The sequence below is a fragment of the Janthinobacterium sp. genome, assembly GCF_031995485.1.
Lineage (GTDB): Bacteria > Pseudomonadota > Gammaproteobacteria > Burkholderiales > Burkholderiaceae_D > Janthinobacterium.
The window spans coordinates 1-56,283 of the sequence record NZ_DAMAGB010000033.1 but is presented as its reverse complement, the minus strand read 5'-3'; the positions used below and the strand labels follow the sequence as shown (position 1 = coordinate 56,283).

The window sequence follows — 56,283 nt, the reverse complement described above, 5'->3', positions numbered from 1 at the left end:
TCTGCATTACCTGCGCCGCGCCTACGCCCATGCCGCGCTCGACGCGCAGTGGCGCGCCACCCCGCTGCCTGACGGCGAAGAGCCAGGCGAAGACCCGGTGCTCGATGAGGCGCAGGACACGTTTGACAGCCACCTGATCTGCCATTCCGACTGCGAAGGATTTTATTTTCCGCTGGTATTCGACGAAGTCGTCTTTGCCGATGACGGGCACGAACTGCTGGGCGGCATGCTGGGCTCGTCCTACAAGCTGCGCGAAGAACTGGTAACAGTCGCGCCCGCGCTGGGCATCTTCCTGCTGGGCGATGAACTGAGCGATGAAGAAGCCGAGCGCGTCAATGCGCGAGTGGAAGCCGAAGACGGCCTGGACCGCGAACTGGTGGCGTGGCTGGCCATCTACGAGGCATGCCGCCTCAGCATCGAGCACAAGACAGCGATCGTGTTCAATTGAAGCTGGTCATTCGCGCCACCGAAGCTGCCGACTGGCAGGATCTGAAGGCCACGCGCCTGGCCGCCCTGCTCGACGCGCCCACCGCGTTTGGCGTCAGCCATGCCAGCGCGGCCGCTTATCTCGATGAAGACTGGCAGCGCCGCGCGGCCAGCAGTGCCGAGCGGGCGTTTTTGCTTGCCTATCTGGCTGGACAGCCGGTCGGCATTGCCGCCCATGCCGTCAGCGCCAAGGGAGAATGCAATCTGCTGGCCATGTGGGTAGCGCCTGCGTTTCGCGCGATGGGAATAGCGGCCGCGCTGGTTGACGCCGTCAAGCAGCGCGCCGTGGCCAGCGGGCACCGGCGGCTGGTGCTCGATGTGTCGCCCGACAATCGCCGGGCGGCGGCGTTTTACCGGAAGCAGGGATTCGTATTCTTGCCCGAATGGGAGCCGCTGGAGAGCCATCCGCATATACAGGTGCAGAAGATGGAGTGGGTGCGTAGTTAGCGTTACCTCGACCCCAGCTTTATGCTGCGCGCCACAAGCTGACGTCCCGGCTTGCTTTCTACTTCACCCGCTGCTTCTCCAGCTTCCTCGCCAGCGTGCGCCGGTGCATGCCCAGCCGGCGCGCCGTTTCCGAAATATTGAAATCCGTCTCCGCCAGCATTTCGTGGATGCGCTCCCATTCCAGCGTCTTGATATTGGTGGCGCGGCTGGTCAGTTCGATCTCGGCGCTGCCGGCCACGTGGCCGAAGGCCGCTTCGATATCGTCGGTATTGGACGGCTTGGCCAGGTACTGGCAGGCGCCCAGCTTGATCGCTTCGACCGCCGTGCCGATGCTGGCGTAGCCGGTCAGCACGACGATCAGCATCTCCGGGTCGTGCTGGTGCAGCATCTGCACGCACGACAGGCCGGACGTGTTGCCGTTCAGTTTCAAGTCGACCACCGCATAGTCGGGGCAATGCTGCTCCAGCAAGGCGCTCGCTTCGTCGAAGTTGGTGGCCAGGATCACCTGGTAGCCACGCCGTTCGAACGAGCGGCCCAGGGTGCGCGCAAAGGCGGCGTCGTCTTCGATAATCAGCAGCAGCCGGTCGTGGCTCTCTGCCTGCACGTCAGTGGTCATGGCTGTCGCTTTCTCTTTCCAGTTTGATGGCCGCCAGCGGCAGCGCCAGGTGCACGGCCGCCCCGCCCTGCACGCGGTTGCGTGCCGTGACGGTGCCGCCCAGGGTGCGCGCCACGTTGACCACCAGGAACAGTCCCAGGCCGCTGCCCGGCTTGCCCTTGGTGGACTGGTACGGTTTGCCCAGGTGGTTCAGCATGGACGGCTCGAAACCGGGGCCGGCGTCGGTGACGATCAGGTGCAGCGCATCGGCTTCGCGCGTGGCCTCGAAGCGCAGCCAGTCGGGCGACGCTTCCAGAGCATTGTCGAGCACGTTGCAGATGGTCTGTTTCAGGGTCGAGTCGAATACCACCGGCACGTCATGCTCGATGCGGTTGTCGTACTCGAATGCATGGATCGGGCGGCTGCTGCGCCACTCGGCGGCCAGGTCGTTCAGAAACGTGTTGATGGTGGTCTTCACCGACGATTCGCCGCGCGCTTCGCCGGCCGACAATAGGATGCCGCTGACGATGCCCTTGCAGCGCTGCAGCTGCGCCTGCATTTCGGTGATTTCCTCCAGCATTTCGGCATTCCTGCTCAGCTCCGGCATGCGGCGCCAGTCGCCGAGGATGACGGACAGCGTCGCCAGCGGCGTGCCCAGCTCGTGCGCGGCGCCCGAGGCCAGCAGGCCCATGCGGATAATATGTTCCTCTTCGGCCGCGCGCTGGCGCAGATCGGCCAGCTTGGCGTCGCCGGCGCGCTGGTTGCGGTTGATGCGCGTAATAAACATCACCAGCAAGGCGGCATTCAGCATGAAGCAGATCAGCAGGCCCTGCACATACAGGCTGGCAAAGCCGCGCTCGGGGTCGATCGGCAAAATCAAGGGGCCGGGCAGCAGGGCCAGGCCAGCCAGGCACAGGCCGGTAATGGCCACCATGATCCAGGTCGACCACACTTCCAGCAGCACGGCGCTGAGGATCACCTGCAGCAGATACAGGAAGGCGAACGGGTTGCTGATGCCGCCGCTGAGATAAAGCTGGGCCGTCAGCACCGTCACGTCCACCAGCAGGGCCAGGAACAATGCGGTGTTCGACACAGGCTGGCGTTCGTGCCAGCGCAGCAGGCTGGCAAGGTTGAAAGCGATCAGGCAGGACAGCACTTCCAGCATGTAGGGCACCGGCAGCGCGATGCCCAGCCCCACGCCGACGCCGAAGATCGTGCTGATCTGGCCGATCACGGCCAGCCAGCGCAGCTGGATCAGCAGCTTCATGTTCTGGTGGCCGGCCGGATGCTCCATCTCGGCCGCCACCGCGCCGCGTTCCAGCACTTCGCGGTTGGGCACTATGTCAATCTTGCCCGGCATGGTACTGGGGAGAGTTGGCGGCGGCGGGACGCCGGCGGCGGCGCTCTTCGCGCACGATCCACCAGCTGATGCCAGCCACCATCAGGGCCAGCGCATACCAGGTCAGCGCATACACCAGATGGCTGTTGTGGAACGAGATCACGGTCAGACCGCCAACCGGCGCGTCCGGCGCGCTTTCCTGCGCCTTGGCCGCGTCGACAAAATATGGCGCCACATTGGCCAGCATGTTCGAGGCGGCAATCGCGGCCACGTCGCGCGAATACCAGAGCTGCTTGGCTGCATCGTTTTCGCGCAAAAAGCCGCCGTGCGGTTCAGTAATGCGCAGCAGGCCTTCGATGGTAACGTTGCCCGCTGGCGTACTGGCAGCGATGCCCTTGCGGTCTTTCACGAAACCGCGGTTGACGAGCACGATGCTGCCATCGGCCTGGCGCAAGGGGGTCATCAGCCAGAAGCCGCTGCCGAGTTCCGTGGTCGCTTGCACCAGGGTATTGAGTATGGGGAGATAGGTACCGGAGAGGCGCACATGGCGATACTCGTCCGTTTGCTGCGTGACACTGGCCCAGCGGGCGGGTCCAGGTGCGGCCGTTGCCGGCGCATGTACGCGTTGTTCGACGCGCTCGATCAGGTCAAGCTTCCATTGCAGACGCATGACTTGCCAGGTGCCCAGGGCACAGAAACCGGCAAAAACGATCCCCGCAAGCAAGGCCAGTGCGTAGCGCACGGCCTTGCCGCGTGGTCCTGGAGCGGCATGGTGAAATGCCGCTCCAGGAGCGCGCCCGGTGTTGCGTGGGCGCGGTTGACTCATCATGGAACCGATTGCGAGTGCATGGTTTCAGGCATCATGCTCGGCATCATGTTGTGGTTCATGTGGTACATGACCCACAGCGAACCGGCCATCGCGATAACGACGATCATGATCGTGAAGATCATCGCCATCATGTTCCAGCCGCCTTCGGATTTGCTGTTCATGTGCAGGAAGTACACCATGTGTACCACCACCTGCACCGCAGCAAAGCCCAGCAGGACCAGGCCCATGGTGCCGGTGTCGGTGATGGTTTTGTTCATCACCAGCCAGAACGGAATTGCCGTCAGGATCACCGACAGGATGAAGCCGATGGCATAGCTTTTCAGGCTGCCATGGTCGGCTGCATCATGGTAGTGGCCGTCGTGGCCATGACCGTGGTCATTGTGTGTATCGTGGCCGCTCATGGCAGGACTCCCATCAGGTAGACAAAGGTAAAGACGCCGATCCAGATCACGTCCAGGAAGTGCCAGAACAGCGACAGGCACATCAGGCGGCGGCCGTTTTCAGGGGTCAGGCCATGCTTGTTCAGCTGGAACATCAAGGTCACGAGCCAGATCACGCCGAAGAACACGTGCAGGCCGTGGGTACCGACCAGCGCGAAGAACGAGCTCAGGAAGGCGCTGCGCTGCGGGCCGGCGCCTTCGTGGATCAGGTGAATGAACTCATACATTTCCAGCGACAGGAAAGCCACGCCGAACACGCCGGTGATGCCCAGCCAGACCAGGGTCGTGCCCAGGTTCTTGCGCTGCATCGCCAGCATGGCGAAGCCGTAGGTGATCGACGACAGCAGCAGCATGGCCGTGTTGATGGCCACCAGTGGCAGGTCGAACAGCGCGGCGCCGGTCGGGCCGTCCGCGTAGTTGCGGCCCACCACCGCATAGGTGGCGAACAGACAGGCGAAGATCAGGCAATCGCTCATCAGGTAGAGCCAGAAACCCAGCAGGCTGCCGTTTTCCGGATGGTGCTCGCGCACAAAGAAGCTCTTGCGCTCTCCGGCGGCAGGTGCGCCGGTGTTATGGACGATGGTTTCAGACATGGCTGCTCAGCAATTTAGTGTAAGCGTTTTCGGTACGGATGACTTCGTCGGCCGAAATGTAATAATCACGCTTGTAGTTAAAGGTGTGGACGATGATCGCCACCATCATGGCCAGGAAGCCGATACCGGCGACCAGCCACATTTGCCAGATCAGGCCAAAGCCGACCACGGCGCTCAGTGCGGACACCACGAAACCAGCCCAGGTGTTCTTCGGCATGTGGATCTTGGTGAAGCCCGACGTCGGACGCTCGTAACCGTGTTTCTTCATGTCGGTCCATGCATCGAGTTCATGCACTTGCGGCGTGAAGGCAAAGTTGTAGTCTGGCGGTGGCGACGAAGTCGACCATTCCAGCGTACGGCCGCCCCATGGGTCGCCGGTCACGTCGCGCAAGGCGGCGCGGTTGCGGAAACTGACATAGAACTGCACGATCATGCAGGCGATGCCCAGCGCGATCGACACGGCGCCGAACCAGGCGATGATGGTCCAGATCTGCAGCGATGGATCGGTGAAATGATTCATGCGGCGGGTCACGCCCATCAGGCCCAATACGTACAGCGGCATGAAGGCCAGGTAGAAGCCGACGAACCAGAACCAGAACGAGCACTTGCCCCAGAACGTGTTGAGCTTGAAGCCGAAGGCTTTCGGGAACCAGTAGTTGATCGCAGCGAACACACCGAACACCACGCCGCCGATAATCACGTTATGGAAGTGGGCGATCAGGAACAGGCTGTTATGCAGCACGAAGTCGGCAGGCGGAACGGCCAGCAGCACGCCGGTCATGCCGCCGATGGTGAAGGTAACCATGAAGCCGATCGTCCACAGCATCGGCAGTTCGAAGCGGATGCGGCCGCGGTACATGGTAAACAGCCAGTTGAAGATCTTCGCGCCGGTCGGGATCGAGATGATCATCGTCGTGATGCCGAAGAACGAGTTGACGCTGGCGCCCGAACCCATGGTGAAGAAGTGGTGCAGCCATACCAGGTACGACAGGATCATGATGACGCAGGTCGCGTAGACCATCGAAGCGTAGCCGAACAGGCGCTTCGAGCTGAACGTGGCGACGACTTCCGAGAACACGCCGAAGATCGGCAGCACCAGGATGTAGACCTCAGGGTGGCCCCAGATCCAGATCAGGTTGACGTACATCATGGCGTTGCCGCCCAATTCCGTCGTGAAGAAGTTGAAGCCGGCGGTACGGTCCAGTGCCAGCATGGCCAGCACGGCGGTCAGCACAGGGAAAGCGGCGACGATCAGCACGTTGGTGCACAGCGCGGTCCAGGTGAATACCGGCATTTTCATCCAGGTCATGCCTGGTGCGCGCATCTTGACGATGGTGGCAATCAGGTTGACGCCGGACAGCAAGGTGCCGACCCCGGCAATCTGCAAGGACCAGATGTAATAGTCTACCCCCACGTCCGGACTGCCGACGATGCCGGACAGCGGCGGATACGCGAGCCAGCCGGTACGGGCGAACTCACCGACGAACAGCGAGGCCATCACCAGCACGGCGCCCATGGTCGTCATCCAGAAGCTGAAGTTGTTGAGGAACGGGAAAGCCACGTCGCGCGCACCGATCTGCAGTGGCACCACGTAGTTCATCAGGCCCGTCACGAACGGCATCGCCACGAAGAAGATCATGATCACGCCGTGGGCGGTGAAGATCTGGTCGTAGTGATGCGGCGGCAGGAAGCCGGCATTGTCGCCAAAGGCGATGGCCTGCTGGGTACGCATCATCAGCGCGTCGGCAAAGCCGCGCAGCAGCATGATGATACCGAGGATCATGTACATGATACCGATTTTTTTATGGTCGATACTGGTGATCCAGTCGCGCCACAGGGTACCCCAGACGCGGAAATACGTCAGCGCCGCGACCAGCGCGATGCCGCCCAGGCCGACCCCTGCAAAGGTCGCCAGCAGGATAGGTTCGTGAAATGGAATTGCATCCCAAGTCAGACGGCCGAATATAAGCTTCGTCAGATCAATATGGTCTAGCATTGTTACTCTCAGAGAAAAAAGGGAGGCGCCAGGCAAACGGCGCCAGTATCTGCAGTGCGTGGTGCATGCGCTGCGGGATTCATGCAGTGCTTACTTGGCTTGAACGCCCTTTTCAACTACTGCATTGCCAGCGACTACTGGCGCGGCCAACGCTGCCGGGCTATCTGCCAGTGCCAGCTTGTATGGCTGGACCGGCGTCACGCACAGCGCGTCGGAGACGATGGTGCGATTCAGGATGGCCTTGTACAAGTCGACTGGCACGTTGCTGTAGCGGCGCACGGGATCGCGCTCGCTGGGCTGGGCCAGTGTCAGGTAGTCGTCGCGGTTCAATGCGCCGCCGCCTGCACGGGTGGTCGATACCCATTTGTCGAAATCACCATCGCTCACGCCGTGGAACTTGAAGCGCATGCCCGAGAAGCCGGCGCCGCTGTAGTTGGCGGAGAAGCCATCGTACACGCCCACCTTGTTGATGACGGCGTTGAGCTTCGTTTCCATGCCCGGCATGGCGTAGATCTGACCTGCCAGCGCCGGAATGAAGAACGAGTTCATCACCGACTGCGCGGTAATCTTGAAGCGGATCGGACGATCGATCGGTGCGACCAGCTCATTGACCGAGGCAATACCTTGCTCAGGGTAGATGAACAGCCATTTCCAGTCCATGGCCACCACTTCGACGATCATCGGCTTGGTGCTTTCCGGAATCGGACGGTTGGCGTCGATGCGGCTCAGCGGACGATAAGGGTCCAGGGTGTGGGTGCTGATCCAGGTCAGCAGGCCCAGCACGATGATGATCAGCAGGGGCGCGCCCCAGATGATCAGCTCGAGACGTGTCGAGTGGTCCCAGTCCGGCTCATATTTGGCCGCGGTGTTGTTTTTTCTGTAGCGCCAGGCGAACAGCAGGGTAAGAGCGATTACCGGAACGATAATCAGCAGCATCAGCAGCGTGGAGATGACAATCAGATTGCCTTGCTGGACTGCAATATCACCGGACGGATTCAGTACCACCGTATTGCAGCCTGCCAATAAGGTGAGGGGTAACAGAGCCAGTCCGTGACGAACTTTTAATGAAAACATACAGGAAAGTCCAGTACAGGGGATGAAGATATGGTACTTTATTCTTACTGGAGCACAATGGCAATTGGACGTTTTGTCCTACCCTTGTCCTGGTGATTGTCCTGGCGTTCTATCGGACTTAATTCAGAACTAAAGGAGTTGTCCTACAGCCACTGTCTGAATAGTCCTACTCCGGGCGTGAGACACCTGGGGTAAGTTATACGTGTTGTCGAACTCGAAACTATGAAAAAGAGGCCCATCATGTCCAGCACGCGCATCCACAGCGGTGAAGTACCCGCTGATTTCTCCCCCCACTCCTTGCGCGACGCACGCGGATCCGGCGTAGTCGAATCCCATATCGATCCCGGCGAGATCGCCGTTGGTGTCATCATCGGCCGCGCATCCGAGTATTTTGACTTTTTTGTCTACGCCATCGCCTCGGTGCTGGTGTTCCCGCAAGTGTTCTTCCCGTTCGAAGAACGCCTGGAGGGCACATTATACGCCTTCCTGATTTTCTCCTTTGCCTTCATCGCCCGCCCGTTCGGTACCGTGATCTTCATGGAAATCCAGCGCCGGCTCGGGCGCAGCGCCAAGCTGACCATCGCCCTGTTCCTGCTCGGCGTCTCGACCGCCGGTATCGCCTTCCTGCCGACCTATTCGCACCTGGGTTTTGCCGCCATTGTCTGGCTGGCCGTGCTGCGTATCGGCCAGGGTGTCGCTCTGGGCGGCTCGTGGGACGGCCTGCCGTCGCTGCTGGCCCTGAACGCGCCTGAACACAAGCGCGGCTGGTACGCCATGCTGGGCCAACTGGGCGCACCGGTCGGCTTCCTGATCGCCGGCGGCCTGTTCTGGTTCATGCTGGTCAACCTGACCAGCGAAGAATTCCTCGACTGGGGCTGGCGCTATCCTTTCTACGTGGCGTTCGCCATCAACGTGGTCGCGCTGTTTGCCCGCCTGCGCCTGGTGTCCACCAATGAATACGCGAAACTGCTCGACGAGCGCGAACTGCAGCCGGTGAGCGTGTTTGAAATGAGCCGCGGCCAGGGCCGCAACGTGATGATCGGCGCCCTGGCGGCACTGGCCAGCTACGCGCTGTTCCACCTGGTGACCGTGTTCCCGCTGTCGTGGGTCTCGGTCTACCAGACCCGTGCCGCCTCCGACTTCCTGCAGGTGCAGATGGTGGGCGCCGTGCTGGCCGCCATCGGTATCGTGCTGTCGGGCCTGCTGGCCGACCGCTTCGGCCGCCGCACCACGCTCGGTACACTGGCCGTGCTGATCGCTATCTTCAGCGCCTTTATTCCCAGCCTGATGGGCGGCGGCAACATGGGCCAGGATGCCTTCATCCTGATCGGCTTCAGCCTGCTGGGCCTGTCGTACGGACAGGCAGCCGGCGCCGTGACGGCCAACTTCCCTGCCCGCTTCCGCTACACGGGTGCCGCCCTGACGTCGGATCTGGCGTGGCTGGTCGGTGCCGGTTTCGCTCCGCTGGTGGCGCTGGGACTGTCGGCCAACTTCGGCCTGGCGTATGTCAGCTTCTACCTGCTGTCGGGCGCCGTCGCCTCGCTGGCAGCGCTGAGCCTGAACCGTGCGCTGGAGATCCGCAACTAAGAAGGTTAATCTGACAGTTGCAAATAAACAGGGCCCGATTTGATCGGGCCCTTTTTTTATCTGCCGGCGCTGGCGTCACGCGGTATCGGAGCGGCCCGTCCGACGGTAGCCACTGGCCGACAGCACGCGCAAACGGGTATGGATGCCGATGCCGCGTTCGCGCAGATACGCTTCGGCGGCGCTGCGGCCCTGCTGCTGCAGGATGGCGATGCCGGTTTCGATTATCGCCGCCGTCTCGACGTCGGGACGCGACAGAAAATGTTGCTGGGGTGGCTTGCCGGGAAGACGGTTATCCATATGAGTAATACCTGAGACTGGTGATGCCGGGTTGCAGAAAACGACTTTCCGGCATGCGGCACGCGCTATCCTCAGTCATGTTGCCTAAATGATAGCGCATATCATGTTGCAAGCCACTGTGCGCTTGTACAGTGTTGCCAGCGCCGCCGCGGTTCCTGGCATCCCATTGCAAAAATCCATTGCCAAATCACATCATTTGCATCGCCGCCGTGACGTGCGCGCCTGTGCGCACAGGCCGGCCTGCTATGCTAGCGCCTGCGCACGTTTGCGCCTCAGAAATATTGCTTATCAGTTAAACTTGCCCAACTTGTTTTTTCCTCCCCAGACCCGATGAATACCAAGACCCCGATCGACACCTTCAGTTTCCGCCGCATCCTGGCACGCAACGTCACCCTGCCGCTGGTGGTCGGCGTGCTGACCGCCCTGGCTTTTGTAGGCCTGATCGCCTATCTGTTATCCGCGCTGCGCTCGGTCGAACACTCGGAACGCGTGATCGGCAACGCCAATGAAGTAATGAAACTGTCGGTGGACCTGGAAACGGGCATGCGCGGCTACCTGCTGACAGGCGATGAAACGTTCCTGGCGCCGTACAAGTCGGGCAAGGCCAAGATCAGCGTTGAAATGACCACCCTGCTCGAACTGGTGTCCGACAGCCCGATCCAGCAGGACCGCCTGCGCCGCATCCGCGCGCTGCAGAACCAGTGGACCGATTATGCCGAAGCGGTCATCGCCCAGCGCCGCAACAACCAGGAATTCCTGGCGCGCGTGCGCCAGGGTGAAGGCAAGCTCGAATTCGACGAAATCCGCCGCGAATTCCTCTCGTTCCTGGGCCTGGAACAGCGTCTGCGCCAGGAGCGCAGCGATACTGCCGAGGGCCGTACCATGCTGGCGGTGGTGGTGTTTCTGATCCTGAGCCTGGGACTGTCGGGACTGCTGGCATTCATGGGCCGGCGCGAACTGCTGCGCCTGTCCGACATCTATAATGCGGCGCTTGAACAGCGCGGCAAGGACAACGAGGTACTGCAGGAACAGGCCTGGCTGCGCACCGGCCAGACCGAACTGGCGGACTACACCAGCGGCCAGCTGGCCCTGCCCCAGCTGGGACGCCAGGTATTGGACTTCCTGGCCCGGCGCCTCGATGTGGCGGTGGCCACGATTTACGTGACGGAAGACGACGGCAGCCTGCGCCGCACGGCCGTCTATGGTTTCAGCGACCAGCAAATCCAGGACAAACATGTGTTCAAGCCGGGCGAAGGCCTGGTCGGCGAGACGGCGCGCGAGAAAAAGCTCAAGCATATCAGGCAGGTGCCGGACAATTACCTGACCGTCACGTCCAGCCTGGGCCAGGGCGCGCCGCTGGAACTGGTGCTCACGCCCGTCAACAACGATGGCGCCGTCAACGGCGTGATCGAACTGGGCTTTACCCGTCCGGTCGCCCACCGCGAACTGGAACTGCTGCGCCTGATCGCTGCCAACGTCGGCACCTCGCTGGAAGCGGCGCTGTACCGCCAGCGTTTGCAGAATGTGCTGGAAGAAACCCAGCAACTGAACGAGGAACTGGAAGTGCAGCAGGAAGAACTGCGCACGGCCAACGAAGAGCTGGGCGAACAGTCGCGCGTGCTGGAGCAGTCGCAATTCCACCTGGAAGAGCAAAAAGCGGCGCTGGAACAGTCGAACGAACAGCTGGCCGTGCAGGCCCTGGCGCTGGACCAGAAGAACGTTGCCATCGGACAGGCGCACGACCAGCTCGAAGCGCGCGCCGAAGAGCTGCAGCGCGCCAGCCGCTACAAGTCCGAGTTCCTGGCCAATATGTCGCACGAGCTGCGCACGCCGTTGAACAGCTCGCTGATCCTGTCCAAGCTGCTGGCCGACAACAGCGGTGGCAACCTCACCCAGGAGCAGGTCACGTTTGCGCAGACCATCTATTCGGCCGGCAATGACCTCCTGACGCTGATCAACGATATTCTCGATATCTCCAAGGTCGAAGCGGGCAAGCTGGATCTGACGCCGGAAAGCGTGCCGTTCGGCGAACTGCTGAGCAGCATGAAGATGATGTTCGGCGCCCAGGCACAGCAGAAGAAACTCGAGTTTGCCGTCACCGTCACGCCCGATACGCCGCCGTCATTCGTCAGCGACCGCCAGCGCCTGGAACAGATCCTGAAAAACCTGCTGTCGAACGCCATCAAGTTTACCGATACGGGCGCGGTCAGCGTCACCGTGTCGGCCGACGCGGCCGGCCATGTGCGCTTCCAGGTACAGGATTCCGGCATTGGCATTGCCGACGACCAGCAGCAAAAAGTCTTCGACGCCTTCCACCAGGCCGATGGCACCACCAGCCGCCGCTATGGCGGCACGGGCCTGGGCCTGTCGATCTCGCGCGACCTGGCGACCTTGCTGGGCGGCACCATCGAATTGTCCAGCACGCCAGGCCATGGCAGCACGTTTACCCTGGTGCTGCCGCTGGAATGGAAGGAACGCGCGGCGCCTGCGGACACAGCGCCAACGCCGAAGCCGGCCCATATCAAGTCGAATTCGGCGGCGATTGCCGCCATGCCGGCGCCCAAGCCGGTACCGGTGGCCACCTTCAAGGATGACCGCGAAAGCACGCCGGTTGCCAGCAAAGGCCAGCGCTCGGTGCTGGTGATCGAGGATGAACCGGCGTTTGCCGGCATCCTGTTCGACCTGGCGCATGAAATGCAATACCGCTGCCTGGTGGCGCACGGCGCCGAGGAAGGCCTGCGCCTGGCGGAACAATTCTTGCCCGACGCCATCCTGCTCGACATGGGTTTGCCGGATCGCCCGGGCCTGTCGGTGCTGCAAAAACTCAAGGAAAACCCGCTGACCCGCCATATTCCCGTGCATATCGTCTCGGGCAATGACCAGGTGCAGGCGGCCATGCAGCTGGGCGCGATCGGTTATGCCACCAAGCCGCGCACGCGCGAACAGTTGAAGGAAGTATTCGTCAAGCTCGAATCGAAATTCACGCAGAAGATGAAACGCATCCTGCTGGTCGAGGATGACGAACGCCAGCGCGAAAGCGTGGTGCACCTGATCAGCGACGAGGACGTGGAAATCACGGCCGTGGCGCTGGGCGAAGAAGCGCTGGACTTGCTGAAGACGCAGATTTTCGACTGCATGATCATCGACCTGAAGCTGCCTGATATCCAGGGCAACGAATTGCTGGAACGCATGGAACACGAAGAGCTGTGCTCGTTCCCGCCCGTGATCGTCTACACCGGCCGCAACCTGAGCCGCGAAGAAGAAGCCGACCTGATGAAGTATTCGCGCTCGATCATCATCAAGGGTGCCCGTTCGCCCGAGCGCCTGCTCGACGAAGTCACGCTGTTCCTGCACAAGGTGGAGTCCGAACTGTCGACCGAACGCCAGGGCATGCTGCAGCAGGTGCGCAGCCGCGAGCGCGTGTTCGAAGGCCGCAAGATCCTGCTGGTGGACGACGATGTGCGCAATATCTTTGCGCTGACCAATGCGCTGGAACAGAAAGGCGTGGTGGTGGAAATCGGCCGCAACGGCTTTGAAGCGATCAGCAAGCTCAACAGCGTGGAAGATATCGACCTGGTGCTGATGGACGTGATGATGCCCGGCATGGACGGCCTGGAAGCGACGCGCCAGATCCGCGCCGATGGCCGCTACACCAAGCTGCCGATCATCGCCATTACCGCCAAGGCCATGAAGAACGACCAGGAGGAATGCCTGCAGGCCGGCGCGTCGGACTACCTGGCCAAGCCGATCGACCTCGACCGCCTGTACTCGCTGCTGCGCGTGTGGATGCCGAAGATGGAACGGATCTGATGGCGATCGACTACACGGACGCCCAGCTGCAGTCGCTGATGGATGCCATCTACCAGCGCTACAGCTACGACTTCCGTGATTATTCCGCGCCATCGCAGCGCCGCCGCCTGAACCATGCGCTGGACCGCCTGCATTGCGCCAGCCTGGACGAACTGCGCCAGCGCGTGCTGAAAGACGCGGGCGCCTTCGGCCAGCTGCTGCAGATGCTGACCGTGCCGGTCACGCAGATGTTCCGCGACCCGGAGTTTTTCCTGGCGCTGCGCGAGCAGGTGGTGCCGGTGCTCAGGACCTATCCTTCGCCAAAGATCTGGGTAGCCGGCTGCTGCACCGGCGAGGAGGCCTTGTCGCTGGCCATCATCCTGCACGAGGAAGGCATGCTCGAACGCAGCCTGATCTATGCCACCGACATCAATCCGCTGGTGCTCGACAAGGCCCGCCTGGGCGTGTATCCGCTATTGAATATGGAGCAGTACGGTGCCAATTACACGGCCGCGGGCGGCCTGGGCAGCCTGGAAGAGTACTACACCGTGGAGCACGCCACGGCCCGCTTCGACGCGCGCCTGCTCGACCGCATCAACTTTGCCGACCACAGCCTGGCCACCGACAGCGTGTTTGCGGAAACGCAGCTGGTCTGCTGCCGCAATGTGCTTATCTATTTCAACAAAACCTTGCAGGACCGGGCACTGGGGCTGTTCCATGAATCGCTGTGCCATCGCGGCTTCCTGGGGTTGGGCAGCAAGGAAAGCACCAATTTCAGCGCATTTGCCAGCGAATTCGAACAGCAGCCGGGACCGGAAAAACTATACCGCAAGCGCTCCGCACTGAGCGCCCAACGATCAGAGACGCGGCCCAAGCCGCGCCAATCAGAGCAGCAAAACTAGCGAGACCAGGTAATACCAGGAACCAGCCATGATGAATGAAACCAGTACCAAACTGTTGATAGTCGACGACCTGCCGGAAAACCTGCGCGCGCTGAATGCGCTGATACGCGAATCGGACCGCAGCGTCTACCAGGCGTCCTCGGGCGAGGAAGCGCTGGCCCTGCTGCTCGAACACGATTTTGCGCTGGCCATACTCGACGTGCAGATGCCGGAAATGGACGGCTTCGAGCTGGCCCAGCTGATGCGCGGTACCGAAAAGACGCGCCATATCCCGATCGTCTTCGTCACGGCGGCCGGCAAGGAAATGAATTTTGCCTTCCAGGGCTATGAAAGCGGCGCGGTGGACTTTTTGCACAAGCCGCTCGACATCAACGCGGTGCAGAGCAAGGTCAATGTGTTTGTCGCCCTGCACCAGCAGCGCGCCGAGACGCGGCGCCAGGTGCAGGCGCTCGAACACAGCCGCCAGCAGCAGGAAGCGCTGCTGCAGGAATTGCGCACCACCCAGGCCGAGCTGCAGCGCTCCTTGCGCATGCGCGACGAATTCATGTCGATGGTGGCGCACGAGCTGCGCACGCCCCTGAACACCCTGTTCCTGGAAACCCAGATGCGCACGCTGAACCTGGAACGGGGCAACCTGGCCGCGTTCGCGCCGGAAAAACTGCCGAAAATGATCGCGCGCGATGCACGCCAGATCCGCAGCATGGTGCGCCTGATCGACGACATGCTCGACGTGTCGCGCATCAGCAGCGGCAAGCTGTCGATCCGGCGCGAGCCGGTCGACCTGCCGGCGCTGGTGCGGCGCGTGGCCGAAGACCTGGCGCCGTGCGCCGGCGACGGCGCCAGCCTGCTGCAGGTGCAGGCGGAACAGCCGATCGAAGGCTATTGGGACGCTTTCCGCGTGGAACAGATCGTCGTTAACCTGATCAGCAATGCGCTGCGCTACGGCGAGGGCAAGCCGGTCGAGATCAGCCTGGCGCAAACAAAAAACAGCGCGGTGATCGAAGTGCGCGACCATGGCATCGGCATCGGCGCCAAGGACCAGGAACGCATCTTCGACGCCTTCGAACGCGTGGTGCACCAGGACCGCACAGGCGGGTTGGGCCTTGGCCTGTTCATTACCAAGCAACTGGTCGACGCGCATGGCGGCGCCATCACGCTGCAAAGCCAGCCCGGCCATGGCGCGCTGTTCAGCGTGACACTGCCGCTGGCGGGGTCCTGAGCATGGCTGCCACCACCATCCCGGACTTCCTGTTGCAGCTGGACCGCACGCTGCGCCAGCTGGAAGACACGGGCGAAATCCTGTCCGTCTCGGCGCACCTGCTGGGCCAGCAGCTGCACGCCCAGCAGGTGGCCTGTTTCGATATCGGCCAGCAGCTGCACTTCCCTACCCTGCAGCATGCCTGGAGCGATGGCCTGGCGCCAGGCGCCGCCGGCGAATACTTTCTCGGCGACTTCGCCGCCCGCCTGGCCGACGAACTGGAAGCGGACCGCCCGGTGGCGGTCGACGATGTCAGCCGCGATCCGCGCACGGCCGCACCCGCAGCCCTGGCCACCTTTGCCCGGCTCGGCATCCAGGCGTTCCTGAACCTGCCCATCGTCAAGGACGGCCAGCTGGCCGCCATCTTTGTGGTGCACAGCCGCGCGCCGCGCGCCTGGCAGGCGGACGAGATCGCGCTGGCGGTGCAGGTGGCCGAGCGCGTCTGGGCCAGCTTGCTGCGCGCGCAGGCCGAAAGCCAGCTGCGCACCCTGAGCGCCGATATCGAGCGGCAGGTGGCCGAACGCACGCGCGAATTCGGCCTGACCTGGCGCGTCAGTCCCGACCTGCTGGCCGTGCTGAACGTGGACGGGCATTTCGAGCATCTCAATCCCGCCTGGCACGCCACGCTGGGCTGGACCGACGATGAAATCCGCGCCATGCCCTTCATGTCGCTGGTGCACCCCGACGACCATGCACGCACGCTGGTGGTGTGGCAGGCGGCCCTGCGCGGCGAGCCGGCGCTGCGCTTTGAAAACCGCTATCGCGACAAGGCGGGCGAATGGCACTGGCTGTCATGGGTGGCGGTGCCGGAAGACGGCAAGATCTATTGCAGCGCGCGCGACGTCAGCGAGGACAAGGCCGCTGCGCAGGCGCTGCGCATGGCGCAGGAGTCGCTCGACCACAGCGTCTCGGCCCTGCTGCAGTCGCAAAAACTCGAAGCGCTGGGCAAGCTGACCGGTGGCGTGGCGCACGACTTCAACAATGTGCTGCAAATTATCTCCGGCAATCTGCAACTGCTGCAAATGACCATGGGCAGCGATCCGCAAGCCGCCAAGCGCATCGCCAGCTCCAGCGCCGCCGTCGAACGGGGCGCCAAGCTGTCGGCGCAGCTGCTGGCGTTTGCCCGCCGCCAGCCATTGAAACCGCTGGTGACCGACCTGGCCGCCCTGCTGCGCTCCACCGAAGACCTGTTGCGGCGCGCCGTCGGCGAAACGGTCGAGGCGCAATTGCATGTCGCCGACGACGCCTGGCAGGTGCTGGTCGACCCGAACCAGCTGGAAAACGTGATCCTGAACCTCGCCATCAATGCACGCGACGCGATGGACGGCCATGGCCGACTGACGGTGACGCTGAGCAATTGCACGCTGGACGGCACAGAAGACCTGGCGCCGGGGCAATACGTGCAGCTGGCCATCAGCGACACGGGCAGCGGCATCGCCCCCGAGCTGCTCGACAAGATATTCGAACCGTTCTTTACCACCAAGAAAGAAGGCGAAGGCACGGGCCTGGGCCTGTCGATGGCGTATGGCTTCCTCAAGCAGAGCGGCGGCCATATCCGCGCCGAAAGCACGCCGGGCGCCGGCACCACCTTCCGCATCTACCTGCCCCGTTCGCTTGAAGGGGTGACGGAACTGCCGTTGCAGCTGAGCGGACCTGTGCTGGGCGGCAAGGAAACCATCCTGGTGGTGGAAGACGATCTGCATGTGCAGACCACGGTGGTCGACATGCTGCTGGGCCTGGGCTACAGCGTGCTGAAAGCCTCTGACGGCCAGAGCGCGCTCGACATCATCTCCGGCGGGCAGCCGGTCGATCTGCTGTTTACCGACGTGGTGATGCCCGGTCCCCTGCCCAGCACCGAACTGGCGCGCCTGGCGCGGGTGCTGCAACCGGACATGGCGATTCTGTTTACCTCCGGCTATACGCAGGACGCCATCATGCACGGCGGCCGCCTCGACGCGGGCGTGGAGCTGCTCAGCAAACCGTACCGGCGCGAAGACCTGGCGCGCCGCATCCGCCACATGCTGGCCAACCGCCAGCATGTGGCGGCGCTGCAGCAGCTGGTGCAGCCGGAACAGCAAACGGCAGCGCCAACGCCCGGCGGGCGCCGCATCCTGCTGGTGGAAGACAATGCCGATGCGCGCGCCATGACCGGCGAACTGCTGGACATGCTGGGCCACCAGGTGCAGGCCGTCGGCTCGGCCGAGGAAGCGCTGCCGCTGCTGGGCACGCCCGGACTGGAAATCCTGCTGACCGATATCAGCCTGCCGCAGATGTCGGGCGTGGAACTGGCTGGGCTGGCGGCACGGGACCATCCGCAGCTGCAGGTGATCTTTTCAACCGGCCACTCGCCAGCCAATTCTGGCGTGCAAGATCCCGCCGCGCGCTTCCTGATCAAGCCGTTTTCGGTCGAGCAGCTGCAGCAGGCCTTGCAGGCCTGAACTACAGTGATCAGGACGGCTTGAGGGCGGCGGCCAGCTCTTCCAGCCCGAACGGCTTTTGCAGGAAACGCGCCTGCTCGCCGTTGGCCAGGCTGGCGGCCCAGCCGTGGCCGGAGGCGAAAATCACCTTCAGCTGCGGCCGCTCGGCACGCGCCAGGCGCACCAGCTCGACGCCGGACATGGCCGGCAGGCTGATATCGGTCAGCAGAATGTCGAGTCCCGGCAGCGACAGCAGCGGCAAGGCCGCCTCGGCGCTGGCCGCGCCATGCACCGTATGGCCCAGCATGTTGAGCATTTCCATGCACATCTGGCGCGCATCGTCATTGTCCTCCACCAGCAGCACGCAGCGCCCTGACGGGTCGGGCGCACCGGCAATGTTGCGGCCGGCCAGCAGGTGGCGGATGCGCCGCGCCAGATCCTCGCGCCGGTAGGGTTTGCTGAGCAGTTCCACGCCGGCGGCCAGCCGCCCTGCCTGCATGATGGCGTTATGCGTATAGCCCGAGGTAAACAATACAGCCAGCTCCGGCAGCAGTTCGCGCGCCACGCGCGCCAGCTCGGTGCTGGTTACCGGTCCCGGCATTACCACGTCCGTAAATAACAGGTCGATGCTGGCGCCGCCGCGCAGCAGCCGCAGCGCGCTGAAGCCATCGTGCGCGTGCAGCACGGTGTAGCCGAGTCCGCGCAGCATGTCGACCACCGTGTGGCGCAAGGCCTCGTCGTCTTCCACCACCAGGATGGTTTCGCTGCCGCCCAGCACCGGGCCGGTGCGCCATTGCGGCGGCTCGGCCAGCGCTTCGTGCGAGCGCGGCAGATAAATCCTGAAGGTGGTGCCGGCGCCCGGCGCACTCTGCACGCGGATATGGCCGCCGCTCTGGCGGATAAAGCCGTAGGCCATCGACAGGCCCAGGCCGGTACCCTCGCCTTCCTTCTTGGTGGTAAAGAAGGGATCGAAGATCTGCCCGATCACGACGGCATCCATGCCATGGCCCGTGTCGGTAATGGTCAGCAGCACATGCTGGCCGGCCACCGCATCGGCATGTTCGCCGGCATAGGCATCGTCGAGTGTGACGTTGCTCAACGTAAAGGTCAGCCGGCCGCCTTGCGCCATGGCGTCGCGCGCATTGATGGCCATGTTCAGCAGCACGTTTTCCATCTGGTGCGGGTCGACCAGCACATGCCACAGGCCGATGCTGACAAAGGTTTCCTCGAACACCAGTTCGCCGACGGCACGGCGTATCAGGTCTTGCATGCTGGCCAGCAAATCGCCGAGGTTGGTGACCAGTGGCGTCAGCGGCTGGCGGCGCGCAAACGCCAGCAATTGCAGCGACAGCCGGGCGCCGCGCTCGACGGCCGAGGCGGCCGAATCAAGGCGGCCGGCCACTTGCGGATTGTCGCCCGTGGTCAGTTTGAGCAGTTGCAGGTTGCCCGAAATAATCTGCAGCACATTATTGAAGTCGTGCGCCACGCCGCCCGTCAGCTTGCCGATCGATTCGAGTTTTTGCGCCTGCAGCAAGGCCTGCTCGCTGCGCAGCAGGGCCAGCCTGGCCTCCTGCTCGTCGGTCACGTCGCGTCCCACCGCATGGATCAGTTGCTGGACCGATACCGCCGTCCAGGCGATGGTGCGGTAGTCGCCATCATCGCGCCGGAAACGGTTTTGCGCGCGCAGAGTCTGGGTGCTGCCGTCGCTCAGGCGCGCCAGGTCCTGCAGGGCGGCCTCGCGGTCCTCGGGATGCATCAGGTTGATGACCTCCATCCCCAGCGAGGCGCTTTCCGGCCAGCCCAGGATGCTGGTCCAGGCAGGATTGACGGCGATGATGGTGCCGCGCACATCCACCACCAGCATGATATCCGTCGACAGGCGCCACATGCGGTCGCGCTCGGCCGTGCGCTGCATCATCTGCGTTTCCAGCGCGGCGTTGCGGTAGGCCAGTTTTTCCAGCCGGCCCCGCTCGATGACGTGCGCGATGCAGCGCGCGGCCATGTTGATCAGCTCGATATCGCCCTGGGTCGGGTGGCACGAAGCCTGGAACAATTGCCCCAGCACCGCAAGGATATGGCCTTTGGCATCAAACACGGGCGTGACCCAGCAGGCGCGGTAGCCATGCAGCATCGCCTCCTTGCGCCCGGCGCTCCAGCCCGGCTCGCGCGCAATATCGCCGCAATACACGGGTGCGCCGGAAAATGCCGCCACGCCGAACGGCGACGGTTGCGGCCCGTCGCCGTTGTGCTGCAAGGCCTGGCACAGGTCGTCCGGCAAATTGGGCGCGGACAGGCCATAAAAGCGGTCCGCTTCGTCGATCAGCACGACGCAGGCATGCATGGCGTCGGCGACCCCGCCGCTCATGTCATCCACAGCGGCCTTGCTGTCGCCATCGCCTTCCAGCGCCAGCAGCAGCTGCGCCAGGCCGTCAGCCACGCTGGCGCCCGCTGCCACGGCAGCGAGAGCGCGGTGTTCCGCGTCGAGCAAGGTGATGATATCGTGGGCGTGCACCGTATCCATAAAGCTGTACCAGAGGCGTGAATATACCACGCAGTAACGTTTCTTAGAATGCAAGGCAGAATGGCGTTTTTTATCAGCGCTTTTTTGCACACGGGACGCCGTGCTAGAGTGTTGCTTTCCTTCTATCCGAGGCGCCACGCCATGCCCCTGCACGCCCCCCTGATCGCCTCCGCCCTGCTGGCCGCTGCCCAGTCCGCCGTCGCCGCGCCGATGACGCTGGACCAGTACCTGGCGCTGAACGGCCCGCAGCCGACCGCCCAGATCGCCTACGGCCCCGCTCCGTCTCAATACGCCCAGCTGTTCCGCCCGGAAGGCAACGGCCCGTTTCCCGTGGTGGTGCTGGTGCACGGCGGCTGCTGGACGGTCCAGTTCGGCGGCATCAGGCAGATGCGCAACGTCGCCAATGCACTCAGCAGCCAGGGGATCGCCGTCTGGAATGTCGAGTACCGCCGCGTCGACGAAGAAGGCGGCGGCTACCCCGGCACCTATCAGGACATGCATGCCGCCCTCGACAGCCTGCAAAGCCATGCCAGCCAGTACCAGCTCGATACGACCCGCATCGTCGCCATGGGCCACTCGGCCGGCGGCCAGCTGGTGCAATGGATCGCCGGCAGAGGCAAACTGCCAGCGACCAGCCCCCTGTACCGCGAGAAATTCTTGGCTATCAACAATATCATCAGCCTGGGCGGCCTGGCCGACCTGCGCCACGAGGAAAAGCTGATCAAGTCCAGCTGCGACCGCGACGTCAAGCAACTGGCCGGCAGCGCCAGCAGCGAGCGCCCCGATATCTACAGCGACACCAACGCCGCCGACCTGATGCCCAACGGCACGCGCACCGTGCTGATCACGGGCGAGCTCGACACCATTTCCCCTCCCCGCGCGGCGCACGACTATGCGGCGAAAGCCGTCAGGGTCGGCGACCATGCGGAGGTGCTGATACTGCCGGGCGCCAGCCATTATGACGAGATTGCGTCGACCTCGCCGGCGTGGAAGATGATCTTGCCGGTGATACGGCAAATGCTGGGCCTGCAAGGCGACAACAAATGACTGCCTTGAAGTTCAATATTTTCGGGATATTGATCATGGTGGCTGGCTCACCCGGTGCATGGCGCGCATTCTATCCAGGCACCGATGGCAAGCGCCGGCCAGCCGACTTTATCGTGCCGGCTGACGTCGCGCAACACGAGCTGTGCGAATACCTGGCCGACCTGTTCCACGAAGAAGCCACACCGCGCAACAACACGGCAACCGAGATCAAACATGCATGAGCTGCCCACCGCCGGCACCGGCCACAACGATGCCATCCGCAAGAAAATCGATGGCGCCGTCTCGAAACGAAACCTGTCGCGCGCCGCGAACAATACCAAATGGGACGAGCTGATCCACCATTTCCGTGAACGCGAGGACTGGTGGCCGTCATACCGCTACAAGGCGGTAACAGGCTTTATCTCAGGCTGGGACGTGGAATGGCTCTACCACCTGCCGTTTCCGTTCGCCCTGGTCGAGTGGTTCGATATCGGCCTGAAGGAACCGGAGCCATCGAAAGGCATGCTGCTGCCACGCGCCTGTATCGACCATACGGAAGAAATAGCCGCCTTGGTCAGGAAGCTTGGTTTGGCATTCGAAGTGCGCGGCGATGTACTGAGGATCTGGGGTTATTTGCCCAAGACCTATGACGACTTTCCGCCGGCATAAGGCGACAACGCAAATCAAGGCAAGGAAAAGCAAGAATACAAGCGAACCCCGAATCGGCCCAAGGCCCGAGCAAAGGCTGTCCGGGCCAAGCGCGCCTGAAAAATGCCGAGAGCAAGGCGCGGCGACGCAGACAGTACGCAGGTACGGCAAGGAGCCGCAGCGCAGCCATCGGCATTTTCTCGGGCTCGCGTCTCCGGCCCGCTGTTGTTAAAGCTCTACTGTACGCGTGCCAGATAAGCTGCCAGCTGGGCGAAAGTGGCCCCAAAGCCCTGCTTCATCGACTCATGCCCTTCCTTGAAAGTTGCATGCTCAATATCCGAAGCCTCATGCGGCACCGACCGTAGCGTCATCGTCGTCTTGCCATCTTCTTCAGAAAGCGTCATCGTGTTATGCGCCTGAAGCGGCCAAGTGGCACTGACCGGATGCGGCACCACATTCCCCTCGCGATCCGCAAACGACAAGATGGAAACAATCTTCTCCGGCGCCTCGATTGCGTGATAGGTAAATTTGCCCCACATCTCATAGCCATTGTCGGCACGCATGCCGTAGTGAAAAATGCCTCCCGGCTTGAGTTCCAGCGCCAGCACGCTGAGCTCAAACCCCACCGGCCCCCACCATTGCGCCAGGCGCTCCGGCTCGACCCACGACTGGAAAACTAGTTCGCGCGGCGCGTCAAACGTGTGGGTAATGACAAAATCGCTGTTGCCCTGCTCTGCTTTAGTCATGATCCTTCCCCTCCAGTTGGCGTCATTCTCACCCCGAAGCAACTTCCGGGGTCGGACCCTGAGGCTCCGACCCCAGCCCTTCCGCCGTTGGGGGCGAAAAAAGATTCAACCTAAAATCTACCAGCATCCCCAAAATTCATAAAGCCCTACCCATCCAACATTTCCTGATGGTAAAATAATAGTTAGACACCTAACCATTAGACGACTTACCTTATGATTTCTATAGAAGAGCGCTTCTCCGCCGCGCTGCATAAAACGGCGCGCGGCTGGCGGCATGCCATCGACCGGCGGCTGAAAGACCTGGACCTGGGGCAAGCGAGCTGGATGTGCATCGCCATGATCGCCAAATCGCCCCAGCCTCCTTCGCAAAGCGAGCTGGCCCATCAGCTGGGAGTGGAAAACCCGACCATGGTGTCGATGCTGGACCGGCTCGTGAAATCGGGCTTCGTGCAGCGCCAGCCGTCCGAACTCGACCGGCGCGTGAAGCTGGTGGTGCTGACCGACGCGGGCATGCAAGTGTATGAAACGGTGCGCAAGGAAGCGGACGGCTTCCGCAAGGAGCTGCTGCAGGGTATCGCTGCGGACAAGCTGCTGGCCGCCACGGAACTGCTGGAAGCCTTGCAGGCGGCCACGGAGAAGTCCGCGTGAATGCCGTGACAGCGTCAACTCCTCTCCCCGCTTCTGAAGACCCCACGCTGAACCGGCGCATGATCACCATCTCGATCATGCTCGCCACGATTATCCAGGCGCTCGACGGCACGATTGCCAACGTGGCCCTGCCCCACATGCAGGGCAGCCTGTCCGCCTCGCAGGACCAGATCACCTGGGTCCTGACCTCGTTTATCGTGGCCGCCGCGATTGCCACGCCATTGACCGGCTGGCTGTGCGACCGCTTCGGCCAGAAGAAAACCTTCCTGGTGTCGGTCGCCGGCTTTACGATTGCTTCCGTGCTGTGCGGGCTGTCCGGCACGCTGTCCGAGATCGTTGCCGCCCGCCTGCTGCAGGGCGTATTCGGCGCGGCGCTGGTGCCGCTGTCGCAAGCCGTGCTGCTCGACATCAATCCGCGCGAAAAGCACGGCTCGGCGATGGCCATCTGGGGCATGGGCGTAATGATCGGGCCCATCCTGGGGCCGACCCTGGGCGGTTGGCTGACGGACAGCTATAGCTGGCGCTGGGTCTTCTTCATCAATATCCCGATCGGCGCGATGGCCTTCTACGGCATCTGGCGCTATATCCGCAAGGATCCGCCGAACCGCCGCATGAGCTTTGACATGTTCGGCTTCGCCACCCTGAGCCTGTCGATCGGCGCGCTGCAGATGCTGCTCGACCGGGGCGAGCAGAACGACTGGTTTTCGTCGACCGAAACCTGGATCGAGGCGATCGTGCTGGCCATGAGCCTGTGCTATTTTATCGCCCACACGGCGCTGCGGCCGGCCGGCAAGTCCTTCCTCGACTACCGGCTGCTGAAAAACTCGAACTATGTGAGCGGGCTGCTGTTCATCTTTATCGTCGGCCTGGTGCTGTTCGCTACCCGTGCGCTGACGCCGTCGATGCTGCAGGGGCTGATGAATTATCCGGCCGCGATTGCCGGACTGGTCACGGCGCCAAGCGGCCTGGGCACCATGATGGCGATGCTGGTGGTGGGCAAATTGACGGGCAAGGTCGATACGCGCGTGCTGCTGGGCGTGGGTTTTTCGATCACCGCGTTTTCGCTGTGGCAGATGGCCAACTTCACGCTGGACCTGGTGCCGAAGACGGTCGTGTGGAACGGCATTATCCAGGGCATCGGCCTCGGTCTCGTGTTCGTGCCGTTGAGCGCGGCGACGTTTGCCACCCTGTCGCCACAGATGCGTGCGGAGGGCACGGCCATCTACAGCCTGGTGCGCAATATCGGCAGCAGTATCGGCATTGCGCTGGTGCAGACGCTGCTGGTGCGAAATACCCAGATTGCCCATGCGTCGCTGACCGAGCATATCAATATCGCCAACCCGGCCCTGCACGACCCGGCAATTGCCGGCGTGTTCGACCTGTCCTCCGGTGCGGGGATGGCGGCCCTGAATGGCGAGATCAACCGGCAGGCGTCGATGATCGCCTACCTCGACGACTTCTGGATGATGATGTGGCTGACCATCCTGGTGCTGCCGCTGCTGTTGCTGATCAAGCCACCGAAGAAAAATGCGCCTGTCGTGGTCGACCACGCGGCGATGGAGTAACCCATGTCCAAGAAACCTATCATGAAGCTTTCCCTTACCGTGCTGGCGTTCAGCCTGGCCCTGGCCGGCTGCGCCAGCATACCGCCCGACACGCACGTGCTGCCGCAGCAGGACCTGGCCACGGCCCAGCTGGCATCCGATATCCACCTGGCCAGCGAAGGCTGGCCGGCCGCGCAGTGGTGGCGCCAGTTCCAGGATCCGCAGCTCGATAGCCTGATCGCCCAGGCATTGAGCGCCAGCCCCGGCCTGGACGTGGCCAACACGCGCATCGGCTCGGCCCTGGCTGCCTTCGACTACCAGCATGCGGAGCGCGACCCGCGCGTCGACCTGAACGCCGGCGTCAACCGCCAGCGCTATTCGGCCAACGGCCTGACGCCGGCGCCGATCGGCGGCAATTACTACAATGAAGCGACGGTGGGCGTGCAGGCCCATTACGACCTCGACTGGTGGGGCAGACACAAGGCGCAGATCGCGGCCGCCCTTGGCGAAGTCAACGCCCGCCGCGCCGAGTATGCAATGGCCGAGCAGATGCTGGCCTCCGAGATTGCCCGCCATTACTTCAGCATGCAAAGCAGCTGCGCCCGCATGGATAACCTGCATGCGCTGGTCACCTTGCAGCAAGCCCTGGTGGCGGACAAGGAAAAACGCATCGCCAACGGCCTGGGCGTCAACGACGACCATCTGTCCGCGCAAACGCGGCTGAGCCTGATCGAGCAGCAGATCGCGCTGCTGGAAACCCAGATCGTCACCGAACGCGAAGCCCTGCGCGCGCTGCTCGGTGCGGACAGCACCGCATTGACATCGTTGCAGCCGCGCGCGGCGCAAGCCTTGCCGCACGTGCTGCCCGGAAAACTGGGCATGGAGCTGCTGGCGCGCCGGCCCGACCTGCAGGCGGCGCGCTGGCGGGTGGAAGCTTCCTTGAACCGCATCGAAGCGTCGCAAGCCGCGTTCTATCCCGATATCGACCTGGGCGCATCAATCGGACTCGATGCGATCCGGCTGGGCAAGCTGCTGGAAGCCGGCAGCCGCACCTTGTTCGTGGGGCCGGCGCTGTCGCTGCCGCTGTTCGACAGCGGCCGGCTGCAGGCGCAGCTGAACGGCGCGCGCAGCGAGCGCAACGAGCTGATCGCCGACTACAACCAGAACGTGTTCAATGTGGTGCGCGACGTGGCGCAAGCCGGCGCCCGCGTGCAGGGCGTGGAACACCAGCTGCGCCTGCAGGGCGAAAGCCTGCGCGCCAGCGAAGCGCAGCTGCGCAATGCCAACTCGCGCATGAAACAGGGCCTGGCCGACCGCGCCTCCGTGCTCAATGCGGAGATGACCATGCGCGGCCAGGTGGACCTGGGCATGCAGCTGCAGAACCAGCGCCAGAACGCGGAAATCAACCTGAACGTGGCACTGGGCGGCGGTTATCGCGGCGCCAGCGATTTTGCTTCGAACAACACTACAAAATAACTGTCAGAGAAACCACCATGAGCGACGATACAATCAATACAACCACCGAGAACCCTGGCAAGCGCAAGACCGTGCTGATCGCCATTACCGCCGCCTTCGTGCTGGCCGGCCTGGGCTGGGCCGCCTATTACAACCTGGTGCTGTCCAAGGAAGAAGTCACCGACAACGCCTATGTGGGCGGCAACCTGGTGACCCTGTCCGCGCAGGTAACGGGCAACGTCGATGAAATTCGCGCCGATGAAACGCAGATGGTAAAAGCCGGCGCGCCGTTGATTACCCTCAACGCCATCGATGCGGACCTGGCCCTGCGCCAGGCCGAAGCGCGGCTGGGCACGGTGGTGCGCCAGGAGCGCGAGCGTTACTCCAGCGTGGCGCAGTACGACGCCGTGATCGAACAGCGCCGCCTGGCGCTTGCCACGGCGCAGGGCAATCTGTCGCGCCGCGCGCCGCTGGCTGCCGACCATACGATCTCGGGCGAAGACCTGGCCCACGCCAAACAGGCGGTGGACGATGCGAAAGCGGCGTTGACGGTGGCGCAGCGCCAGGCCGAGTCCGCCAAAGCGGGGGTGCAAGGCGTGGACCTGGCCAGCCACCCTGCCGTCCTGTCCGCCAAGGGCGACGTGGTGCAGGCCTGGCTGGCCGTGCGCCGCAACGCCGTGATCGCGCCCGTGTCCGGCTATGTGGCCAAGCGCAGCGTGCAGCTGGGCAGCCATGTGACGCCAGGAACGCCCTTGATGTCGATCGTGCCGCTGGACCAGCTGTGGGTCGACGCCAACTTCAAGGAATCGGAGTTGCGCAATATCCGCATCGGCCAGGCCGCCACCATCAAGACAGACCTGTACGGCAGCAAGGTGGTGTACCACGGCAAGGTGCTGGGCATGTCGGCCGGCACCGGCAGCGCGTTTTCGCTGCTGCCGGCGCAGAACGCCACCGGCAACTGGATCAAGGTGGTGCAGCGCGTGCCGGTGCGCATTACGCTCGATCCGAAAGAGCTGGCCGCGCATCCGTTGAGGATCGGCCTGTCGACCACGGTGACGGTCGATACCAGCCATGCGGAAGGCGCCACGCTGGACCAGCCGATGGTGGCGTCGGCGTTGTACGCGACCAGGGCTTTGAGCCAGCCGGTGGGGGATGCGGAAAAGATTGCCGATACCATTATTGCGCAGAATCTGGCGCATTGATGTGGGGCTGCTGTGTCGGCGCTGGCATGTCGGCGCTGGTAATGTCGGATTACACGCCTGCGCGCTAATCCGACCTACGATCTGCCAAGGTCACCGGGTAGGTCGGATTAGCGCTTCGCGCGCAATCCGACAACATTGTTGGGCCCAACAGCATTACCTGGTCTTGCCGGCCGCTACCTGCTCCAGGATATGCCTGGGCACGGCCGCATAATGCTTGAACTCCATCGTATACGTGGCGCGACCCTGCGTCAGCGAACGCAAGGTGGTGGAGTAGCCGAACATCTCGGCCAGCGGCACCAGCGCGCGCACGATGCGGCCCGTGCCGCCAGGGATATCGTCGACGCCCTGCACCATGCCGCGCCGGGCCGTCAGGTCGCCCATCACATTGCCCATGAAGTCTTCCGGCGTTTCCGCCTCGACCTGCATCATCGGTTCGAGCAACACGGGCGCGGCCTTGCGCATGCCTTCCTTGAAGGCGATCGAGCCGGCCATGCGGAACGCATTCTCGTTCGAATCGACGTCGTGGTACGAGCCGAACGTCAAGGTGGCTTTCACGTCCACCACCGGATAGCCGGCCAGCACGCCTGACTTCAATGTTTCGAGTATGCCCTTGTCGACGGCCGGTATGAATTCGCGCGGCACCACGCCGCCCTTGATGGCGTCGACAAACTGGTAGCCGGCGCCCGGAGCCAAAGGTTCGAGTTTCAATACCACATGGCCGTACTGGCCGCGGCCGCCCGACTGCTTGACGAACTTGCCTTCGATATCTTCCACCGCGCGCGTGATGGTTTCACGGTACGCCACCTGCGGCTTGCCGACATTGGCTTCCACGCCGAATTCGCGCCGCATGCGGTCGACCAGGATTTCCAGGTGCAGCTCGCCCATGCCCGACATGATGGTCTGGCCCGATTCCTCGTCCGTATGCACGCGGAACGACGGGTCTTCCTGCGCCAGCCGGTTCAGGGCAATACCCATCTTTTCCTGGTCGGGTTTGGTTTTCGGTTCCACCGCCTGCGAAATGACGGGTTCCGGGAAGATCATTTTTTCCAGCACGATGATATGGTCGAGCGCGCACAGAGTGTCGCCGGTGGTCACCGCCTTCAATCCCACGGCGGCGGCAATATCGCCCGCATACACTTCCTTGATTTCCTTGCGTTCGTTCGCATGCATCTGCAGGATGCGGCCCAGCCGCTCGCGCGCGCTCCTGGTCGGGTTGTACACCATGTCGCCGGAGTTGACGACACCAGAATACACGCGGAAAAACGTCAGCTGGCCCACGAATGGGTCGGTCATGATCTTGAACGCCAGCGACGCGAAATGCTCGTCGTCGGCCGGATGGCGCTCGACTTCCCGGTCATGCTCGTCATGGCCCATGATGGGCGGCACTTCAACGGGCGACGGCAGGTATTCGATCACGGCGTCGAGCATCGCCTGCACACCCTTGTTTTTAAAAGCGCTGCCGCACAGCATGGGCACGATTTCGTTGCGGATGGTGCGCGCGCGCAAGGCCGATTTGAGTTCCGCTTCGGAGAATGTGCCACCGTCGAGGTAGCGCTCGGTCAACTCGGGCGTGGCCTCGGCCGCCTGTTCGACCAGCTTGTCGTGCCATTCCTGTGCCTGGGCCTGCAGTTCGGCCGGAATATCGCCATAGGTAAATTGCACGCCCTGGCTGGCGTCGTCCCAGGTAATCGCGCGCATCTTGACCAGGTCGATCACGCCCGTGAAATGTTCTTCGGAACCGATCGGCAGCTGGATCGGCACGGCCACCCCTTTCAGGCGGTCGCGGATCTGCTGGCGCACGCGCAGGAAATCGGCACCGACGCGGTCCATCTTGTTGATGAAGGCTATGCGCGGCACATGATATTTGTTGGCCTGGCGCCAGACGGTTTCCGATTGCGGCTGCACCCCGCCCACGGCGTCGTAGACCATCACGGCGCCGTCGAGCACGCGCATCGAGCGTTCCACTTCGATCGTGAAGTCGACGTGCCCGGGCGTGTCGATGATATTGATGCGGTGTTCGGGAAAGTTGCCGGCCATGCCTTTCCAGAAGGCGGTAGTGGCGGCCGAGGTGATCGTGATGCCGCGCTCCTGTTCCTGCTCCATCCAGTCCATGGTGGCCGCGCCATTGTGCACTTCGCCGATCTTGTGATTGACGCCCGTATAAAACAGAATGCGCTCGGTGGTGGTGGTCTTGCCGGCATCGATATGGGCGCTGATGCCGATATTGCGGTAGCGCTCGATGGGGGTTCTGCGGGTCATCACAATCTCCTTGCCTGGCGTGGCGCATGCACGGACAGATGAAAAATGCGGGTTATCCAGTGTAGCAGACATCGATTTGCGCGGCACGCGGCACGCCATGTTTACCAAGCGCACAACAGCTTGAGTCAGTAGGCGCGCGCGCACGCATTCGTGCACGGGGCAAGTGAGGCTTTCCGCTATACTTTCCTCTGTATAAGATTAACAAACTTTAATACAGATCAATACGCGCGGAATTTTCCGTCACCAGTGCCTTTGCCGGCATGCCGAACCGGGCGCGCACCCACAGACATGCCCTTTATAACCCTATGACAATTGAACTGAAAAAAATCATCCTCGCCACCCTGCTGGCGTCGCCGGCGTTTGCCATGGCCGGCGAGCTGGAACAACAAATGCAGCGCTGCGCCGTGCTCGGCGACGCCAGCGCCCGCCTCGGCTGCTTCGACGTGCTGGCCAAGGCCGTCGAAGAGGCGACCAACGCCACCGGCGCCAACCCGCATGCCACCGGCGCCGCGCTGGCCGTGGCTGGCGCGGCCACGCCGAGCACGCCGTCCAATCCGGCCGGCGTGGCCACGCCGGAAGCCGTCAACGCGGCCGTGCCGGCCGTCGCCCAGGCTGGCGTCGCACCGCCGGAAGCGCCGATTTCGCGCGTCACGCAATTGTGGGAGCTGGACGACCCATCAAAGCGCGGCATGTTCAATATCCGCCCGCACCGCGACAACTATCTGCTGCTGGCCAATTACAGCAATGCGTCGAACGACCAGCCGTTCAAGGAGTTTACACCTGGCGGCGTCGAGACCCAGCACGTCGAGCTGACGTACCAGCTGAGCTTCAAGATGAAGATGCTGGAAGATATTGCTTCCACCCCGATCGACCTGTGGTTCGGCTACACGCAGCAAAGTTTCTGGCAAGCGTATAACCGCAAGGCCTCAAGCCCGTTCCGCGAAACCAATTACCAGCCTGAAATGATGCTGGTGATGCCGATTAACAAGCGCTTCGCCGGCATTGATTTCCGCTACGCCAACCTGGGCTTTGTGCACCAGTCGAACGGCCAGACCTCGACCCTGTCGCGCAGCTGGAACCGCGTCTATGCGGAACTGGGCATGGAGCGCGACAACCTGGCCGTCACGGCGCGCTACTGGAAGCGCCTCGACAACAGCAAGTCGGACAATGACAATATCGACATCATCGACTACATGGGCCACGGCGACGTGCGCGTCAGCTACCGCAACGACGGCCACGAGTTCTCGGCCACCCTGCGCCGCAACTTCAGCAAGAGCCATGGCTCCGTGCAGGCAGGCTGGGCATTTCCCGTCAAGGCCAACCTGAAGGGCTATCTGCAGCTGTTCTCCGGTTATGGCCAGAGCCTGATCGATTACAACTACTCGCAAAAGTCGATCGGCGGCGGTTTCCTCGTCGATTTCTGATGATGGTGGCGTCGGATTACGGCTGCGCCTGATCCGTCCGACCTGCGCAACTGATGGTGGTGGCGTCGGATTACGGCCCTGCGGGCCTAATCCGACTTACGCGTCGATATTGCCGGTAGGTCGGATTAGCGCGCAAGCGCGTAATCCGACAACATTGTTACCGCAAAACGGCAACGCAAAAATGGCGCCCATGGCGCCATTTTTCATGGGATCCGAGATCTTACCGCCGGCCGCCACCGAGCACCCGCGCCGGCAGCATCACGATCGCGCGCAGCAGCTCGAACACGCCGTCCAGGCCGATGCCGATCAGGCGGAACGGCAACAGCAGCAGCCAGGCCAGCGGATACAGCACCAGGGCCAGCAAGGCCAGCGGCCAGCAGACGAGCAACAGCAGCAGCCACAGTACGAATCCCAGCATTATGTTCTCCCGAAATAAATGTGCGGAGCAAGCCGCGCTTGCCCCGCTACCGAGACATGACTATAAAACCATGCTGGCAAGCGGACAACGGCAATGCGACGGAATGCAGGCTGGCGCGACGGGAGGACGAAAAGCGGGCATGAACGGTGCAGTGTCCTGCCGGGTGATTTATTGGCCGACGCAGATCACTTTGGTGATGTATTCATGGGCGTTGGGCTTCTTGCTGGTGGCCCATTTGATCGCCTGGTTGGCTTCGGCAATCGTCATCACCGTCGCCTTGTCCTTTGATTTGATAAAGGAGACGCCTTCAAACACGCCTTCCTTGCTGCGCATCACCTTGGCAAACACGGGCGGCCGGGTTTCGCCGTCGCTGATTTTGTTTTGCTGCACGAGGTAGCGCTGATCGATCTGTTCCATAGTAATAAAGCTGTCCAGTGGCTAAAACACGGAATATACCCTGAATGGCGCAACGCCGCAGAACGAAATGCTGCGGCGTCGCTAGCCGGACTGCCACCGGCGATCAGGCGTAGACGGCGCCGTGCGTGGCCGGCTGCATACTGACGTCATGGATCAGCTGCACGTTCATCGACGCTTCGAGCGAAGGAATCGAGCCGCCCGCGCGGTACTGGAAGCTGACCTGCAGCACGTCGCCGGCCTTGACCGCCATGGCTTGCGGCAATGGCAGGCACATGTAGTGATTCAGCCAGTCAATGGTCGAGGAGCGCTCGGGCACCACCGCCAGGATATTCTTGGTGACAAAGCGCAAGGCATTCAGAGTGCCGCTGCGCTCGACGACGAATTTGCCGTCAAAACCGAACAGGCCGTCATTGGGCTGGGTAAAGTCGATAATACTGTAGACGGACGGCGGCGCCAGCTCGAGCACGCCAGGGTGGATCGCCGTGGTTTCCTGGAACTGCACGATGGGCGCGTAAAAACCCTCGAAATCGTATTCCTGCTGCATCGGCTGCACGGCCATGATCACCGCTTCGGGTACGAACAAGGGCAGCGGGCCGCCGAAGCGGGCCAGGTAGCGGCGCTTGAACGACTCGATCACTTCGACCTGCTTTTCGCGCAGCATGCCGACATGGATCATTTCGCAGATCACCACGTCGACCGGCTCGGGCGGCAGGTATTCGAAGGCATCCGCATGGACAACTTCGACTTTTTCACCGTTGGCATTGAGCGCAAGCATCTTGCGCGCTTCCTTGACCATGTCGGGATTGAACTCCACGCACCAGACCTTGTCGGCCTTGGCGGCCGCAAAGCACGACAGCACGCCCGTGCCGCCGCCCAGTTCCAGCACTTTCATGCCGGGCCGCACCGCATAATCGATGGCCGACTTGAAGCCATGCATGCGGTTCTGGTCCATCAGCATATTGTGATGGTAATGGACGGGGATGAATTGCCCCAGGTAACAACTCTCGATCTCGCGTTCGTTCAGCATGGGTGTCCTCGTGGGGGCTGGTTCCGTGTTCCATTCGATTTTGTCGTTCCAGAAAGCAGTGACATCGCATGGGCTGCGGGTGGGCCGGCGGCAATACAGCCGGCGCCTGGCGGATAAGGGACTGCCCATGTGCTTGACTCCTGATTAATGCGACACAGGCATTATCGTCAATCATGGCCAGGAACAAAGGCGCGAGATGAGGGGCAAAACCATGCCAGTTCGGTTACTGGCACTTGTGTAGTAACTAGCGATTTGCTTGCTGTTGCTGGAATTTTTCGATAATCGCCGCCACGCCCGGCTTGTCGGCCGCCATGGCAAACTGCGTGGCAGTCCAGCCGTGGCTGCTTTTCAGCGATGGATCGGCGCCCGAGGCCAGCAGCAGCCTGACCGCCTCTTCCTGTCCTTCGCGGGCGGCAAACATCAGCGGCGTGATATTGGTGGGCGCAAGCGCATCGACTTTGGCGCCGCGCTCCAGGAACACCTTCATGATGGCCAGGTCGCCAGCCGAGGCCGCATAGTGCAGCGGCGTCCAGCCAGTCTGGTTGACTTTGGCGCCTTTCGCCAGCAAGGCATCGACCGCCTCGCGATTGTGCTTGTAGGCAGCCATCATCAGGGCCGTATTGCCGTTCGCCGAGCGCGCTTCGAGGTCGATGCCGGGCGTATCGAGCAGGACCTTGAACACCTTGCCGGCTTCGTCGCGCAGGGCAATGACGAGCGCGACGTCGCCGCGCTGGTCATCGGGCAGGTTGGGATTGGCACCCTCATGCAGCATCTTGCGCACGCCACCGACATTGTCGATCGATACCGCGCGGTAAAAACCGGCCTGGTCAGGCGCCGCGAGCACTGCCGTGGACAGGCACAGCAAGGCGGAAGCGACGATATTGCGCATGAGATTTTGCATGAGGTGTTTACGCTACCTGGTTGAAAAGCTTGAAGAAATTCGCCGTGGTTTGCTCTGCAACCTGGGCCAGTGGAATGCCTTTCAGGCTCGACAGGTATTCCGCCACATGTGCCACATAGCCAGGCTCGTTCATGCGGCCGCGGAACGGCACCGGCGCCAGGTATGGCGAATCGGTCTCGATCAGGATACGCTCCAGCGGCACTTCCAGCGCCACCGCCTGCAGGTCTTTCGCGCTCTTGAAGGTGACGATGCCGGAGAACGAAATATAGAAACCCATGTCGATGGCGGCCTTGGCCACCTCCAGCGACTCCGTAAAACAATGCATGACGCCCGCCACGCCGCCGTCGGCCACGCTGGCGCCCTCTTCGCGCATGATGCGTATCGTGTCTTCGCTGGCCGCTCTTGTGTGAATAATCAAGGGCTTGCGCGTGATTCTTGAAGCTTTGATGTGAGTGCGAAACCGCTCGCGCTGCCACTCCAGGTCACCGGTCAGGCGGAAATAATCAAGCCCCGTCTCACCGATGGCGATGATCTTCGGATGATCGGCCAGGCGCACCAGGTCTTCCACGGAAGGCTCGGGCGTTTCCTCGTAATCGGGATGCACGCCAACGGAAGCAAAGATGTGCGGATACTGCTCGGCCAGCGCCAGCACTTGCGGAAAATCCGGCAAGTCGACCGACACGCACAGGGCGTGCGTCACCTTGTTCTCGGCCATTTTGGCCAGAATCTCGGGCATGCGAGCAGCCAGCTCGGGGAAATTGATATGGCAATGGGAATCGATATACATAGGCGGGATTGTACCGGACGGCGCAAAAGTCTGCGCCTGGAAGAGCAGAAGCAATCAGCAAACCAAGGGGCGCGCCCCAGTAAAGGCGCCAGCACGGGCTCCCCGGGCCAAGCGAGCCTGAAAAATGTCGAGGGCAAGGCGCGGCGACGAAGACAGTACGCATGTACGGCGAGGAAGCCGCAACGCCGCCATCGGCATTTTCTCGGGCTCGCGACTCCGGCCCGCCGTTTTTAATCTCTAAGCAACCCGTTTGCCGAGAATAATCAGATCGCGCTCAACACCATCCAGATTCGCCACTTTGGGAAGATTCGCCCACACCTCAAACCCGAACTTGCGGAACAGTCCCAGCGACGGCGCATTATGTCCAAAAATAAATCCCAATACGGTATGCACGCCAACGGCAGGCGCATGCGCAATCGCCTCGGTCAGCGCATACGCGCCGATGCCCTTGCCCCGCGCCTGCGGCGCAATATAGACAGACAACTCCGCCGTGCCCGAATACGCGGGCCGCCCGTAAAAGTTCGAGTACGACAGCCAGCCCAATGGCGTGGGCGTGGCGGACTCATCGCTGGCAGATTCGACGATCCACAGCGGCCGGCGCTCCGGCGTATGGTCGTGAAACCAGGCCAGGCGCGACTCCACCGTGACCGGCTCCGTATCGGCCGTCACTTCGCGCGAGGCGATGGTGGTGTTATAGATGGCGACGATGGCTGGCAAGTCGTCGATGGTGGCAATGCGGTGGCGATAGCTCATGTTCTGAATGAAGTAGTGATGGCAAGTATTTGTTTTAACAGACTATTACAGGCAACTTGAAGTATATTCGAGGAGCATATCTTCAAGAAACAGCTTGGGCGACAGCGGATGGTCGGCAATCGCGCGCCGCTCGTTGGCCGCCTTGATGGCGGCCATCAGACGGCTGAGATTGATGCGTGCGGCCAGCGCCTCCAGTTCTCGGCGGTGGCGCGGATAGTAGCGGATGGTGCCGGACAGCTTGATCGAAAACAGGTCATACAGCCAGCGCTGCAGCGACGCCACCAGCGGCGCCAGCGGCGACTTCTGCAGCTTGTCGGCCGCCTTCAATGCCGCTTCCACGCCGGGATGCGCGAGCACCTGCAGCAACTGTTCCGTTTCTTCGCGGCCACCCGACTCGGACTGGGCCAGCGCCGCCAATGGCGCGCCGCCCTGCTCGCGCAGCCAGCTGTCGGCATCGTTCAGGCCCTGGGTCTTGAGCCAGGCCAGCGCCTGTTCATGGCTGGGCATCGGCAGGGCGAACTTGCGGCAGCGCGACAGGATCGTCGGCAGCAGGCGGTCCAGGCTGTTCGACGCCAGCAGGAACAGGGTGCCCGGCGGCGGCTCTTCCAGCGTTTTCAGCAAGGCGTTCGAGGCCGGGGTATTGAGCGCTTCGGCCGGATACAGCACCACCACGCGCAAGCCCTGGCGGTGGGTCGAGATATTCATGAAATCGGCCAGGTTGCGGATCTGCTCGATCTTGATGTCTTTCGAGGGCGCCTTGCTGGACTTGGCGGTTTTTTTGGCGCCCTCTTCGGCCTCGCCGTCATCGCTGACTTCGTCCTCCAGCGCCTCGGGCCGCACGCGGCGGTAATCGGGATGGTTGCCCTGGACAAACCAGCCGCACGAGGCGCACGCGCCGCAGGCATGGCCGTCGGGTCGCACGTCTTCGCACAGCAGCGCCTGCGCAAAATGCTCGATGAAGTCGGCCTTGCCGATGCCTTGCGCGCCATGGAACAAAATGGCGTGCGGCATGCGCGGGCGCAAGGCCTGCAATTGCTGCCAGGCGTCCTGCTGCCACGGATAAAGTGAATTAGTCATGTTCAATCAATCACTTGCCGTCTTATTCTCAAGCAGAACATCAAGCAGTTTCGCCAGTTCGATTTGAATATCGGCAATGCTTTGCGTGGAATCGATGATGCGGAAACGCTGTGGAAACTGCGCCGCGCGGCGCAGATATTCATTGCGCGTGGCGGCGAAAAAGTCGGCCTGTTCCTGCTCGAACTTGTCGAGCGAGCGCGTGGCGTCCAGGCGGGCGCGGGCCACGGCCAGCGGCACGTCGAACAGGAATGTCAGATCCGGCTGCAACTCGGGGTGCACCCAGTTCTCCAGCGCTTCCATCTTGCGCAGGTCCATGCCGCGCCCGCCGCCCTGGTAGGCAAAGCTGGCGTCCGTAAAGCGGTCGGAAATCACCCAGTCGCCGCGTTCCAGGGCCGGTGCGATCACCTGCGCGATGTGTTCGCGGCGGCTGGCGAACATCAGCAGCGCTTCCGTTTCCAGGTGCATTTTTTCATGCAGCAGCAGTTCGCGCAGCTTTTCGCCGAGACTGGTGCCGCCCGGTTCGCGCGAGGACACCAGTTGCACGCCGCGCTGGCGCAGGTAATCGGCGACAAAACCGATATGGGTCGACTTGCCCGCGCCATCGATACCTTCAAAGGTGATAAAGCGGGCTGGATAAGCTTGTGTCATAAAAACTTCTTGAGTAAGGGATTAACGCTGATACTTGTTCACGGCGCGGTTATGGTCGGGCAGGTTATCGGAAAACTCACTGGTGCCGTTGCCGCGCGCCACGAAATACAGGGCTTGCGTACGGGCCGGCGCCAGCGCCGCCGTCAGCGACTGGGCGCCCGGCAAGGCGATCGGCGTCGGTGGCAGGCCGCCGCGCGTGTAGGTATTGTACGGGGTGTCCGCTTCCAGGTCGCGCTTGCGGATCTTGCCCTGGTAACTGTCGCCCATGCCGTAGATGACGGTCGGGTCGGTCTGCAGCAGCATGCCGGTCTTCAGGCGATTGACGAACACGCCGGCAATCATGGCGCGTTCGGACTTCTGGCCGGTTTCCTTTTCCACGATGGAGGCCATGATCAGCGCCTCGTACGGGTTCTTGTACGGCAAGGCCGGATCGCGCTTGTCCCACGCTTCCGACAGGCGGCCGATCATCGCCACATGCGCCTGCTTGAAGATCTGCATCTCGCTGGCGCCCTTGGCGAACAGGTAGGTGTCCGGAAAGAAGAGGCCTTCCGGCTTGGCGTATTCCGGACTGATCTTCGCCATCAACTCGGCGTCGCTGAGTTTTTCCGTGTCGTGCTTGAGGCCCGGATGGACGGCCATCACCTGGCGCATCTGCCTGAAAGTCCAGCCTTCGATAATGGTCAGCGACTCTTGCGCGAATTCGCCGCGCGCCAGTTGCAGGATCAGCCGCTGCGGCGAAGTGCCGGGCTTGAGTTCGTAGGAACCGGCCTTGATTTTCGAGGTCATGCCCTCGATGCGGGCCAGCAGGTTGAACAGCAACGGCTCCATGGGAATGCCGGCATCGGCTATCTGCTGGCCGGCCGCATGGGCGCCGCTGCCGGGGGTAATGGCAAACGGAATCGCTTCGCCCTGCGTGACGATGGGCTTCTGTGCCCAGTAAACAAAGGTAGCGCCGGCACCGGTGGCGGCGATCACTGTACAAACTACAAGTTTTTTAAAGAAAGCCATTGTTCCGATTCTTGTGATGCAAGACAACTCGTGAGTTGCCTCGCTGTATATGATCGTTCATTTGTGAATAAAACCGGCGGAAAGCGCGCTAACTCGGCAATTGCGCCCGCTGCCGACGCGTTTCACGCGACATCACTATAATGAACCCGTAATCATAATGCTTAATTGCTGATCTAATGGAAATTATGAATAACTGGAATCACTTTTTACAGGCGCAAGGCGCCCGCAGCGAAAACACCGACGAGGCCGCAATTGCCGATTTTGGCGCGCCCTTGACCATCGGCCAGTTGCAGGACGGTTTTGTCGCTGCCGTCACCGACCAGGGCCTGATCGGCGTGAGCGGCGACGATGCCGCCAGCTTCCTGCACAGCCAGCTGACCAATGATGTGGAGCATTTAAATCAGGAGCAAGTGCGCCTGGCCGGTTATTGCACGCCGAAAGGCCGCTTGCTGGCCAGCTTTTTGCTGTGGAGAAACGCCAGCACTGTCTACCTGCAATTGTCCCGCGGTATCCAGGCGCCGATCCAGAAGCGCCTGCAGATGTTCGTGCTGCGCGCCAAGGCAAAACTGCATGACGCCACGCAGGACGAAGCGAACCAGGTGATCCTGGGCCTGGGCGGCAAGCATGCCTCCGCCGCGCTGCCGCAATGGTTTGACAGCCTGCCGGACGCGCCGTTCAGCAAGGTCGAAGGCAATGCGGGCACCTTGCTGCGCGTGGCCGATGCGTTTGGCCTGCCGCGCTACCAGTGGCTCACCTCCGCCGCCAACGCCGAAGCGGTCTGGCCGCAACTGGCCGCCAAGCTGGCCCAGGGGGGCAACGACGCCTGGCATCTGTCGGAGATCCATGCGGGCGTGCCGCAGATCAGCCTGCCGACGCAGGAACAGTTCGTGCCGCAGATGGTCAATTTTGAATTGCTGGGCGGCGTCAATTTCAAGAAAGGCTGCTATCCGGGCCAGGAAATCGTTGCGCGCAGCCAGTATCTGGGCAAGCTCAAGCGCCGCACCACTTTGGTCAGCATCGATGGCACGCAAGCTGCCGCCGGTGACGAGCTGTTCGCGGTCAGCGACCCCGAGCAGCCGTGCGGCATGATCGTCAATGCGGCGCCGAACGGCGCCGGCGGCGTCGACGCGCTGGTGGAAATGAAGCTGGCCGCCATCGAGGAAGGCGGCAGCGCGAGCGGCGCCGTGCGCCTCGGTTCCAGCGACGGTGCACCCGTGCGCTTCCTGGCCATGCCTTACGTGCTCGACGCACTCGATCTGTGAGAACCCCATGAGAGACTTGTATATTTATTACCAGGTAAAAGAAGAACACGCGCAGGCGCTGGAAGCGCGCGTGCGCGCCATGCAGGGCAAGCTGGCGGCAAGCTCGGGCGTGGCACCCCAGCTCAAGCGCCGTCCGGAAGCGCAAGACGGCCTGCAGACGTGGATGGAAATCTATCCGGTGGTGGGCGAAGGTTTTACGGGACAGCTGGAAGCGGCGTCCGACGAAGCCGGCCTGCTCGCGCTGACGGCCGGCGCGCGCCATGTGGAAGCATTCATGGACCTGCCCCCATGTGCCTGATCGTTTTTGCCTGGCAAGTCAACCCGCATGTGCCGTTGATCGCCGCCGCCAACCGCGACGAATTCTACGAGCGCGCCAGCGCCCCGGCCGGCAACTGGCCCGAGCATCCGCAAGTGTATGCGGGGCGCGACCTGCAGGCCGGCGGCAGTTGGATGGGCATCACGCAGATCGCGGGCGGCGCCTCGCGCTTTGCCGCCATCACGAATATCCGCAGTCCGCACGATCACCGCGCCGACGCCCCGTCGCGCGGCGCGCTGGTGGCCGACTACCTGGCCGGCTCGATGTCGGCGCAGGAATATATCGCGCAGATTCGCCCCGGCAGCGGCGCCTACAACGGTTTCAATCTGGTGCTGGGCGACGCCGCGACGCTGATCTGGTTTTCCAACCGCGGCGACGATGACCCTCGCAACGGCCAGCCTTTGGCGCCGGGCATCTATGGCCTGTCGAACGCCCTGCTCGACGCGCCGTGGCCGAAGGTATTGAAAACGAAGGCCCAGTTCGCCAGCCTGATGTGCCTGGGCGCGCCGGACGAAGCGTATTTCGAGATGCTGGCCGACACCACCCGCGCACCGGATTTTCGCCTGCCCGACACCGGCGTGCCGCTCGACCTCGAGCGCGTGCTGTCGGCCGTCTGTATCGAAACGCCGGGCTATGGCACCCGCACCTCGACCGTCGTCAAGCTGTTTCCCGACGCGCCGGGGGAATTGCATGAGCTGGTGATTCAATAAGCTGTCGCGCCAACAATGTTGTCGGATTACGCTGCGCTAATCCGACCTACCTTGCTGCAAACTTGCATGCGTCGCGCTGGCCGCGTAGGTCGGATTAGCGCGCAAGCGCGTAATCCGACACTGCCTGCGACATCGACAATGGTCGTTGTTATGCCAACAATCGTGTCGGGTTATACGCCGACAATGTGTCGGATTACGCTGCGCTAATCCGACCTACGTCCCGACCTCGTTATCTCTTCCTAAACCCGTGAAATGCCGGGGTCGGACCCACAGGGTCTGACCCCAAAACATGTGCGCACGCAAAAAGAAAGCGCTTGCGCAAGCGCTTTCTTTTGTTTAGGATGTTATCAAACGCGGCACAAAGCCGTGCATCACATATATAAAAACAAAAACAAATCATCAGGAGACACCATGGCCACCATGGAAGACGTAGCACGGGCGGCGGACGTATCGCTGTCGACCGTGTCCCATGTGCTCAACGGCACGCGCAAGGTCAGCCCGAAAACCGTGGCCGCCGTCAATGCGGCCATGCAGCAGATCGGCTACGTGCCCAATATGCTGGCGCGCGCACTGGCCGGTTCGTCTTCCGGCACCATCGGCGTGGCCATCTCCGCATTTACCAATCATTATTTCAGCGAAACCGTGCGCGCCGTCGAGGCTGCCTGCACGCGGCACGGCCTGATGATGCTGTTTTCCGATACCCACGACGATCCCGAACAGGAATTGAAAGTGGTGCAGAACCTGCACCAGCGCCGCGTCGACGGCATCGTGCTGGCGCCCTCGGGCGATCCGCACAACCGCGCCTTGAACTATCTGAACAGCAACAAGATCGCTTCGGTGCTGGTCGACCGCATGTCGCCGCAGGCCTTCGACCAGGTCGGCGTGGAAAATATCGACGCCACCTGCGAACTGGTCAGCCATCTGATCACCGCCCACGGCCATCGCCGCATCGGCTTTATCGCCGGCGCGCCGGGGCTGTCGACCACCGACGAGCGCATCGATGGTTATCGCCTGGCGCTGCAACAGGCGGGCCTGGCATTCGATCCGGCCCTGCTGCAGTGGGGCCACTCGAACCTCGAGCGCAGCGGCGCGGCCACGCGCGAGCTGCTGGCCCTGCCGCTGGCGCAGCGTCCGACGGCCATCGTTGCCGGCAATAACCTGATGACCATCGGCACCATGCATGCGCTGCGCGACGCCCATATCGGCGTGCCGCACGACATGGCGCTGGCCGGCTTCGACGATTTCGACTGGGCCGATTACTTCAGCCCGCGCCTGACCGTAATGGCCCAGCCGCTGGAAGAGCTGGGGGCGATGGCGGTCGACCTGCTGATCGAGCGCATTGCCAATCCACAACGCGCACAGCATGTGCAACGGCTGTCGCCGGTGCTGCGCGTACGCAATTCCTGCGGCTGCACCGCTGCCGCCGTTCCCGATTCCCCTATCTGACCCACCATGACGAACAAGATTTCCCTCGGTATCGATCTCGGTACCTCCGAACTGAAAACCGTGCTGATGGACAGCCGTGGCGCCGTGCGCGGCCAAGCTTCGGTCCGCCTCGACGTATCGCGCCCGAAACCGGGCTGGTCCGAGCAGGCGCCGCAGGACTGGTGGGATGCCTGCGTGGCCGCGCTCGCGCAACTGCGCGCGGCCTCGCCTGAAGAATTTGCCGCGATTGTCTGCATCGGCCTGTCGGGCCAGATGCATGGCGCGGTGCTGCTCGACTGCAATGACGCCTGCATCCGCCCCGCCATCCTGTGGAACGATGCCCGCGCGCATGCCGAAGCTGCGCAGCTGGCGCACGACTATCCGGCGTTTGCCGAAGTCACCGGCAGCCTGGCGATGGCCGGGCTCACCGCGCCAAAACTGCTGTGGCTGCAACAGCATGAGCCGCAGGCGTTTGCCGTGATCGACTGCGTGCTGTCGCCGAAAGACTATCTGCGCCTGCGCCTGACCGGACAAAAGATGACCGACATGTCCGACGCGGCCGGCACCTTGTGGCTGGACGAAGCGCGCCGCGCCTGGTTCGCGCCCATCGTCGAAGCCTGCGGCCTGCGCCTGGAACAATTGCCGCCGCTGGTGGAAGGCGACGCCGCCACCGGCACCGTGCTGGCGCCGGTGGCGAAACGCCTGGGCTTGCCGGACGGCGTGGTGGTGGCCGGCGGCGGTGGCGATAATCCGGTCTCGGCCGTGGGCATCGGCGCCGTCAATGCGGGCGACAGTTTCATTTCGCTGGGCACCAGCGCCGCTATCGTGTCCGTCACCGAACAGCCGCTGGGCAATCCGAATGGCGGGGTGCACAGCTTCTGCCACGCCCTGCCCGGCCGCTGGTATGCGATGGGCGCGATCCTGTCGGGCGCCAGCTGTTTGCGCTGGGCCACGGGCGTGCTGAACCAGGCTGGCGAAGCGGCGCTGCTGGCGCTGGTCGAAGCGGACATTCCCCTGGACCAGACGGTGTCGCCCGACGCGCCGCTGTTCCTGCCCTACCTGTCGGGCGAACGCACGCCGCACAACGATCCGCAAGTGCGCGGCGCATTTTTGCAATTGGGCCATGATAGCAATCCGGCCCAGCTTGGCTATGCTGTACTGGAAGGCGTGGCGTTTGCCCTGCGCGATGCGATGGCGGCCGTCATCTCGACCGGCGCCACCGTGCCGCACTGCCTGCTGGTGGGCGGCGGCGCGCGCAGCCAGTACTGGGCGCAATTGATGGCCAATGTGCTGGGCCGCGACATGCGCACCCTGCACAACAGCGAACTGTCGGCCAGCCTGGGCGCCGCCAAGCTCGGTTTTGCCGCCATCGGCGACACCGCGCTGCTGGCCACGGGACTGCCGATCAAGAACAGCTTTGCACCGGATGCGGCGCAACATGCGGCGCTCACCATCCGCTATAACAAATACCGCAGCCTTTTTCCTGCCGTTCAGGCACTGCACCAACTGTCGTCATCATAAGGACAAGTCAAGATGAATCAACTGCAACAACTGAAGCAATCGAGCACGGTCGTCGCCGATACGGGCGACTTCCTGCAGCTGGCCCGTTTTGCCCCGCAAGACGCCACCACCAACCCGTCGCTGATCCTGAAAGCCGTGCTGCAGCCCGACTATGCGCCCTTGCTGGCCAGCACCGTCGCTGATCATAAAACCGCCTCGCTCGACGATATCGTCGACCAGGTGCTGGTGCGCTTCGGCCTGGAAATCCTGAAAGTGGTGCCGGGCCGCGTGTCGACCGAAGTCGACGCCCGCCTGAGCTTTGACCGCGCCGCCACCGTGGCCCGCGCCCGCCGCCTGATCGCCCTGTATGAAGCGGCCGGCATCGCCCGCGAGCGCGTGCTGATCAAGATCGCCGCCACCTGGGAAGGCATCCAGGCCGCGCGCGAACTGGAAGCGGACGGCATCTTCTGCAACCTGACGCTGCTGTTCGCGTTCTGCCAGGCCGTGGCCTGCGCCGACGCCAAAGTGCGCCTGATCTCGCCATTTGTGGGCCGCATCTACGACTGGCACAAGAAATCGCAGGGCGCCGCATGGGACGAAACGGCCAGCAGCTTGTCCAACGATCCAGGCGTATTGTCCGTCACGCGCATCTACCAGTACTACAAGCAGCATGGCATCCCGACCCAGGTGATGGGCGCGAGCTTCCGCAATACGGGACAAATTACCGCCCTGTCCGGCTGCGACCTGCTGACGATCAGCCCGGACCTGCTGGCCAGGCTGGAAGCGTCGGAAGAACCGTTCGAGCGCGCGCTCGGCGCGGACCACGGCGCGCCGCAGGCGGCCATCAGCTATGACGAAGCGGCGTTCCGCTACGCCCTGAACGAAGACGCGATGGCGACCGAAAAGCTGGCCGAAGGCATCCGTGGCTTTGCCGTCGATGCCGCCAAGCTCGACAAGATGATCGACACCTTGCGCCAGGCAGCATGATGAACCGTCTTACCACCTTGATTTTCACCCGCAGCACTGTTTTCTTTTCACAATAAGAACCCTTGGAGATACCCATGAAAAAAGTTATTACCGCCACCCTGCTGTTGTCCGCCGCCTGCAGCGCGTTTGCTGCCGACAAACCATTGAAATCGATCGGCGTGAGCGTCGGCGACCTGGCCAACCCGTTTTTTGTCGCAATCGGCCGCGGCGCCGAGGAAAGCGCCAAGAAAATCGGCGGCGCCGGCGTGAAAGTGACCACCGTGTCGAGCAAGTACGACCTGAACACCCAGGTTGACCAGATCGAAAACTTTATCGCCAACAAGACCGACATCATTATCCTGAACGCCGTCGATTCCAAGGGCATCGCCCCGGCCATCAAGAAAGCGCGCAATGCCGGCGTGATCGTGATCGCGGTCGACGTCGGTGCGGTTGGCGCCTCGGCCACCGTGATGTCCGATAACACCATGGCGGGCGACGTCTCGTGCGCCTACCTGGCCAAGCAGATCGGCGGCAAGGGCAATGTGGTGATCCTGAACGGCCCGCCGGTCACTTCCGTGATCGACCGCGTGAATGGCTGCAAGAAAACCCTGGCCGCGTTCAAGGACATCAAGATTTTGTCCGACAACCAGAACGCCGGCGGCAGCCGCGACGGCGGCATGACGGTCATGTCGAACCTGCTGACGGCCCATCCGAAGATCGACGGCGTGTTCGCCATCAACGATCCGACCGGCATCGGCGCCGAACTGGCCATCAAGCAAGCCAAGCGCACCGACGTGAAACTGATCACGGCCGTCGATGGTGCGCCGGACGGCCAGAACGCCCTGAAAAACAAGGCCGGCCTGTTTGCCGCCACCTCGGCGCAAAACCCGTACCGCATGGCCACCGACGCCGTGCAGATGGGTTACGACATCATGAACGGCCGCACGCCGAAGCAGACCATGGTGCTGCTGCCGACCCCGGCCATCACCAAGGAAAACGTCGCCACCTACACCGGCTGGGTAAAAAACTGATCTGGCTGGCCTGACCACGCGTCGTCCGCCCCGGCCCCGGCCGGCGGCGGGCGGCAGTTTCAAAGCAAGGAAGGACAGTCATGAGCGACGAAATCATTTTTGAAATGCGCGGCATCGAGAAGCGCTTTGGCGCCACGCGCGCGCTGCGCGGCGTGCACCTGACGGTGCGCAAGGGCGAGATCCATGCCGTGATGGGCGAAAACGGCGCCGGCAAGAGTACCCTGATGAAAATCCTGTCGGGCGTGTACACGCCGGACGCGGGCGAGATCATTCTCGACGGCAAAGCGATCAAAATCCGCAATCCCGGCGAGGCGCGCGCGCTGGGCATCAACCTGATCTACCAGGAACTGAGCGTGGCCAAGAACATGACGGTGGCGCAGAACGTCTTCATGGGCAGCGAGCCCAAGGGACCGTTCTTCACCGTCAACGGCGCCGAGATGCGCCGCCGCACCAATGCCATCCTGGCCGACCTGGGCTCGCGCTTCAATGCCGACACCATGGTGGCCAGCCTGTCGATCGCCGAGCAGCAGCAGGTGGAAATCGCCCGCGCCCTCGTGCACGAAAGCCGCATCCTGATCATGGATGAACCGACGGCGGCATTGTCCGACCGCGAAACCGAACAATTGTTCCGCATTATCGAGGAACAGCGCGACAAGGGCCTGGCGATCCTGTATATCAGCCACCGCATGGCCGAAGTCGAGCGCCTGGCGCGCCGCATCACGGTGCTGCGCGACGGCGCCTATGTGGGCGAACTGGGCAAGGATGAGCTGGACCAGAAGAAAGTCGTGCAGATGATGGTGGGCCGCCCCGCCGACGATTTTTATTCGCACCAGCGGCGCACCACGCGCGGCGCCGAGCGTTTGCGCGTGGAAAACGTCGGCGCCGGCAAGGTCAAGCCGGCCAGCTTCGTGCTGCATGCGGGCGAAGTGACGGGCCTGGCCGGACTGGTCGGCGCGGGCCGCACGGAGCTGGCGCGGCTGATCTTTGGCGCCGATAAAAAGGCATCGGGCCAGGTCTGGCTGGACGGCAAGGAAGTCCATATCAGCGAACCGCTGGCGGCGATCCGCCACGGCATCGGCTATTTGCCGGAAGACCGCAAGAGCCTGGGCCTGTTCATGCAATTGTCGGCGATGGAAAACATGTCGATGAATATCCTGTCGCAGCACGCGACGGCCGGCGTGGTCGACCGCCGCGCGCTGACCCGGCTGACGCGCGAATCGATTTCCAGCCTGAACGTCAAGGTATCGGGGCCGGAAGGCATCGTCGGCGGCTTGTCTGGCGGCAACCAGCAGAAAGTCCTGCTGGCGCGCTGGCTGGCCATCAAGCCGAAAGTGCTGATCCTCGACGAGCCGACGCGCGGCGTCGACGTGGGCGCGAAAAGCGAAATCTACAAGATCATCCACCAGCTGGCAGACGCGGGCACGGCCGTGCTGTGCATTTCCAGCGAACTGGCCGAACTGGTCGGCATCTGCGACCGCGTAATGGTCATGTGCGAAGGCCGGCTGACCGGGGAAGTGACGGGCGACGACATCACGCAGGAGAAAATCCTCGCCTACGCCACCCATCTGGATGCAGCTTAAAAAATCAACAACGGGAGAATTATCATGACTACCACCACCACCGGCGGCGCCGCAGGCGCCCGCCAACCTTTCAATGCCTCTACCCTGATGCGCCGCCTGGGCATGCTGCCCGTGCTGGTGGTGCTCTACCTGGCCATGTACGGCCTGACCGTGTATTTCTCGGCCGATGGCGAATCGACCTTCATGACCAGCACCAACACCATGAATATCTTCCGCCAGGTGTCGATCAATATCGTGCTGGCCTCGGGCATGACCTTCGTCATCCTCACCAGCGGCATTGATCTTTCCGTCGGCTCCGTGCTGGCCGTGTCGGCCGTGGCCGGCATGCTGATGTCGCTGTCGGCGCAGTTCGCCGGCTTTTCGATTCCCACCTTTCTGATCGTCGGCCTGCTGCTGGGCGCCTTGAACGGCGTGCTGGTGGCGCTGGTCGGCCTGAACCCGTTCGTGGTGACCCTGGGAACCATGACGGCGCTGCGCGGCGCGGCCTATCTGCTGGCTGACGGCACCAGCGTGCTGAACACGGAGATCCCGAGCTTCGAATGGATGGGCAATGGCAGCTTCCTGGCCATTCCATGGCTGATCTGGCTGGCCGCGCTGGTGGTGATCATGACCTGGTTTATCCTGCGCAAAACCACGCTGGGCCTGCATATCTACGCCGTCGGCGGCAATATCCAGGCAGCACGCCTGACCGGCATCAAGGTCGGCCTGGTGCTGATGTTTGTCTACACGATCAGCGGCCTGTTCGCCGGCCTGGGCGGCGCCATGTCGGCCAGCCGCCTGTATGCGGCGAACGGCAACTGGGGTACCGGCTACGAGCTCGATGCGATCGCCGCAGTGGTGCTCGGCGGCACCAGCCTGATGGGCGGCGTCGGTTCCGTCTGGGGCACCGTGATTGGCGCCCTGATCATCGGCGTGATGAACAACGGCCTGACCATTCTGGGGCTGTCGTCATTCTGGCAGTACGTGGCCAAGGGCGTGGTGATCGTGCTGGCGGTGATTCTGGACAAATGGCGCCAGTCGCACGCGCAGAATTAAACCCGTAACCCTTGAACAGCCGGGGTCGGACCCTGAGGGTCCGACCCCAGTCATTGCTCTTGGGTTGTTTCAAAATACCAGGCGCATTTCAATATGCGCGATCCCCGCCTCGTCAAACTCCTCCCCCTGCTGCACAAAGCCATGGCGCGCATAAAATGGCGCGGCCACGGTCTGGGCATTGAGCACGACGGCGGCATCGCCGCGCGCGCGCGCTTTTTGCATCAGTTGCTGCAGGATGGCGCCGCCGACTCCGGTGCCGCGCCCAGCCTTGCGCACGGCCATGCGGCCGATATGGCCGTCGGGCAGCAGGCGGCCCGTGCCGATGGCGTTGCCGGCGGCATCATAGGCGACGGCATGCAGGCAGACGGCGTCCATCTCGTCGAGTTCGATCTCGGCGGGAACCTTCTGTTCATCGACAAAGACTTCAAAGCGGATGGCGGATGCGTCCCGGGACAGGGTGTCCCAGTCGCCGAGGCGGATAGTGTAATTAGTCATGGTGGCATCGGAGTAGAAACAGGCCGCCATTGTCGCACGGCCTGCGATGCCAGGAACAGCCCGGATCAGCTTAACCCAGCTTGACCAGTTGCTTGCCGAAATTGCGGCCTTTCAGCAGACCGATAAATGCTTCCGGCGCATTGGCCAGTCCTTCCGCGATCGATTCGCGAAATTTCAGCTTGCCCTCGGCCACCAGCTTGCCCAGCTCGGCCAGGCCTTCCGGCCACAGTTCCGGCTGCTCGGAGACGATAAAGCCGCGCACGGTCAGGCGGTTGATCAGGATCAGGCGGAAATTCTCGACCGGGGTCGGCTCGCCGTTGTAGCCGGCGATCCAGCCGCACAGCGCGATGCGGCCGAAGGCGTTGGTGCGCGCCAGCGCCGCGTCGAACACCTTGCCGCCGACATTTTCAAAGATGGCGTCGATGCCGCTAGGGGTGGCGGCCGTCAGGTCCGCTTCCAGGTTGCCGGCCTTGTAGTCGACGCAGGCATCGAAGCCCAGCTCGTCCACCACGTACGCGCATTTTTCCGGGCCGCCGGCAATGCCCACCACGCGGCAGCCTTTCAGCTTGGCCAGCTGGCCCACCACGCTGCCCACCGCGCCGCTGGCAGCCGACACCACCACGGTTTCACCCGCTTTCGGCGCCATGATATGGTTCAGGCCGTACCAGGCCGTCATGCCGGGCATGCCCACCGAACCCAGGTAGGCCGACTCGGAAATATGCGTGGTGTCGACCTTGCGCAGCATGGTGCCGTCGGACACGGCCACTTCGCTCCAGCCCAGGGTGCCGACGACCGTGTCGCCGGCGGCAAATTTCGGATGTTTCGATTCGATCACCTCGCCCACGGTGCCGCCAATCATCGTCTCATCGAGGGCCTGCGAGGCGGCGTAGCTCTTGCTTTCGCTCATGCGCCCGCGCATGTACGGGTCCAGCGACAGATAATGATTGCGCACCAGCAGTTCGCGATCCTGGATGGCGGGAATCTCGACAGTTTCTAGGCGGAAATTGTCGGGCTGGACTTCGGCTTTGGGACGGGAGGCGAGGACGATGCGTTGATAAGTGGTCATGGAGCTCCATTCAGAGATTTATGATTGACACGGGAATTAACGACGCCTGACAAAACCGTGGCGAGCGGCAGTGATTTGTGGCCGAGAAGCGCAGCCGTACTTCAGTACGGTGAGCATCACAGGCCGCAAAACGCGACGCGCAGCAGGTTTGGTCAGGCGTCTCTACACTTCGTAGTCCATGCACTGCCGCGCTTCACGCACGGCGCCAAAAAACGGCTTGATCTTCACGTGTTCCGGATGGTTCTGGTAGGCGTCGAGCGACTCGCGGCTGTCGAACTCGCTGTACAGCACGATGTCGTACGTGGCTTCCAGGCCCGGCTGGGCCACGGCCGCCTCGAATTTGAGAATGCCGGGCACCAGCGCCGAGCAGCCGTCCAGCAAGGCCTTCAGCCTGAGTGCGTTGGCAGCGCGGTCGGCGCCTTCGGCGTGGTCCTTGAGTTTCCAGAAAACGATGTGCTTGATCATGTTGGGTGCAATGGAGTACGAAAGAGAGCCAATACTGTAACCGCTATCGGCCCGCTCTGCAGCACGCTAGAGCACCTCGAACAAGCCCGCCGCGCCCTGCCCGCCGCCGATGCACATGGTGACCACCACGTATTTCACGCCGCGGCGCTTGCCTTCGATCAGCGCGTGGCCCGTCAGGCGCGCGCCCGACACGCCATAAGGATGGCCGACGGCAATCGCGCCGCCATTCACGTTCAGGCGGTCGAGCGGAATGCCCAAGGTATCGGCGCAGTACAGCACCTGCACGGCAAACGCTTCATTGAGTTCCCACAGACCGATATCGGCGACTGTCAAACCCGCTTTTTTCAGCAGCTTGGGAATCGCATAGACGGGGCCGATGCCCATCTCGTCCGGCTCGCAGCCGGCTATGGCAAAGCCGCGGAAGATGCCCAGCGGTTGCAGGCCCCTGGCTTCGGCTGTCTTTGCGTTCATGACGATGGCCATCGCCGCGCCGTCGGAGAACTGGCTGGCATTGCCGGCGCTGATCACGCCACCGGGCACGGCAGACCGAATTTTCGACACGCCCTCATAGGTGGTGTCCGCGCGGATGCCTTCGTCGGCGGAGATCGTCACTTCGCGCGTGAGCAGCATGCCGCTGGCCTTGTCGGCCACGCCCATGGTGGTGGTCATCGGCACGATCTCGGCATCGAACAGGCCGGCGGCCTGGGCGGCAGCTGCGCGCTGCTGGCTTTGCGCACCGTACTGGTCCTGGCGTTCGCGCGAGATGTTGTAGCGTTTGGCCACCGTTTCGGCCGTCTGCAGCATGGGCCAGTACAGGGCCGGCTTGTTCTGCTGCAGCCAGACCTCGCGGTACATATGGGTGTTCATTTCGTTCTGCACGCACGAGATCGATTCGACGCCGCCAGCCGCATAGATATCGCCTTCGCCGGCAACGATGCGCTGCGCCGCCAGCGCGATGGCCTGCAGGCCCGACGAGCAGAAGCGGTTGACCGTCATGCCGGCCGTGGTTACCGGGCAGCCGCCGCGCAGGGCGATCTGGCGCGCGATATTGCCGCCGGTGGCGCCTTCTGGAAACGCGCAGCCGGCCAGCACGTCTTCGACTTCACCGGCCTCGATACCCGCGCGCTCGATGGCGGCGGCCAGCACATGGCCGCCCAGGGTGGCGCCGTGCGTCATGTTGAACGCGCCTTTCCAGGACTTGGCCAGGCCCGTGCGGGCGGTCGATACGATGACTGCTTCATTCATGTTACGTCTCCTGAGATGGTTTTATAGAGGGTTCGAGAATAGCATAATTAAGCACGGTCGTTCGCTCCTGCAAAGAGCCTGCGAAGGCTGTGCAAATGGCCCATGTTGTAAGCGCCGCGTAAGCTTGCAAGAACAGACTGGCCTCCAGCTGTTGCAAGAATGGTCAGCAAGACCTCGGCAACAGTTCACTATAAAACATAGGGAGACAACACCATGGCAACACCATCCGGTTCGGCCGACGTACGCAAGTTCGCGGCCAAGGGGGCACCGATGACCAGGGAGGAACGCAAGGTCATCTTTGCTTCCTCGCTCGGCACCGTCTTTGAATGGTACGACTTTTATCTGTACGGCTCGCTCGCTTCCATTATCGCCAAGCAGTTCTTTATCGGCGACCCCACCACCACGTTCATTTTCGCGCTGCTGGCGTTTGCCGCCGGCTTTATCGTGCGTCCGTTCGGCGCGCTCGTGTTCGGCCGCCTGGGCGACATGATCGGCCGCAAATACACCTTTCTGATCACCATCCTGATCATGGGCGGCTCGACCTTCATCGTCGGCCTGCTGCCGGGCCATGCGTCGATCGGCATTGCCGCGCCGATCATCCTCGTCATCCTGCGCATCCTGCAGGGCCTGGCGTTGGGCGGCGAATACGGCGGCGCAGCCACCTATGTGGCCGAGCACGCTCCCGAAGGCAAGCGCGGCGCCTTCACGGCCTGGATCCAGACCACCGCCACCTTGGGCTTTTTCCTGTCGCTGATGGTCATCCTGGGTACCCGCCTGGCGACCGGCGAAGCGGAATTCGAAGCCTGGGGCTGGCGCGTGCCGTTCCTGGTATCGGTGGTGCTGCTCGGCATTTCCGTCTGGATCCGCCTGGCCATGAATGAATCGCCTGCGTTTTCCAAGATGAAAGCCGAAGGCAAGACCTCGAAAGCCCCGCTGACCGAAGCGTTCGGCCAGTGGCGCAACCTGAAAATCGTGATCCTGGCGCTGATTGGCCTGACCGCCGGCCAGGCCGTGGTCTGGTACACGGGCCAGTTCTACGCGCTGTTCTTCATGATCCAGACCCTGAAAGTGGACCTCGCCACGGCCAACGTGCTGATCGCCATCGCGCTGCTGCTCGGCACGCCGTTCTTCCTGTTCTTCGGCAGCCTGTCGGACCGCATCGGCCGCAAGTACATCATCCTGGGCGGCTGCCTGATCGCCGCCCTGACCTACTTCCCGATCTTCAGCGGCCTGACCCACTTCGCCAATCCGCAGCTGGAAACCGCGCTGAAGAACTCGCCGGTGGTGGTGGTGGCCGATCCCGCTTCCTGCCACTTCCAGTTCAACCTGACGGGCACCAAGAAATTCCCGTCCTCGTGCGACATCGCCACCGGCTTCCTGTCGAACAGCTCGGTGAACTACACCAAGGAAGATGCACCGGCCGGGTCCATCGCCAAGGTGCGCATCGGCACGAAAGAGTTCACTTCGTTCAATGCCGCCATGACGGCCGACGGCCTGAACTTCGACGCCGACAGCAAGGCGAAAGAAACGGCGTTCAAGAAGGAAATCGGCGCCGGCATCAAGGAAGCGGGCTACCCTGCCAAGGCTGATCCGGACCGCATCAACAAGCCGATGGTGGTGCTGCTGCTGTTTATCCTGGTGCTGTATGTGACCATGGTGTATGGCCCGATCGCCGCGATGCTGGTGGAAATGTTCCCGACCCGTATCCGCTACACCTCGATGTCGCTGCCCTACCATATCGGCAACGGCTGGTTCGGCGGCCTGCTGCCGACCACGGCGTTTGCGCTGGTGGCCTTCAAGGGCGACATCTACTACGGCCTGTGGTATCCGATCGTGGTGGCGCTGGCAACCGTGGTGATCGGCACCCTGTTCGTGCGCGAAACCAAGGATAACAATATCTACGCCGACGACTGATGCAGTCGCCGCACCGGCGAAGCTGCCGGTGCCATGAAAAACGCCGCTGACCTTGCAGTCAGCGGCGTTGTCATTCGCCGCGCCAGCCTTACTTGGCAGCCTGCTTCAGGTGCTCGCGCTGTTGCACATACTCCTGGTAGCTGGTCTGGTTGCGCTTGCGGCAGGCATTGCGGTCATCGAAATTGTTAAGGCTGTTGCAGTATTCACCGATCTTGTCCCGGTTCGCGTCATACAGCACTTCACAGCCGGTAATGGCCAACAAGCAGGGAACGATCAGATATTTCATTGCATCTCTCATGGCATTGTATAAAACGGACTGCATAACAATTGTACGACGTACACGGCAGATTGCGCGCCTGCTTGCCCAAGGGGCCAGGACAGCTTTATCTTAACGCGATCCCGGCGCGAAGTACAAGCGCTCGGTTTTACTTTCGGGAAAGATATTGCGCGAGCGCATGAATCACCTGCCCGCCGGCTCAAGCCGGATCGTTCAGCAACGGCGTCTTTTCCGCAAATGCCGCCAGGTGTTCCAGTAGCACCCTTACCCTGGCCGGCAGGTAGCGCCGCTGGGTCCAGACCGCATACACATGGCGCGGCTGCGGCATCCAGTCGGGCAGCACGCGCACCAGGCGGCCATCGGCCACTTCATCGCGGCATTGCAGCATGGGGCACAGCAGCACGCCGATGCCCGCTTGCGCCATTTCGACGGCCAGCCGCATCTCATTGACGCGCAGCCGCGCCTGCGGCTGCAGCACCATTTCGGCGCCGTCGCCGGGACGGCGCAGGCGCCAGGTGCGCAGCGGTTCGGCCACGATCAGCTCATGCTGGGCCAAGGACGCCAGATCCTGCGGCACGCCGGCGCGCGCGAGGTACGACGGCGCGGCCACCATCACCAGCCCGGCGCTGCCCAGGCGCCGCTGCATCAGCGACGAGTCGTCGAGCGCGCCGACGCGGATCGCCAGGTCGGCGCCGCTGGTCACCAGGTCCTGCAGGCGGTTCGACAGTTCCAGTTCAAGCCGGATCTCGGGATACTGCTGCATGAAGCTGACCCAGGCGGGCGTCAGCAGGCCGCTGGCAAAATTGACGGGCGCCAGCACGCGGATGGTGCCGGACACGGCCGACAGGCTGGCATCGAGTTGCCGCGTGGCCTGGCGCAAGGCGTGCACCAGCGGACGGCATTGCTCATAGTATTGCCAGCCCTCCGCCGTCGGCTGCAGGCGGCGCGCGCTGCGGTTGAGCAAGCGGTAGCCCAGCTGGCGCTCCAGTTTTTGCAGCCGGCGCGTGACGGTGGCGGCCGGCAGTTCCTGCTGGGCTGCCGCTGCATTCAGGCTGCCAGCTTCGACTATGGCAACAAACAAGGCTAAATCATCGAGCATAATTTCATTTTTGGAATTTCAGATTAAAAATATGGCGCTAGTATAGATTGCTGCAAGTCGCTACGCTGACGCTCTCTCAACTTCTCGAAAGAATATCGATGTCCGATGCCCTGCGTTTGCGTTTTGTATTTGCCGTGCTGATGTCGCTGGTGATGACCTTGCTGATGAGCGCCTGGGTCACCTGGCTCAATATCGGCCCGCAAGCGGATTTCCTGGCGCGCTGGCGCCACGCGTTTTTTGCCGCCTGGCCGGTGGCGTTTTGCGCAGTCATGCTGTTCGCGCCGATCGTGCAGGGCATCAGCCGCAACCTGGTGCACAAGTTCGCCGGCACCCGCTAGGCGCGCGGGGCCACGGCCCCTGGGCTGTCTGCCAGCGCACCGACAGGCCCAATCGCCTGCTTTTTCCCTCTGTTCAATGTTTTCACATTCGCATGATGTGCCTATAATGGTTGTCACGCCCTACCGATCCGTGAACCAAGAAGGAGTTTCATGCAGCATCTATCCGTCGCCCGCCCCGCGCGCGCCATCCTGCTCGGCAGTGCCGGGCTGTTGCTGTCAGGCTGTTCACTGTTCCAATCGTCCGCGCCCCAGGCGCCGCTGCCGGCCAGCGCCACCCTGCCCGACGCCACCATTTCCTACACGCTGACAGGCCAGGGCAGCATGCCCGTGGTGTTCCAGTCGGACTTGGGCGACGGCAAGGACGCCTGGGACAGCGTGCTGCCGCTGGCGGAACAGCAGTACCGCGTGCTGGCGTATGACCGCCCCGGCTATGGCGCCAGCCGCAAGACCGCCACGCCGCGCGACCCGTGCACCATCGCCGCCCAGCAGCACGCGATGCTGGCGCAGGCCGGCGTCAAGCCGCCGTATGTGCTGGTCGGCCACGGCATGGGCGGGCTGTACCAGTATGTGTATGCGCGGCTGTATCCGCAGGAAGTGGCGGGCCTGGTGCTGCTCGACCCGACCCATCCCGATCACTGGCGCCGCATGCAGAGCGACGCACCGACTTCGGCCATGGCGATCAAGGCCAGGCGCAAGCTGATGTTTACCAGCATCGAGACGGTGGAATTCGACGCGCAGGCGCAGTGCCTGCAGCATATCGACCTGAAGACGCCGCTGCGCATGCCGACCATGCTGCTGGTGCGCGACAAGTTCGGCATCGAAGAGCTGGGTTCGGTGGAGACGCTGGTGCGCTCGCAGGAAAAGGACTGGCAGCGCATGACGGGCGCGCCGGCCATCGAGCGCATCACGGGCGCCGGGCATTATATCCAGAAGGATAATCCGGTGATCGTCAACGAGGCGATCAAGATGGTGGTCAAAAAGAAATAAGTAACCCAAAACCA

53 protein-coding genes (1 of these 53 only partly in view) are annotated in these 56,283 nt (G+C 62.7%); 27 read left to right on the top strand and 26 right to left on the bottom strand.

The genetic code is table 11. The features are described from left to right. Positions 1-448: the 3' portion of a hypothetical protein gene (locus tag RTQ46_RS17850; RefSeq protein ID WP_312438670.1), read on the top strand. The gene continues 194 nt to the left of window position 1, outside the view; the window shows 448 of its 642 coding nt (coding positions 195-642); the start codon falls outside the window, past its left edge; its stop codon occupies positions 446-448. Further along, positions 445-933 carry a GNAT family N-acetyltransferase gene (locus RTQ46_RS17845; RefSeq protein ID WP_312438669.1) on the top strand — a complete coding sequence of 163 codons (489 nt, stop codon included), beginning with the start codon at positions 445-447 and terminating at the stop codon, positions 931-933. The genes RTQ46_RS17850 and RTQ46_RS17845 overlap by 4 nt, the downstream gene beginning before the upstream one ends. Positions 934-991: 58 nt before the next feature. On the opposite strand, the gene RTQ46_RS17840 is transcribed toward RTQ46_RS17845, so the two are convergent. The 7 genes from RTQ46_RS17840 to cyoA all read right to left on the bottom strand — a co-directional run bounded on the left by RTQ46_RS17840 (position 992) and on the right by cyoA (position 7,799). Further along, the gene (locus RTQ46_RS17840) at positions 992-1,549 is read right to left on the bottom strand and encodes a response regulator transcription factor (RefSeq protein WP_312438668.1); all 558 of its coding nucleotides are present in this window, start codon (positions 1,547-1,549) and stop codon (positions 992-994) included. Further along, a complete protein-coding gene (locus tag RTQ46_RS17835; RefSeq protein ID WP_312438667.1) occupies positions 1,539-2,888 on the bottom strand; it encodes an ATP-binding protein in 1,350 nt (449 codons plus the stop codon). Before RTQ46_RS17835 ends, RTQ46_RS17840 begins: the two co-directional genes overlap by 11 nt. After that, on the bottom strand, positions 2,872-3,696 hold the full coding sequence (locus RTQ46_RS17830; protein WP_312438666.1) for an SURF1 family protein: 825 nt from the start codon (positions 3,694-3,696) through the stop codon (positions 2,872-2,874). The genes RTQ46_RS17835 and RTQ46_RS17830 overlap by 17 nt, the downstream gene beginning before the upstream one ends. After that, the gene (gene cyoD, locus RTQ46_RS17825) at positions 3,693-4,097 is read right to left on the bottom strand and encodes a cytochrome o ubiquinol oxidase subunit IV (protein WP_312438665.1); all 405 of its coding nucleotides are present in this window, start codon (positions 4,095-4,097) and stop codon (positions 3,693-3,695) included. Before cyoD ends, RTQ46_RS17830 begins: the two co-directional genes overlap by 4 nt. Beyond that, entirely contained in the window at positions 4,094-4,729 is a 636-nt protein-coding gene (cyoC, locus tag RTQ46_RS17820; RefSeq protein ID WP_312438664.1) for a cytochrome o ubiquinol oxidase subunit III, read from the bottom strand. Before cyoC ends, cyoD begins: the two co-directional genes overlap by 4 nt. After that, positions 4,722-6,725 carry a cytochrome o ubiquinol oxidase subunit I gene (gene cyoB / locus RTQ46_RS17815; protein WP_312438663.1) on the bottom strand — a complete coding sequence of 668 codons (2,004 nt, stop codon included), beginning with the start codon at positions 6,723-6,725 and terminating at the stop codon, positions 4,722-4,724. The genes cyoC and cyoB overlap by 8 nt, the downstream gene beginning before the upstream one ends. 90 nt (positions 6,726-6,815) lie before the next feature. Next, on the bottom strand, positions 6,816-7,799 hold the full coding sequence (cyoA, locus tag RTQ46_RS17810; RefSeq protein ID WP_312438662.1) for a ubiquinol oxidase subunit II: 984 nt from the start codon (positions 7,797-7,799) through the stop codon (positions 6,816-6,818). Positions 7,800-8,039: 240 nt separating this feature from the next. Between cyoA and RTQ46_RS17805 the strand changes: the two genes are divergently transcribed. Continuing rightward, positions 8,040-9,386, top strand: coding sequence for an MFS transporter (locus RTQ46_RS17805; RefSeq protein WP_312438661.1), 1,347 nt, complete (start codon positions 8,040-8,042; stop codon positions 9,384-9,386). 75 nt (positions 9,387-9,461) lie between these two features. Here RTQ46_RS17805 and RTQ46_RS17800 read toward each other — a convergent pair whose 3' ends face one another. Beyond that, the gene (locus RTQ46_RS17800; RefSeq protein WP_312438659.1) at positions 9,462-9,683 is read right to left on the bottom strand and encodes a hypothetical protein; all 222 of its coding nucleotides are present in this window, start codon (positions 9,681-9,683) and stop codon (positions 9,462-9,464) included. Between the two features lie 330 nt (positions 9,684-10,013). Between RTQ46_RS17800 and RTQ46_RS17795 the strand changes: the two genes are divergently transcribed. Genes RTQ46_RS17795 through RTQ46_RS17780 form a run of 4 tightly spaced genes read left to right on the top strand, consistent with a single transcriptional unit; the run spans position 10,014 to position 18,070 of the window. Continuing rightward, positions 10,014-13,493 carry a response regulator gene (locus RTQ46_RS17795; protein WP_312438658.1) on the top strand — a complete coding sequence of 1,160 codons (3,480 nt, stop codon included), beginning with the start codon at positions 10,014-10,016 and terminating at the stop codon, positions 13,491-13,493. Then, positions 13,493-14,374: a CheR family methyltransferase gene (locus tag RTQ46_RS17790; RefSeq protein ID WP_312438656.1), complete on the top strand. Its 882-nt coding sequence runs from the start codon at positions 13,493-13,495 to the stop codon at positions 14,372-14,374. The genes RTQ46_RS17795 and RTQ46_RS17790 overlap by 1 nt, the downstream gene beginning before the upstream one ends. Positions 14,375-14,402: 28 nt before the next feature. Next, positions 14,403-15,593 carry a hybrid sensor histidine kinase/response regulator gene (locus RTQ46_RS17785; protein WP_312438654.1) on the top strand — a complete coding sequence of 397 codons (1,191 nt, stop codon included), beginning with the start codon at positions 14,403-14,405 and terminating at the stop codon, positions 15,591-15,593. Positions 15,594-15,595: 2 nt separating this feature from the next. Next, positions 15,596-18,070 carry a response regulator gene (locus RTQ46_RS17780; RefSeq protein ID WP_312438653.1) on the top strand — a complete coding sequence of 825 codons (2,475 nt, stop codon included), beginning with the start codon at positions 15,596-15,598 and terminating at the stop codon, positions 18,068-18,070. A 10-nt stretch (positions 18,071-18,080) separates the two neighbouring features. On the opposite strand, the gene RTQ46_RS17775 is transcribed toward RTQ46_RS17780, so the two are convergent. After that, entirely contained in the window at positions 18,081-20,570 is a 2,490-nt protein-coding gene (locus RTQ46_RS17775; protein ID WP_312438651.1) for a response regulator, read from the bottom strand. Between the two features lie 141 nt (positions 20,571-20,711). Here RTQ46_RS17775 and RTQ46_RS17770 point away from each other — a divergent pair, with 141 nt between their 5' ends. Genes RTQ46_RS17770 through RTQ46_RS17760 form a run of 3 tightly spaced genes read left to right on the top strand, consistent with a single transcriptional unit; the run spans position 20,712 to position 22,265 of the window. Further along, on the top strand, positions 20,712-21,617 hold the full coding sequence (locus tag RTQ46_RS17770; RefSeq protein WP_312438650.1) for an alpha/beta hydrolase: 906 nt from the start codon (positions 20,712-20,714) through the stop codon (positions 21,615-21,617). Beyond that, positions 21,614-21,838: a hypothetical protein gene (locus RTQ46_RS17765; RefSeq protein WP_312438648.1), complete on the top strand. Its 225-nt coding sequence runs from the start codon at positions 21,614-21,616 to the stop codon at positions 21,836-21,838. Before RTQ46_RS17770 ends, RTQ46_RS17765 begins: the two co-directional genes overlap by 4 nt. Beyond that, positions 21,831-22,265 (top strand): DUF6678 family protein, encoded by a 435-nt coding sequence (locus RTQ46_RS17760; RefSeq protein WP_312438647.1) that lies wholly within the window; start codon positions 21,831-21,833, stop codon positions 22,263-22,265. The genes RTQ46_RS17765 and RTQ46_RS17760 overlap by 8 nt, the downstream gene beginning before the upstream one ends. Before the next feature lie 215 nt (positions 22,266-22,480). On the opposite strand, the gene RTQ46_RS17755 is transcribed toward RTQ46_RS17760, so the two are convergent. After that, entirely contained in the window at positions 22,481-22,990 is a 510-nt protein-coding gene (locus RTQ46_RS17755) for an SRPBCC domain-containing protein (RefSeq protein WP_312438645.1), read from the bottom strand. 213 nt (positions 22,991-23,203) lie between these two features. Here RTQ46_RS17755 and RTQ46_RS17750 point away from each other — a divergent pair, with 213 nt between their 5' ends. Genes RTQ46_RS17750 through RTQ46_RS17735 form a run of 4 tightly spaced genes read left to right on the top strand, consistent with a single transcriptional unit; the run spans position 23,204 to position 27,839 of the window. Next, a complete protein-coding gene (locus RTQ46_RS17750; protein WP_312438644.1) occupies positions 23,204-23,638 on the top strand; it encodes a MarR family transcriptional regulator in 435 nt (144 codons plus the stop codon). A 59-nt stretch (positions 23,639-23,697) separates the two neighbouring features. Then, entirely contained in the window at positions 23,698-25,203 is a 1,506-nt protein-coding gene (locus RTQ46_RS17745) for a DHA2 family efflux MFS transporter permease subunit (protein ID WP_312438642.1), read from the top strand. A gap of 21 nt (positions 25,204-25,224) precedes the next feature. Further along, on the top strand, positions 25,225-26,658 hold the full coding sequence (locus RTQ46_RS17740) for an efflux transporter outer membrane subunit (RefSeq protein WP_312438640.1): 1,434 nt from the start codon (positions 25,225-25,227) through the stop codon (positions 26,656-26,658). A 17-nt stretch (positions 26,659-26,675) separates the two neighbouring features. After that, a complete protein-coding gene (locus tag RTQ46_RS17735; protein ID WP_312438637.1) occupies positions 26,676-27,839 on the top strand; it encodes an HlyD family efflux transporter periplasmic adaptor subunit in 1,164 nt (387 codons plus the stop codon). A 153-nt stretch (positions 27,840-27,992) separates the two neighbouring features. Here the strand turns inward: RTQ46_RS17735 and fusA are convergent, their stop codons facing one another. Continuing rightward, entirely contained in the window at positions 27,993-30,098 is a 2,106-nt protein-coding gene (fusA, locus tag RTQ46_RS17730) for an elongation factor G (protein ID WP_312438635.1), read from the bottom strand. Between the two features lie 305 nt (positions 30,099-30,403). On the opposite strand from fusA, the gene RTQ46_RS17725 reads away from it, so the two are divergent. After that, on the top strand, positions 30,404-31,522 hold the full coding sequence (locus RTQ46_RS17725) for a phospholipase A (protein ID WP_312438633.1): 1,119 nt from the start codon (positions 30,404-30,406) through the stop codon (positions 31,520-31,522). A 220-nt stretch (positions 31,523-31,742) separates the two neighbouring features. On the opposite strand, the gene RTQ46_RS17720 is transcribed toward RTQ46_RS17725, so the two are convergent. From RTQ46_RS17720 to mltG, 9 genes are all read right to left on the bottom strand, one after another. Next, positions 31,743-31,940 carry a hypothetical protein gene (locus RTQ46_RS17720; RefSeq protein ID WP_312438631.1) on the bottom strand — a complete coding sequence of 66 codons (198 nt, stop codon included), beginning with the start codon at positions 31,938-31,940 and terminating at the stop codon, positions 31,743-31,745. Between the two features lie 168 nt (positions 31,941-32,108). After that, positions 32,109-32,357 (bottom strand): hypothetical protein, encoded by a 249-nt coding sequence (locus RTQ46_RS17715; protein ID WP_065308474.1) that lies wholly within the window; start codon positions 32,355-32,357, stop codon positions 32,109-32,111. Between the two features lie 103 nt (positions 32,358-32,460). Beyond that, positions 32,461-33,384 carry a methyltransferase domain-containing protein gene (locus RTQ46_RS17710; protein WP_312438626.1) on the bottom strand — a complete coding sequence of 308 codons (924 nt, stop codon included), beginning with the start codon at positions 33,382-33,384 and terminating at the stop codon, positions 32,461-32,463. A gap of 244 nt (positions 33,385-33,628) precedes the next feature. Continuing rightward, entirely contained in the window at positions 33,629-34,285 is a 657-nt protein-coding gene (locus RTQ46_RS17705; protein ID WP_312438624.1) for an ankyrin repeat domain-containing protein, read from the bottom strand. A gap of 7 nt (positions 34,286-34,292) precedes the next feature. Beyond that, positions 34,293-35,072 carry a TatD family hydrolase gene (locus RTQ46_RS17700; protein ID WP_312438622.1) on the bottom strand — a complete coding sequence of 260 codons (780 nt, stop codon included), beginning with the start codon at positions 35,070-35,072 and terminating at the stop codon, positions 34,293-34,295. A 237-nt stretch (positions 35,073-35,309) separates the two neighbouring features. Next, positions 35,310-35,825 carry an N-acetyltransferase family protein gene (locus tag RTQ46_RS17695; RefSeq protein ID WP_312438621.1) on the bottom strand — a complete coding sequence of 172 codons (516 nt, stop codon included), beginning with the start codon at positions 35,823-35,825 and terminating at the stop codon, positions 35,310-35,312. A gap of 45 nt (positions 35,826-35,870) precedes the next feature. Continuing rightward, positions 35,871-36,902 (bottom strand): DNA polymerase III subunit delta', encoded by a 1,032-nt coding sequence (locus RTQ46_RS17690; protein ID WP_312438619.1) that lies wholly within the window; start codon positions 36,900-36,902, stop codon positions 35,871-35,873. Between the two features lie 6 nt (positions 36,903-36,908). Next, complete coding sequence (tmk, locus tag RTQ46_RS17685; protein WP_312438617.1) at positions 36,909-37,550, bottom strand: dTMP kinase; 642 nt, start codon at positions 37,548-37,550, stop codon at positions 36,909-36,911. Positions 37,551-37,571: 21 nt separating this feature from the next. Next, positions 37,572-38,558, bottom strand: a complete 987-nt coding sequence (mltG, locus tag RTQ46_RS17680) for an endolytic transglycosylase MltG (protein ID WP_312438615.1) — start codon at positions 38,556-38,558, stop codon at positions 37,572-37,574. A gap of 185 nt (positions 38,559-38,743) precedes the next feature. Here mltG and RTQ46_RS17675 point away from each other — a divergent pair, with 185 nt between their 5' ends. The 9 genes from RTQ46_RS17675 to RTQ46_RS17635 all read left to right on the top strand — a co-directional run bounded on the left by RTQ46_RS17675 (position 38,744) and on the right by RTQ46_RS17635 (position 48,383). Then, complete coding sequence (locus RTQ46_RS17675; RefSeq protein WP_409518351.1) at positions 38,744-39,820, top strand: YgfZ/GcvT domain-containing protein; 1,077 nt, start codon at positions 38,744-38,746, stop codon at positions 39,818-39,820. A gap of 7 nt (positions 39,821-39,827) precedes the next feature. After that, entirely contained in the window at positions 39,828-40,118 is a 291-nt protein-coding gene (locus RTQ46_RS17670) for a DUF4936 family protein (RefSeq protein ID WP_312438612.1), read from the top strand. Next, positions 40,109-40,846: an NRDE family protein gene (locus tag RTQ46_RS17665; RefSeq protein WP_312438611.1), complete on the top strand. Its 738-nt coding sequence runs from the start codon at positions 40,109-40,111 to the stop codon at positions 40,844-40,846. Before RTQ46_RS17670 ends, RTQ46_RS17665 begins: the two co-directional genes overlap by 10 nt. 411 nt (positions 40,847-41,257) lie before the next feature. Then, on the top strand, positions 41,258-42,292 hold the full coding sequence (locus RTQ46_RS17660; RefSeq protein WP_312438609.1) for a LacI family DNA-binding transcriptional regulator: 1,035 nt from the start codon (positions 41,258-41,260) through the stop codon (positions 42,290-42,292). Positions 42,293-42,310: 18 nt separating this feature from the next. After that, positions 42,311-43,792 (top strand): xylulokinase, encoded by a 1,482-nt coding sequence (gene xylB, locus RTQ46_RS17655; RefSeq protein WP_312438704.1) that lies wholly within the window; start codon positions 42,311-42,313, stop codon positions 43,790-43,792. A 12-nt stretch (positions 43,793-43,804) separates the two neighbouring features. Next, complete coding sequence (gene tal, locus RTQ46_RS17650) at positions 43,805-44,758, top strand: transaldolase (RefSeq protein ID WP_312438607.1); 954 nt, start codon at positions 43,805-43,807, stop codon at positions 44,756-44,758. 74 nt (positions 44,759-44,832) lie between these two features. Further along, positions 44,833-45,768, top strand: coding sequence for an ABC transporter substrate-binding protein (locus tag RTQ46_RS17645; protein WP_312438605.1), 936 nt, complete (start codon positions 44,833-44,835; stop codon positions 45,766-45,768). Positions 45,769-45,848: 80 nt separating this feature from the next. Further along, positions 45,849-47,348: a sugar ABC transporter ATP-binding protein gene (locus RTQ46_RS17640; RefSeq protein WP_312438604.1), complete on the top strand. Its 1,500-nt coding sequence runs from the start codon at positions 45,849-45,851 to the stop codon at positions 47,346-47,348. Between the two features lie 24 nt (positions 47,349-47,372). After that, positions 47,373-48,383 (top strand): ABC transporter permease subunit, encoded by a 1,011-nt coding sequence (locus RTQ46_RS17635; RefSeq protein WP_312438602.1) that lies wholly within the window; start codon positions 47,373-47,375, stop codon positions 48,381-48,383. 69 nt (positions 48,384-48,452) lie between these two features. On the opposite strand, the gene RTQ46_RS17630 is transcribed toward RTQ46_RS17635, so the two are convergent. From RTQ46_RS17630 to RTQ46_RS17615, 4 genes are all read right to left on the bottom strand, one after another. Beyond that, positions 48,453-48,878 (bottom strand): GNAT family N-acetyltransferase, encoded by a 426-nt coding sequence (locus RTQ46_RS17630; RefSeq protein WP_312438600.1) that lies wholly within the window; start codon positions 48,876-48,878, stop codon positions 48,453-48,455. A gap of 70 nt (positions 48,879-48,948) precedes the next feature. Continuing rightward, entirely contained in the window at positions 48,949-49,944 is a 996-nt protein-coding gene (locus RTQ46_RS17625; protein WP_312438598.1) for an NADP-dependent oxidoreductase, read from the bottom strand. Between the two features lie 162 nt (positions 49,945-50,106). After that, positions 50,107-50,409 (bottom strand): Dabb family protein, encoded by a 303-nt coding sequence (locus RTQ46_RS17620; protein ID WP_312438597.1) that lies wholly within the window; start codon positions 50,407-50,409, stop codon positions 50,107-50,109. 66 nt (positions 50,410-50,475) lie between these two features. Beyond that, positions 50,476-51,654, bottom strand: coding sequence for an acetyl-CoA C-acyltransferase (locus RTQ46_RS17615; protein WP_312438595.1), 1,179 nt, complete (start codon positions 51,652-51,654; stop codon positions 50,476-50,478). A gap of 213 nt (positions 51,655-51,867) precedes the next feature. Here RTQ46_RS17615 and RTQ46_RS17610 point away from each other — a divergent pair, with 213 nt between their 5' ends. Beyond that, positions 51,868-53,568 carry an MFS transporter gene (locus tag RTQ46_RS17610; protein ID WP_312438594.1) on the top strand — a complete coding sequence of 567 codons (1,701 nt, stop codon included), beginning with the start codon at positions 51,868-51,870 and terminating at the stop codon, positions 53,566-53,568. 88 nt (positions 53,569-53,656) lie between these two features. Here RTQ46_RS17610 and RTQ46_RS17605 read toward each other — a convergent pair whose 3' ends face one another. Both RTQ46_RS17605 and RTQ46_RS17600 read right to left on the bottom strand, forming a co-directional pair. Further along, complete coding sequence (locus tag RTQ46_RS17605) at positions 53,657-53,854, bottom strand: hypothetical protein (protein ID WP_312438592.1); 198 nt, start codon at positions 53,852-53,854, stop codon at positions 53,657-53,659. A gap of 190 nt (positions 53,855-54,044) precedes the next feature. Further along, complete coding sequence (locus tag RTQ46_RS17600; RefSeq protein ID WP_312438590.1) at positions 54,045-54,944, bottom strand: LysR family transcriptional regulator; 900 nt, start codon at positions 54,942-54,944, stop codon at positions 54,045-54,047. A gap of 98 nt (positions 54,945-55,042) precedes the next feature. On the opposite strand from RTQ46_RS17600, the gene RTQ46_RS17595 reads away from it, so the two are divergent. After that, the gene (locus RTQ46_RS17595; protein ID WP_312438589.1) at positions 55,043-55,282 is read left to right on the top strand and encodes a DUF2798 domain-containing protein; all 240 of its coding nucleotides are present in this window, start codon (positions 55,043-55,045) and stop codon (positions 55,280-55,282) included. 150 nt (positions 55,283-55,432) lie between these two features. Then, on the top strand, positions 55,433-56,269 hold the full coding sequence (locus tag RTQ46_RS17590) for an alpha/beta hydrolase (protein WP_312438588.1): 837 nt from the start codon (positions 55,433-55,435) through the stop codon (positions 56,267-56,269). The last annotated feature ends 14 nt before the right edge of the window (positions 56,270-56,283 follow it).

Coding starts and splice junctions, on each gene's coding strand:
- RTQ46_RS17605 (WP_312438592.1), bottom strand. CDS start 53,854: ATGAAATATCTGATCGTTCCCTGCTTGTTGGCCATTACCGGCTGTGAA.
- RTQ46_RS17630 (WP_312438600.1), bottom strand. CDS start 48,878: ATGACTAATTACACTATCCGCCTCGGCGACTGGGACACCCTGTCCCGG.
- RTQ46_RS17590 (WP_312438588.1), top strand. CDS start 55,433: ATGCAGCATCTATCCGTCGCCCGCCCCGCGCGCGCCATCCTGCTCGGC.
- tal (WP_312438607.1), top strand. CDS start 43,805: ATGAATCAACTGCAACAACTGAAGCAATCGAGCACGGTCGTCGCCGAT.
- RTQ46_RS17840 (WP_312438668.1), bottom strand. CDS start 1,549: ATGACCACTGACGTGCAGGCAGAGAGCCACGACCGGCTGCTGCTGATT.
- RTQ46_RS17620 (WP_312438597.1), bottom strand. CDS start 50,409: ATGATCAAGCACATCGTTTTCTGGAAACTCAAGGACCACGCCGAAGGC.
- RTQ46_RS17725 (WP_312438633.1), top strand. CDS start 30,404: ATGACAATTGAACTGAAAAAAATCATCCTCGCCACCCTGCTGGCGTCG.
- RTQ46_RS17755 (WP_312438645.1), bottom strand. CDS start 22,990: ATGACTAAAGCAGAGCAGGGCAACAGCGATTTTGTCATTACCCACACG.
- RTQ46_RS17705 (WP_312438624.1), bottom strand. CDS start 34,285: ATGCAAAATCTCATGCGCAATATCGTCGCTTCCGCCTTGCTGTGCCTG.
- RTQ46_RS17830 (WP_312438666.1), bottom strand. CDS start 3,696: ATGATGAGTCAACCGCGCCCACGCAACACCGGGCGCGCTCCTGGAGCG.
- RTQ46_RS17790 (WP_312438656.1), top strand. CDS start 13,493: ATGGCGATCGACTACACGGACGCCCAGCTGCAGTCGCTGATGGATGCC.
- RTQ46_RS17695 (WP_312438621.1), bottom strand. CDS start 35,825: ATGAGCTATCGCCACCGCATTGCCACCATCGACGACTTGCCAGCCATC.
- RTQ46_RS17715 (WP_065308474.1), bottom strand. CDS start 32,357: ATGGAACAGATCGATCAGCGCTACCTCGTGCAGCAAAACAAAATCAGC.
- mltG (WP_312438615.1), bottom strand. CDS start 38,558: ATGGCTTTCTTTAAAAAACTTGTAGTTTGTACAGTGATCGCCGCCACC.
- RTQ46_RS17665 (WP_312438611.1), top strand. CDS start 40,109: ATGTGCCTGATCGTTTTTGCCTGGCAAGTCAACCCGCATGTGCCGTTG.
- RTQ46_RS17835 (WP_312438667.1), bottom strand. CDS start 2,888: ATGCCGGGCAAGATTGACATAGTGCCCAACCGCGAAGTGCTGGAACGC.
- RTQ46_RS17710 (WP_312438626.1), bottom strand. CDS start 33,384: ATGCTGAACGAACGCGAGATCGAGAGTTGTTACCTGGGGCAATTCATC.
- RTQ46_RS17745 (WP_312438642.1), top strand. CDS start 23,698: ATGATCACCATCTCGATCATGCTCGCCACGATTATCCAGGCGCTCGAC.
- RTQ46_RS17670 (WP_312438612.1), top strand. CDS start 39,828: ATGAGAGACTTGTATATTTATTACCAGGTAAAAGAAGAACACGCGCAG.
- RTQ46_RS17780 (WP_312438653.1), top strand. CDS start 15,596: ATGGCTGCCACCACCATCCCGGACTTCCTGTTGCAGCTGGACCGCACG.
- RTQ46_RS17735 (WP_312438637.1), top strand. CDS start 26,676: ATGAGCGACGATACAATCAATACAACCACCGAGAACCCTGGCAAGCGC.
- RTQ46_RS17595 (WP_312438589.1), top strand. CDS start 55,043: ATGTCCGATGCCCTGCGTTTGCGTTTTGTATTTGCCGTGCTGATGTCG.
- cyoD (WP_312438665.1), bottom strand. CDS start 4,097: ATGAGCGGCCACGATACACACAATGACCACGGTCATGGCCACGACGGC.
- RTQ46_RS17690 (WP_312438619.1), bottom strand. CDS start 36,902: ATGACTAATTCACTTTATCCGTGGCAGCAGGACGCCTGGCAGCAATTG.
- RTQ46_RS17800 (WP_312438659.1), bottom strand. CDS start 9,683: ATGGATAACCGTCTTCCCGGCAAGCCACCCCAGCAACATTTTCTGTCG.
- cyoA (WP_312438662.1), bottom strand. CDS start 7,799: ATGTTTTCATTAAAAGTTCGTCACGGACTGGCTCTGTTACCCCTCACC.
- RTQ46_RS17795 (WP_312438658.1), top strand. CDS start 10,014: ATGAATACCAAGACCCCGATCGACACCTTCAGTTTCCGCCGCATCCTG.
- RTQ46_RS17720 (WP_312438631.1), bottom strand. CDS start 31,940: ATGCTGGGATTCGTACTGTGGCTGCTGCTGTTGCTCGTCTGCTGGCCG.
- RTQ46_RS17765 (WP_312438648.1), top strand. CDS start 21,614: ATGACTGCCTTGAAGTTCAATATTTTCGGGATATTGATCATGGTGGCT.
- cyoC (WP_312438664.1), bottom strand. CDS start 4,729: ATGTCTGAAACCATCGTCCATAACACCGGCGCACCTGCCGCCGGAGAG.
- RTQ46_RS17600 (WP_312438590.1), bottom strand. CDS start 54,944: ATGCTCGATGATTTAGCCTTGTTTGTTGCCATAGTCGAAGCTGGCAGC.
- RTQ46_RS17675 (WP_409518351.1), top strand. CDS start 38,744: ATGAATAACTGGAATCACTTTTTACAGGCGCAAGGCGCCCGCAGCGAA.
- RTQ46_RS17740 (WP_312438640.1), top strand. CDS start 25,225: ATGAAGCTTTCCCTTACCGTGCTGGCGTTCAGCCTGGCCCTGGCCGGC.
- RTQ46_RS17625 (WP_312438598.1), bottom strand. CDS start 49,944: ATGACCACTTATCAACGCATCGTCCTCGCCTCCCGTCCCAAAGCCGAA.
- RTQ46_RS17700 (WP_312438622.1), bottom strand. CDS start 35,072: ATGTATATCGATTCCCATTGCCATATCAATTTCCCCGAGCTGGCTGCT.
- RTQ46_RS17635 (WP_312438602.1), top strand. CDS start 47,373: ATGACTACCACCACCACCGGCGGCGCCGCAGGCGCCCGCCAACCTTTC.
- RTQ46_RS17645 (WP_312438605.1), top strand. CDS start 44,833: ATGAAAAAAGTTATTACCGCCACCCTGCTGTTGTCCGCCGCCTGCAGC.
- RTQ46_RS17805 (WP_312438661.1), top strand. CDS start 8,040: ATGTCCAGCACGCGCATCCACAGCGGTGAAGTACCCGCTGATTTCTCC.
- RTQ46_RS17615 (WP_312438595.1), bottom strand. CDS start 51,654: ATGAATGAAGCAGTCATCGTATCGACCGCCCGCACGGGCCTGGCCAAG.
- cyoB (WP_312438663.1), bottom strand. CDS start 6,725: ATGCTAGACCATATTGATCTGACGAAGCTTATATTCGGCCGTCTGACT.
- RTQ46_RS17610 (WP_312438594.1), top strand. CDS start 51,868: ATGGCAACACCATCCGGTTCGGCCGACGTACGCAAGTTCGCGGCCAAG.
- RTQ46_RS17775 (WP_312438651.1), bottom strand. CDS start 20,570: ATGGATACGGTGCACGCCCACGATATCATCACCTTGCTCGACGCGGAA.
- RTQ46_RS17785 (WP_312438654.1), top strand. CDS start 14,403: ATGATGAATGAAACCAGTACCAAACTGTTGATAGTCGACGACCTGCCG.
- RTQ46_RS17750 (WP_312438644.1), top strand. CDS start 23,204: ATGATTTCTATAGAAGAGCGCTTCTCCGCCGCGCTGCATAAAACGGCG.
- RTQ46_RS17760 (WP_312438647.1), top strand. CDS start 21,831: ATGCATGAGCTGCCCACCGCCGGCACCGGCCACAACGATGCCATCCGC.
- RTQ46_RS17640 (WP_312438604.1), top strand. CDS start 45,849: ATGAGCGACGAAATCATTTTTGAAATGCGCGGCATCGAGAAGCGCTTT.
- tmk (WP_312438617.1), bottom strand. CDS start 37,550: ATGACACAAGCTTATCCAGCCCGCTTTATCACCTTTGAAGGTATCGAT.
- RTQ46_RS17770 (WP_312438650.1), top strand. CDS start 20,712: ATGCCCCTGCACGCCCCCCTGATCGCCTCCGCCCTGCTGGCCGCTGCC.
- RTQ46_RS17660 (WP_312438609.1), top strand. CDS start 41,258: ATGGCCACCATGGAAGACGTAGCACGGGCGGCGGACGTATCGCTGTCG.
- fusA (WP_312438635.1), bottom strand. CDS start 30,098: ATGACCCGCAGAACCCCCATCGAGCGCTACCGCAATATCGGCATCAGC.